Source organism: Flavobacterium fontis, assembly GCF_900129405.1.
In the GTDB taxonomy this organism is placed as follows: Bacteria; Bacteroidota; Bacteroidia; order Flavobacteriales; family Flavobacteriaceae; genus Flavobacterium; species Flavobacterium fontis.
In genome coordinates this window covers 1-57,671 of record NZ_FQVQ01000017.1, presented here as the reverse complement: position 1 = coordinate 57,671, position 57,671 = coordinate 1, and the positions used below count along the sequence as shown (strand labels likewise).

51 protein-coding genes are annotated in these 57,671 nt (G+C 37.8%); 37 read left to right on the top strand and 14 right to left on the bottom strand.

Features of this window, described 5'->3' with window-relative positions:
* Positions 1–50: 50 nt before the first annotated feature.
* The 31 genes from BUC17_RS12475 (at position 51) to BUC17_RS12315 (ending at position 24,039) form a co-directional block, all read left to right on the top strand.
* The gene (locus BUC17_RS12475) at positions 51–491 is read left to right on the top strand and encodes a hypothetical protein (protein WP_143161808.1); all 441 of its coding nucleotides are present in this window, start codon (positions 51–53) and stop codon (positions 489–491) included.
* Positions 492–684: 193 nt separating this feature from the next.
* On the top strand, positions 685–1,092 hold the full coding sequence (locus BUC17_RS12470) for a hypothetical protein (protein ID WP_073365021.1): 408 nt from the start codon (positions 685–687) through the stop codon (positions 1,090–1,092).
* A 158-nt stretch (positions 1,093–1,250) separates the two neighbouring features.
* On the top strand, positions 1,251–1,820 hold the full coding sequence (locus BUC17_RS12465) for a hypothetical protein (protein WP_073365019.1): 570 nt from the start codon (positions 1,251–1,253) through the stop codon (positions 1,818–1,820).
* A 173-nt stretch (positions 1,821–1,993) separates the two neighbouring features.
* Complete coding sequence (locus tag BUC17_RS12460; RefSeq protein WP_073365017.1) at positions 1,994–2,794, top strand: hypothetical protein; 801 nt, start codon at positions 1,994–1,996, stop codon at positions 2,792–2,794.
* Positions 2,795–2,887: 93 nt separating this feature from the next.
* Entirely contained in the window at positions 2,888–3,574 is a 687-nt protein-coding gene (locus tag BUC17_RS12455) for a hypothetical protein (RefSeq protein ID WP_073365015.1), read from the top strand.
* Positions 3,575–3,743: 169 nt separating this feature from the next.
* A complete protein-coding gene (locus BUC17_RS12450; RefSeq protein ID WP_073365013.1) occupies positions 3,744–4,241 on the top strand; it encodes a carboxypeptidase-like regulatory domain-containing protein in 498 nt (165 codons plus the stop codon).
* A 196-nt stretch (positions 4,242–4,437) separates the two neighbouring features.
* Entirely contained in the window at positions 4,438–5,427 is a 990-nt protein-coding gene (locus BUC17_RS12445; RefSeq protein WP_073365011.1) for a hypothetical protein, read from the top strand.
* Positions 5,428–5,492: 65 nt separating this feature from the next.
* Entirely contained in the window at positions 5,493–6,014 is a 522-nt protein-coding gene (locus tag BUC17_RS12440; RefSeq protein WP_073365009.1) for a hypothetical protein, read from the top strand.
* Positions 6,015–6,202: 188 nt separating this feature from the next.
* Positions 6,203–6,799, top strand: a complete 597-nt coding sequence (locus BUC17_RS12435) for a hypothetical protein (protein WP_073365007.1) — start codon at positions 6,203–6,205, stop codon at positions 6,797–6,799.
* Positions 6,800–6,978: 179 nt separating this feature from the next.
* Positions 6,979–7,395 (top strand): hypothetical protein, encoded by a 417-nt coding sequence (locus BUC17_RS12430; protein WP_073365005.1) that lies wholly within the window; start codon positions 6,979–6,981, stop codon positions 7,393–7,395.
* A 162-nt stretch (positions 7,396–7,557) separates the two neighbouring features.
* Positions 7,558–7,983 (top strand): protease inhibitor I42 family protein, encoded by a 426-nt coding sequence (locus tag BUC17_RS12425; protein ID WP_073365002.1) that lies wholly within the window; start codon positions 7,558–7,560, stop codon positions 7,981–7,983.
* 264 nt (positions 7,984–8,247) lie between these two features.
* Positions 8,248–8,739 carry an NYN domain-containing protein gene (locus BUC17_RS12420; RefSeq protein WP_143161806.1) on the top strand — a complete coding sequence of 164 codons (492 nt, stop codon included), beginning with the start codon at positions 8,248–8,250 and terminating at the stop codon, positions 8,737–8,739.
* Between the two features lie 632 nt (positions 8,740–9,371).
* Positions 9,372–10,169: a hypothetical protein gene (locus BUC17_RS12410; protein ID WP_073364996.1), complete on the top strand. Its 798-nt coding sequence runs from the start codon at positions 9,372–9,374 to the stop codon at positions 10,167–10,169.
* Positions 10,170–10,340: 171 nt separating this feature from the next.
* Positions 10,341–10,883 (top strand): hypothetical protein, encoded by a 543-nt coding sequence (locus tag BUC17_RS12405; protein ID WP_143161805.1) that lies wholly within the window; start codon positions 10,341–10,343, stop codon positions 10,881–10,883.
* A 247-nt stretch (positions 10,884–11,130) separates the two neighbouring features.
* A complete protein-coding gene (locus BUC17_RS12400) occupies positions 11,131–11,820 on the top strand; it encodes a hypothetical protein (RefSeq protein ID WP_143161804.1) in 690 nt (229 codons plus the stop codon).
* A 573-nt stretch (positions 11,821–12,393) separates the two neighbouring features.
* On the top strand, positions 12,394–13,362 hold the full coding sequence (locus BUC17_RS12390) for a WD40 repeat domain-containing protein (RefSeq protein WP_073364988.1): 969 nt from the start codon (positions 12,394–12,396) through the stop codon (positions 13,360–13,362).
* Between the two features lie 25 nt (positions 13,363–13,387).
* Positions 13,388–13,717 (top strand): hypothetical protein, encoded by a 330-nt coding sequence (locus tag BUC17_RS12385; RefSeq protein WP_073364986.1) that lies wholly within the window; start codon positions 13,388–13,390, stop codon positions 13,715–13,717.
* A 93-nt stretch (positions 13,718–13,810) separates the two neighbouring features.
* Entirely contained in the window at positions 13,811–14,266 is a 456-nt protein-coding gene (locus BUC17_RS12380) for a hypothetical protein (protein WP_073364984.1), read from the top strand.
* Positions 14,267–14,477: 211 nt separating this feature from the next.
* Positions 14,478–15,839, top strand: a complete 1,362-nt coding sequence (locus BUC17_RS12375) for a flavin monoamine oxidase family protein (RefSeq protein WP_073364983.1) — start codon at positions 14,478–14,480, stop codon at positions 15,837–15,839.
* A 244-nt stretch (positions 15,840–16,083) separates the two neighbouring features.
* A complete protein-coding gene (locus tag BUC17_RS12370; RefSeq protein WP_073364981.1) occupies positions 16,084–16,491 on the top strand; it encodes a TolB-like translocation protein in 408 nt (135 codons plus the stop codon).
* Positions 16,492–16,693: 202 nt separating this feature from the next.
* Positions 16,694–17,029, top strand: coding sequence for a hypothetical protein (locus BUC17_RS12365; protein WP_083544977.1), 336 nt, complete (start codon positions 16,694–16,696; stop codon positions 17,027–17,029).
* A gap of 179 nt (positions 17,030–17,208) precedes the next feature.
* On the top strand, positions 17,209–17,613 hold the full coding sequence (locus BUC17_RS12360) for a hypothetical protein (protein WP_073364979.1): 405 nt from the start codon (positions 17,209–17,211) through the stop codon (positions 17,611–17,613).
* Positions 17,614–17,817: 204 nt separating this feature from the next.
* Positions 17,818–18,216 carry a hypothetical protein gene (locus BUC17_RS12355; protein ID WP_073364977.1) on the top strand — a complete coding sequence of 133 codons (399 nt, stop codon included), beginning with the start codon at positions 17,818–17,820 and terminating at the stop codon, positions 18,214–18,216.
* A gap of 163 nt (positions 18,217–18,379) precedes the next feature.
* Positions 18,380–18,784 (top strand): hypothetical protein, encoded by a 405-nt coding sequence (locus BUC17_RS12350; RefSeq protein ID WP_073364974.1) that lies wholly within the window; start codon positions 18,380–18,382, stop codon positions 18,782–18,784.
* 201 nt (positions 18,785–18,985) lie between these two features.
* The gene (locus tag BUC17_RS12345) at positions 18,986–19,384 is read left to right on the top strand and encodes a hypothetical protein (protein ID WP_073364972.1); all 399 of its coding nucleotides are present in this window, start codon (positions 18,986–18,988) and stop codon (positions 19,382–19,384) included.
* A 294-nt stretch (positions 19,385–19,678) separates the two neighbouring features.
* Complete coding sequence (locus BUC17_RS12340; RefSeq protein ID WP_143161803.1) at positions 19,679–20,095, top strand: hypothetical protein; 417 nt, start codon at positions 19,679–19,681, stop codon at positions 20,093–20,095.
* A gap of 207 nt (positions 20,096–20,302) precedes the next feature.
* Positions 20,303–21,073: a hypothetical protein gene (locus tag BUC17_RS12335; RefSeq protein ID WP_143161802.1), complete on the top strand. Its 771-nt coding sequence runs from the start codon at positions 20,303–20,305 to the stop codon at positions 21,071–21,073.
* Between the two features lie 168 nt (positions 21,074–21,241).
* Positions 21,242–22,219 carry an XAC2610-related protein gene (locus tag BUC17_RS12330; protein ID WP_073364966.1) on the top strand — a complete coding sequence of 326 codons (978 nt, stop codon included), beginning with the start codon at positions 21,242–21,244 and terminating at the stop codon, positions 22,217–22,219.
* A gap of 162 nt (positions 22,220–22,381) precedes the next feature.
* Positions 22,382–22,831 carry a hypothetical protein gene (locus tag BUC17_RS12325; protein ID WP_073364964.1) on the top strand — a complete coding sequence of 150 codons (450 nt, stop codon included), beginning with the start codon at positions 22,382–22,384 and terminating at the stop codon, positions 22,829–22,831.
* A gap of 202 nt (positions 22,832–23,033) precedes the next feature.
* Positions 23,034–23,456 (top strand): hypothetical protein, encoded by a 423-nt coding sequence (locus BUC17_RS12320; protein WP_073364962.1) that lies wholly within the window; start codon positions 23,034–23,036, stop codon positions 23,454–23,456.
* A 142-nt stretch (positions 23,457–23,598) separates the two neighbouring features.
* Positions 23,599–24,039: a copper resistance protein NlpE gene (locus tag BUC17_RS12315; protein ID WP_143161801.1), complete on the top strand. Its 441-nt coding sequence runs from the start codon at positions 23,599–23,601 to the stop codon at positions 24,037–24,039.
* Positions 24,040–24,071: 32 nt separating this feature from the next.
* Here BUC17_RS12315 and BUC17_RS12310 read toward each other — a convergent pair whose 3' ends face one another.
* Positions 24,072–26,180 carry a M1 family metallopeptidase gene (locus tag BUC17_RS12310; protein WP_073364958.1) on the bottom strand — a complete coding sequence of 703 codons (2,109 nt, stop codon included), beginning with the start codon at positions 26,178–26,180 and terminating at the stop codon, positions 24,072–24,074.
* A gap of 84 nt (positions 26,181–26,264) precedes the next feature.
* Between BUC17_RS12310 and recG the strand changes: the two genes are divergently transcribed.
* From recG to BUC17_RS12280, 6 genes are all read left to right on the top strand, one after another.
* A complete protein-coding gene (gene recG, locus BUC17_RS12305; RefSeq protein ID WP_073364957.1) occupies positions 26,265–28,370 on the top strand; it encodes an ATP-dependent DNA helicase RecG in 2,106 nt (701 codons plus the stop codon).
* 100 nt (positions 28,371–28,470) lie between these two features.
* The gene (locus BUC17_RS12300; RefSeq protein ID WP_073364955.1) at positions 28,471–29,529 is read left to right on the top strand and encodes an efflux RND transporter periplasmic adaptor subunit; all 1,059 of its coding nucleotides are present in this window, start codon (positions 28,471–28,473) and stop codon (positions 29,527–29,529) included.
* Positions 29,530–29,533: 4 nt separating this feature from the next.
* Positions 29,534–32,611, top strand: coding sequence for an efflux RND transporter permease subunit (locus BUC17_RS12295; RefSeq protein ID WP_073364953.1), 3,078 nt, complete (start codon positions 29,534–29,536; stop codon positions 32,609–32,611).
* 3 nt (positions 32,612–32,614) lie between these two features.
* Entirely contained in the window at positions 32,615–33,922 is a 1,308-nt protein-coding gene (locus BUC17_RS12290; RefSeq protein WP_073364951.1) for a TolC family protein, read from the top strand.
* Between the two features lie 208 nt (positions 33,923–34,130).
* Positions 34,131–36,554: a phenylalanine--tRNA ligase subunit beta gene (gene pheT, locus BUC17_RS12285; RefSeq protein WP_073364949.1), complete on the top strand. Its 2,424-nt coding sequence runs from the start codon at positions 34,131–34,133 to the stop codon at positions 36,552–36,554.
* A 137-nt stretch (positions 36,555–36,691) separates the two neighbouring features.
* Positions 36,692–37,411, top strand: a complete 720-nt coding sequence (locus tag BUC17_RS12280) for a hypothetical protein (RefSeq protein WP_073364947.1) — start codon at positions 36,692–36,694, stop codon at positions 37,409–37,411.
* 64 nt (positions 37,412–37,475) lie between these two features.
* Here BUC17_RS12280 and BUC17_RS12275 read toward each other — a convergent pair whose 3' ends face one another.
* From BUC17_RS12275 to BUC17_RS12215, 13 genes are all read right to left on the bottom strand, one after another.
* A complete protein-coding gene (locus BUC17_RS12275) occupies positions 37,476–38,033 on the bottom strand; it encodes a fasciclin domain-containing protein (protein WP_073364945.1) in 558 nt (185 codons plus the stop codon).
* A gap of 130 nt (positions 38,034–38,163) precedes the next feature.
* Positions 38,164–39,924, bottom strand: a complete 1,761-nt coding sequence (gene rpsA / locus BUC17_RS12270; RefSeq protein ID WP_073365052.1) for a 30S ribosomal protein S1 — start codon at positions 39,922–39,924, stop codon at positions 38,164–38,166.
* 220 nt (positions 39,925–40,144) lie between these two features.
* A complete protein-coding gene (locus BUC17_RS12265) occupies positions 40,145–41,389 on the bottom strand; it encodes a nucleoside permease (protein ID WP_073364943.1) in 1,245 nt (414 codons plus the stop codon).
* A gap of 65 nt (positions 41,390–41,454) precedes the next feature.
* Positions 41,455–42,147, bottom strand: coding sequence for a (d)CMP kinase (gene cmk / locus BUC17_RS12260; RefSeq protein ID WP_073364941.1), 693 nt, complete (start codon positions 42,145–42,147; stop codon positions 41,455–41,457).
* A gap of 12 nt (positions 42,148–42,159) precedes the next feature.
* Positions 42,160–43,188, bottom strand: coding sequence for a type IX secretion system protein PorQ (gene porQ / locus BUC17_RS12255; RefSeq protein ID WP_073364939.1), 1,029 nt, complete (start codon positions 43,186–43,188; stop codon positions 42,160–42,162).
* Between the two features lie 124 nt (positions 43,189–43,312).
* Positions 43,313–45,766: an endopeptidase La gene (lon, locus tag BUC17_RS12250; protein WP_073364937.1), complete on the bottom strand. Its 2,454-nt coding sequence runs from the start codon at positions 45,764–45,766 to the stop codon at positions 43,313–43,315.
* Positions 45,767–45,990: 224 nt separating this feature from the next.
* Entirely contained in the window at positions 45,991–46,746 is a 756-nt protein-coding gene (locus BUC17_RS12245) for a hypothetical protein (RefSeq protein WP_073364935.1), read from the bottom strand.
* A gap of 30 nt (positions 46,747–46,776) precedes the next feature.
* Entirely contained in the window at positions 46,777–48,081 is a 1,305-nt protein-coding gene (locus BUC17_RS12240) for an MFS transporter (RefSeq protein WP_073364933.1), read from the bottom strand.
* A gap of 71 nt (positions 48,082–48,152) precedes the next feature.
* The gene (locus tag BUC17_RS12235; RefSeq protein WP_073364931.1) at positions 48,153–48,971 is read right to left on the bottom strand and encodes a M48 family metallopeptidase; all 819 of its coding nucleotides are present in this window, start codon (positions 48,969–48,971) and stop codon (positions 48,153–48,155) included.
* Positions 48,972–49,001: 30 nt separating this feature from the next.
* Entirely contained in the window at positions 49,002–51,401 is a 2,400-nt protein-coding gene (locus BUC17_RS12230; protein ID WP_073364929.1) for a glycoside hydrolase family 31 protein, read from the bottom strand.
* Positions 51,402–51,577: 176 nt separating this feature from the next.
* The gene (gene glgB / locus BUC17_RS12225) at positions 51,578–53,485 is read right to left on the bottom strand and encodes a 1,4-alpha-glucan branching protein GlgB (protein ID WP_073364927.1); all 1,908 of its coding nucleotides are present in this window, start codon (positions 53,483–53,485) and stop codon (positions 51,578–51,580) included.
* A gap of 161 nt (positions 53,486–53,646) precedes the next feature.
* Positions 53,647–55,269: a trehalose synthase gene (locus tag BUC17_RS12220; RefSeq protein WP_073364925.1), complete on the bottom strand. Its 1,623-nt coding sequence runs from the start codon at positions 55,267–55,269 to the stop codon at positions 53,647–53,649.
* 22 nt (positions 55,270–55,291) lie between these two features.
* On the bottom strand, positions 55,292–57,232 hold the full coding sequence (locus tag BUC17_RS12215) for an alpha-1,4-glucan--maltose-1-phosphate maltosyltransferase (protein WP_073364923.1): 1,941 nt from the start codon (positions 57,230–57,232) through the stop codon (positions 55,292–55,294).
* Positions 57,233–57,671: the final 439 nt, after the last annotated feature.

Here is a 57,671-nt window from a genome sequence, read left to right as displayed (position 1 = left end):
GTATACTTAACACTATAAATTCAGTTAACAAGATAAATTATCAAAAGTATTTGGAAAGCATAAAAGAACCTGATTTGAGGTTTGAGAATAATGAAGTTTACAGGGTATCAATAAAAAACTTGATGAACGGATCAACATTTGTTTACAGGATACAAAATGATTTTGAAAATTATACAATGATTGTTAAAAAAAATTACAAAACTGGAAAGGGTGGTGATAGTATTGAAAAAAAATCAGAGAGAACGTTATTAAAAAGTGAATGGAACAATTTTCAATCACAAATACATAAAAGTTGTTTTTGGACATTTCCCGTCAGAAACCTTAAAGAAGGTGGTTTTGATGGGTCAATTTGGACATTAGAAGCAAATTCTCCAAATAGTGATAATTGCACTGGAAGAAAATTTCACGCAGTTGTAAGATGGTCGCCAAAAAAAGAAACTGAATTTTATAAGTTATGTAATCTACTTATTGAATTTGATAATGAAAAATAAAAACGTGTAATAACCCCAGTTTCACCCAATTGCTGGGCTTAGCGCTTACCTTTTGCTTCGATCTACATTTGGCTTATTTTCAACAATTCAGTTCTAAAGACATTATGTATATTTGTTTTGGTTCGTGACTGCAGCAGCAACAGGTGAAAGTCGCGACACGTTATAAGCTATTCTAACGCAACCGAAGTTAACAATGAACCAAAATGCAGTCATAATTTTACTTTTAAGCTTTTTCTTCTTAGCATGTGAAAAGAAGCAAAACACAAATCTTCAAAAAAAGAAAATAAAATTGCAGTATGTTGCCTGGGCATGTGAATGTCCAAATTGGGTAACTTTAAAAGATATCGCGGAAATTGAAGATGAAAATAGTTTAGCTAAAAAATCAATATTTATCGAAGCTGAAACTGAAGACAAAGAATTGCCAGAAACTTTGGGATGTAATGGAGACATCATCGAATTTACTGGAAATTTTTATCCTGACTTAGGTTATCCAAAAAATTATATAAAAACTAAACAGAAAGTTGATAAAGCGAGGGTTTTTAAATATTCAGAATATAAAGTCATTAAGAGTAACTATAAAACGACTCATAACAGCGGCTAGGGCTCGATTTACTTCGCTTCCACCCTATTTTCACGACTCGAGCGAAGCGAACGGTGCGTAGCAAAAAACGTTTATCTTAGTAAGGAAAAATCGTTTCGCATTGATCGCCACAGTCGGAACGTTAGCAGTAACATTAAAAAACGTCTTCGATAGAAATAATGGTTGAAAATCTTGATTTAGTTTTACAAATAATTAGAGTCGATTTATTCATTGCTTTTGGACTATATACTATTGTTTATCTCATAATTTCAAGCTTCATAAAAAATGAAATAATTAATGTAATTGACGAAACATCCAACAAAATAATTTCTTTTGCAGGAATAGTTTTTCTTTTGATCTGGATTTCTTTACTATTCAAAAGCTATTTTGAAAGTTCTGAATTTGAAAAATCTGGAATGATTCAAAGAATGTTTGGAAAATATTGGTTTGGTTATTGGCTTCAACCAATATTGTGGATTAGTTTAAGTCAACTTTTGCGGCTTAAAAAAGTGAGAAAACAGAAAATACTCAGGATTATATTTAGTATATTTTTTATGGTTTCAATAGAACAATGTATTATTATTTTAACATCATTTGAAAGAGATTATTTACCCAGTTCATACAGTTTTAACTTTACATTTATTGAACTTATAATAGGGATTCTCACTAAGATATGTTTCTTTTTAGTAATTGTTATGCTTTATTTTTATTTAGAAAAAAAGTTAAAATCTATTTTAAACAAAACATGAATCTGAAAAGCTACTGCTAACCCCAGTTTCACGCTATTGCTGGTTTTTCTTGAGTTGTACCATTCAAACAGTCCGAACCAAAAAACATTTATCTTAGTAGAGCAAAAACCTTTCGCTTTTGGGCCATAGTCGGCTAGCGGCGGAACGATAGGAAACATTTTACAGAAACTCACATGATCACCGTCTTAACTTTCATCCAGTACTTAATCCCAGTCATTTTAGTATTTATGCTTACGAGAGTATATAAGGAATATCAAAAGGAAAAAATTGAAAAGGCCGAAATTAGAAAACGTTTAGAATCTCCCTTAATTTATGACCCTGAAACAGGAATGGAAATCACATTAGAACAAGCCGAAAAAGGAACTTTTATTGATCACGATAATCACAATAGGATAAGAACCAAAAAAGAACTCGATCAATATTTTGATGCCACAGAAAGGGTTGTCGAGGAGATTGCTAACTACCTTAAAGTAAACAATTATTCTGTCTTCACTCTTGATGAGGAACATTACTCGATACTTGATACAATATCAATCACCAAAAAATATGACACTTTTGACTGCCAACGCTGTTATAAAAACTTAGAGTCAAATTTTTTAGTGCTGTTTCCAAAAGTTTACATAGAATCCACTCGTCAACAAATAGGAATTAATGGATTTCAAATTCTTTACTGGGTTAAAACCACAAATTTCGACGGGCATTACTATTTGCGTCCCAAAACTAACCTAGAAAGTGTTCTTGATAAAATTCGGCAGGACGACCCATTTATAATTGAAAACTTTGAAATTTATCCAATTAAAGAAGAGATTAATATTTTACCATTAATTCATTTATTAAAAAAGTTTGAAGGGTTGGAAGAAATTGAAATAGAATTAAAAGAAAATGATTTTTTTATAAAAACGTTAGTTGAACCAACAATGGATAAGTTCCTTGAATTGGAGCGCATAATTAAAACAATTGCTAGCAATTGCTAACAAAAATGCTTGATATTCATATATTTATGAAAGTACTCTGATAAATCAAAATCTTTTTCTTTACTTAGCTTTTCGGTTGCCAGTTGGCACTATTTGTTAGCCGAAACGTTACCAGAAATTTTAGACACCTCTTTAAAAATGAACAAGTCAATAATTACATTAACCTTTTTGCTTTTTATTTTAAGTTGTAATAAGAGAAATGAAAATTCCCAAAAAAGCGTCGAAGTTATTGAAAAACCATTAAGTTTTAAAGAGATAAAAGATATTAACTCAATTATAGAAACTATCATAATCCAAGACAGTTTGAAAGTTCTAAAATCTGATGACTATGCAAACTTTCTTTGTCACGATTTAAGAAGACTACCAATAGATATTCCAGAAAAACAGGCCAATGGATTAGTTTTACCTCCAGCGCCAGGTCGTATTTATGTAACTGAACTATTGAATAATAAGATAAACGATGAACTATTTTTCACGACAAAAGATTCGTCTAATTTAATTGCACAAAACTCTAAATCTTCAAAATTCATAATTGACAAATCAATTTTAAAAAATATAAATTCTACATCTTTTGAAAAAGAAAAGGCAAAACGAAAAAAAGATGAAAACTATCGTTTTTATGAAATGACTATTCCAATTTTCTCACGCGACAATCAGAAAGCTTACGTTGAATTAGGATATCACTGCGGAACTCTTTGTGGACACGGAAAAGCGATTTACTTGAAAAAGATAAAGGGAAAATGGATAATTGTAAAAAAGTTTGGAACTTGGATGAGTTAAAAAAACTTATGCTAACAGCCGTTATCCGCTATAGGTTTTTCTTGAGATGAACCATCAAAAGGTGCGAACCAAAAAACATTTATCTTAGTAGAGCAAAAACCTTTCGCATAACCCTCAATAGTCGGCTAGCCGCAAACCGTAAGTTGTCATTTTAAAAACCGAAAAGAAAATGAAGACGATAGTATATTTATCAATTTTATTCTTTGTCAATCATATATTTTCTCAAACTGCAACGTTAAAAGGAAAAGTATTTGATGGATTTATTTGTAGCGAGTGTTCATTTCCTGGAGTTGTATTAATCCTTACAGACAAAGATGGTAACACTTTTTACGCGAAAACAGATATCGATGGGAATTATAAAATTGAAAATTTAAAAAATGGAGTTTACACTTTAAAAGTCAATGCAACAGGTGTTAGGGAAAAAGTTTACGAGAATTTTATAATTGATTCCAGTGAGCAAAAATTTGAGTTTACATTTCCTGAGCCTTGTAAAGAGAGTGAAAAACTATGTCCTAAACAACATACAGACAATATTATTCCAATTGTTTATGGTTTACCAAATAAGCGAACATTGAAAAAAGCAGAAAAAGGAAAAATAAAGCTAGGTGGTTGTGATTCTGGTTTTTGTGAAAAATGGTATTGTAAAACACATAATATTAGTTTTTAAATTATTCCTAAAAGGAAAAACGCCAGCTAACAGCCGCTAGCCGCTATGACTGGTATGTGCTAGTTTTGTGTTTGGATTACACGACCCGTGCGAAGCGAACGGTGCGTAGTAAAAAACGTTTAACTTAGTAAGAAATTAATCGTTTCGCATAGCCCGCTACATTCGGCTAGCCACAGAACGGGGATAGTAATATGAAATGAAGAAAGACGGAATAAATATCATTGGTTGCATTGAACAGAAATTTTCAGAACCAAAGCCTGTTTCATATTCAAATGGAAATGGATTTGAGCTCAAGTTTTCAGAGGAAGATGAAATAAGAATGGGTTTATGGGCGAGCGACTTAAGAATCTATAAGAACGAAAAGGATATTTCAAGCCAACTATTGACCCAAAACTTTTTAGCGACTTTACCAAATAATTACGAACCGTTCTCATATAGTGGCAAATACTGTTTAATTCCGACTTGTCCTACTCTTAACAATCCATCTCTTATTGTCATAGACACCGAAAATTTAACTAAAGAAGAACTAAATATAAAAGGAGGCTTAATGCGTAATCAATTTGCTCCTAATGCTGAAACAGTCTTAATCTCAGGTTACACAAAAATCTTTCTTTTCGATTGTAGCAGTAACGAATCGACAGAAATAGAGATCCCTTATAAACCAAATGAAATTGACCATTCCTATTGGATTGACTCCGTTACAATTAGATTAATGGTTTCACCCAGAACCAACAGAGTTCAAAATGTATTAAACTATAATACTAACACAAAAAAATATGAGACTTTTGAGATTATTTCTCCAAGTGAAGTATTTGGTTTTGAACCTTTGGAAGAAATAATTACATCTGACAAATTCTGTTTGTTCAATGCAAAAGGACATTCATCTGCTGCAGTTGGTAGACTTCTAAACCAATGGACATTTATCGATTTTGATAAGGAGTCAAACCTATACAAACTAAGAACGAATGTCCCTGTTTCTGGTATCTTCTACAGTAAAAATTGGAAAATGAAAGGGATAAAGACTATTCAACAGTATGTAGAGTTCAACTTTAATGGAAATGGAATAACAGGAAAAGAAAATACTACTGCCAACATTGGCTATACGGCAATAGCGGATGAAGTGGAAGATGAAAAGTCAGAAATTAAATCAACCATTTGGTCAAAACTGAAACGCATGTGGTCTTAAACCGCCACTGCGCATAGCCGGACCATTAGCCACAATCGCAGACGACTGCACTTAATTCGAACCAAATGAAAAAAATTATATTATTTGCTTTTTTCACTTTATTTATAAGTTGTCAGGAAGACAAACCTTTCTTTGACTTTGATGAGGCTTATCTTTATCAAATTTCTAGTAAGGAATCGAATAAATTCTTTGGCGATGACAAAAGCACAACGCAAACAGAAAAAGAGGAGTTTAATAAAATAGCTTTTATGTACAGCTATCCAACAGCTCTTGATGACAAATGGTATTTTGAGAAAATAGAAACTTATTATCCAAAAAAACAAAAAATTGATAAGAGCAAACTAAAAGAACTCTCAAATATATTCACAGAAAGGAAAGAAGAAATGACAGAAGCTATGGCATGCGATCCAATTTTTAGAAATGTATTCATCTTCAAGAAAGAAGGAAAAGTTGTCGGCATTTCGAAAATATGTTTTGATTGTTTAGAGCATCATACAATTGGATCCAAAAGAAACACTAAACATTTTGGTTCAAATAATGAGTTTAAAAAACTGGAAATACTGGTTGGATGGAGCGACAGCCACTAGCCCCTATAGCTTGATTTTCTCAACATCTACTCTATATTCGCGACCCAAACAAAGCGAACAATGCGAAGCAAAAAAAGGTTTATCTTAGTAAGGAAAAATCGTTTCGCTTTGATCGCCAGAGTCGGCTTGCCACGGAACGTTAGCGGAAACTTTAATCAACAAACAGACAAAGACAAACAGACCGACAAATGCGGACAGAAGAACTCATAAATAAGACAATTACAAACATCTTTTCATTAGTGAAAACTGAAGTTGGTGGCTTAGACATTGGTGACTGTTTTATAGAAATTGACAACGAAATTATCATCGACATCCCATTTGGTTTTTGTGAGGACATTTTGATAAAGGACTTGGACAAAGACGCTGTAAGCCTTTTTGCTGACTTAGCTGACTATCCAGTTTATCATGTCAACAAAGACAATAAAACAGTTGGTGAAATTGCTGAGAACTACCAACAACAAAGACGGACAATTTTTAACAGACTTCGCAAGGTTTTATTCGGACAAAACATCGCAATTAAAGACTACCAGCCTTACAAAGTTGACTATAGAGAAAACAAACTCAAACATATCAAGGACAGAAAAATAATTGACTTTCTTTGGTATGATGACGACAGCCAGAAAGGCTTTATCTTGCTTGACAACAGCTACTTAATTACGGAAACAAATATTGCTCTGCACGGAACAGGACTTGCAGGACTAAATTTATACGAAAACCTAAACGACTTAATAAACGTAAAAGGCAATGACTATTTTAAACTTACAGACAAGAAAGGCATCCGCTAACAGCACCTACCCAAAAGATTGGGTTCCGTCTCCGCTTGACAATTTTGTGGTAGCCGAAAGTTCAGTTAGCTGCTTAAATATTTTCTAAAAAAGCAACCCATCGCCAAACAGAAAAACGTTGGCAATAAGCCCAAGAAACCTTACAATAGATACCCTTTGTATTCGAAAAAAAATAAAAGATGGACTTCAGTTTTAAAGAGCTTAAAGGATTTTCAATTCAAAAATGCTTAAGACATTTCAATAATTACGATTCGAGTCATATTCCTGCTGAATTGAGAGAGTTGGAAGCTGACGGAACAATTTTATTATTATTTTCAAATGAAACCAGTATAATATTCAGGGCAAATACAGAAACTTTTTCCATAGAAATAGAAAATCGAAATGTTTTAGATGTCAACGATTTCACAGATATCACAAAAAATAAATTTTGGGAACATAGAATTGGGAAAACAATACAAGATATTGAGTTTTTATTCGGTAAGCTGGAGCAGCCTTATGGCATAAAATTTTATTTAGAAAACAATTGCAACTTCACTATTGAATACCTATCTGAGAGCAATTACGAATTTGACGCAATTATCATTCGTAACGCATAAAATAAACCTGAAACGTTAGCTGCTATTCTTGGATGAAATGCCATCACCTTATTTTCACATATAAATTCTATCTTAGCCTAAAAGTCCACCGTACGCTTGGATCGCCATAGATGCAAAGCTACGGAACTTTAGTAGCAATACTAGAAACATCTTGCTTAAGAAATGAAAAAATTAAAAATCATATTACCCAGTCTAATACTTATTTTGATCGTGATTTCCACTATTTATTATTTTGACAAGCATAATTATTATGAGCCTGGAGAAAATGACTCATTTAGATTAAAAGTTGGCGAGACGTTTTCAGTTAAACTTTATGAAAATCCTACAACTGGATATTCCAATTGTGTATTAAATGAAAACGCAATAAACTGTATCGAAATAGTTAAAGAATCCTATGAGGCAGATTGGAATACAAATAAAATTGATGGCAACGGCGGAGAATTTATTGTAAAATTTAAAGCTGTCAAAAAAGGAATTGACACAATAAAGATAGGCAGTTGTCCGACATTTAAAGAAGGTAAAACCTGTAAAGATTTCAATACAATTAAAAATCAAACCGATAATAAATTTTATGTTACTGTAGAATAGTTATTACTGTTACTAATAGCGGTTTGGCGCAATGGCTAGTATTTTATTTTACGTGTTCACGAAAAACGTTTATCTTAGTGAGAAATAATCGTTTCACATAGACCGCCACAGAAGGCTGACCGCGGAACTTTACTGGAAAGTTGAAACCACCGGACAAAAATCTGTCTGAAAACTTAATTCTGACCCAATAAAATGATTTCACGAAAGCTGATTTATTCTAAACTTTTCATACTAATAATCAGTTTAACATTAGTTATACTGATTTTGGCTATCATTCCTTTTATTTATGATAGAAAACAAATAATTGACAATAGTGAAATTATTATTGGAAATGATATGCGACACAAATATCTAAATGTAGTGATAACAAGGAATGATTCAGTTTTAAAATTTAAATCATTGAATAATAATTTAATAAGATTTAAATCAAATAATGGGATTTATCATTTAAAAATATTCATAAAAAATACAGAAGCTATTTCCAAAAAGTTCCAAATTTTAGAAAACAAGCCTAAATATATTTATGTATTCCTTGAAAGTGAAAATTCAAATTATTACAAGTATTACGACAGTATAGTTTCAACAAAAATTGCAAAACAAACTGAAAAGAGAATATTATCACGTGACGAATTAAGAGAAAAGTTAAAAGAAATAAAAAAAGGAATATCAATTGCTGACTTAGAAAAGCTTGGATATAATGTAGAAAAGGAAAAAATTAAACTTTATCTACGTGACAAACCATTCCCAAGAGATTAAACCTGCCGGTAACAGCGGTTTGGCACAATGGCTAGTTTTTTATTTTACGTGTTCACGAAAAACGTTTATCTCAGTTAGGAAAAATCGTTTCGCTTTGACCGCCACAGTCGGCTACCCCCGAAAACGTTAGCGGTCAGTATCCTAAGTTTGCGTAAAAAACTATAAGTAAAAAAGCAATGGACATATTGAAAATTCTATCTGTACGTTTTTATCTAAACTTCTTAGGTGGAACAGTACGTTATACATTTGGAACAATTTGGAGAACTATTTTTAACAAACCAAAGTTTACTTTCAAAGAATATATTTACGGACCTGAAAGCGATAACTATTATGACGAAATTGGACATTCATTTAATAATCGGATAATAGGATTACTTTTTTTGATTGTGTTAATAATGTGTTTAGTAAACTTTTATCCTGAAAAATAAAACCGAACCGCTAACAGTGGTTAGTGGCCATTGCTTGTTTTTCTTGGCTTCCACCCTATTTTCACGACACGAACGAAGCGAACGGTGCGAAGCAAAAAACGTTTATCTTAGTGGAAGAAAAACTTTTCGCATAGACCGCCACAGTAGGCAAGCCGCGGAATGTTAGTGGCAAGCATCGGCGAAATCACACAATAGGATACGACAATGAACAAAAGAATTTCCAAAATAGAGAATGACGTACAAGACAGAAATTCTGTTGCTTGGAAAAAACTATGTGCTTATGTTGACAAGGTAGCAGCAGAAAATCGTGACGAATTTTCACCCGTAGAAGAACTTGGACAAGAGTTGTTTGCTCAAATTCATACTTTACCTGAGACGATCTCAAAACTGACGAAGGTTAAAAAGGTTTGGCTCTACGGTAGTAAACTGAAACGTATTCCCCCAGAAATTGGACAAATGGAAGCTCTTGAATATTTTGACCCTTACACCTCATACGACTTACATTGGTTTCCCTACGAAATTACAAAATGCAAAAACCTAAAAGACAGCAGAGTGAGTACAAGAGCCTTGTATGGAAATTGGAAAAACAGAATGGGCTTTCCTCGTTTGACTCATAATCCAGTTCGGTATTCAGGCGACACTGTAAATTGTAGCGTTTGTGGTAAGACTATGACTTACGAGCAAACAAATCAACTTTGGATTTCTCTAAATGTAGGCACAGATGTTTTACCTCTTTTGACAAATCTCTGTTCAAAGGAATGTGAACGCAAATTGCCAACACCACCAAAAGACTATGTTCAATTTGCACATAAAGGTGGTGCAGACTTGGAGCAACCGCTTGACGAAGACGAACGATTTGAATTAGAAATGAAAAGTTATGACGACAGTCAAAGTGAAACAACAATAGTTACCACACAAAATGATATTAACGACACTCCGTTTGACAAACCAACTGACAGGAAAGAATTTCCATTACTGAAACTTATTAGAAAAATATGGTAACGATAAAAATGCCAGCCGCTAACAGCACCAACCCAAAAATGGCGAGACAATGCGAATTCGAACTTTTGTGTTTCAAACAAACATTGGAACGTATAGACATTTTAGTGTTCCAAACCGCCAACTTCGGCAAGCCGCGGCATGTTGTGTAACATTCCAAAACAGTCGAGTCAAATGAAGAAAATCGTCTTGTTCAGCTTTTTCATACTTCTTTCTTGTTGTAAAAGGAAAGAAATCAAGTTGACGCAAAATAAAACTTACAGAGATTCTACCTTACTGATTCTCAATTTTGACGCAAATACTAAACGAAATGTTTTGGACGAAGAAAAAGCTGAATTAATATTGAATAAACATTTTAAGAAAAAAGGATTTCTAATTGAATCTGAACTTAATTTTGAAACATTTAATCCAGAATTAAAAGAAAATCTTGGAAAAAAAGCTATTGATTTTCTTGAAATTAAACCACTAAATAATTCAGCAACTATTGTAAAATATTATAATTGCGAACCATTTGAAAATGGTAATTGTGTTCAGCCGCATTATTCAATTATTGCGAATAAAATGAAAGGCTATGAAATTATTAATGAGGATTTTTTACCAAATAATTTCACAATAGACTCTGTCAAGAATGAAAAAGGCAAACCATACATTTATGGTTATTATTTTGAATGCGCTAATAAAAAAAAATTAAAATCATATAGAATAGCTGTCAAATAGGAACGTCGCACAACAGTGGTTAGTAATCATTGCAGGTTTTTCTTGGCTTCCACCCTATTTTTCTCGTAAATCTTTTTATTTTAGCAGATAGTCCATAGTTCGCTGGCTTCGCAACAGTCGGTTAGCGGCGAAACGTTAAAAGGTATTTTAAAAGACGACCATGTTCAATTTTTTGAGATCAAATAAAAAATACGAACCGCTCGACAAAGCGTTGAGAAAGTACTTCGAGAACAATTTTCTTTGGCTGATGCAGGAGTTTCCTGAACCAAAAATAGAAGACCGTAGAATCCTGACACCAACAATTTCAGACTTTCCAATAAGATGGAATAATAGCAGAGGTAATGCCATTGACGCTATTAAAATTATTTGTAGCAATATGAACCTTGACCCAAATGAGATTAAGGTAGACTTTTACAACAACGGACTAAAGGAAATTAACTTGGGAACATCTGTGATTTTTTTGGAATCAGACCCCGAAAATCCAGAAGCCGCAGGATTATATCACAATGAAAAAGTTGATGGCAAATACATTATTTCACTCGATGAAGCAATTTTAGAAAGGCCTGACAGTTTGATTGCTACAATTGCTCATGAACTTTCTCATATAAAGTTACTTGGCGAGAAAAAGCTTGATCAAAACGATGAAATGCTTACCGACTTTACAACAGTCTTTTTCGGACTTGGAATTTTCAATGCAAATTGTGCCTTTCAGTTTTATAATAAGATTGACCGTTGGGGACACAGCAAATTAGGTTATTTAACAATTGACGAATGGGCCTATGCATTGGCTTTACTCGCATTTATTAGACATGAAGATGAACCTGAATGGAAGAATTTTCTAAGCAAGACGGTTAAAAGCAACTTTGAAAAGTGCCTAAGCTATATGATTGACAATGAAGAAGAAATCTTCAAATTTGACGATGAAAAAAATAATTAAAATATCACATTTATATTTCGCAACTGGAATAATCTTGAGTTTGTATTCAATCATAAGTCAAAACAAGCAAGTTTTTAATATTGATGATACATTCTACGTAATTTCTGGAAATGATTTCGCGATATTCATATCCTTGCTATATTTTGCATTAGGTTCTATTTTTTTAGTGATTGAAAAATACTTAAGATTTAGAATAAAATTTACTCAATAGTTGATGTTTAATATTCCGTTTGTTTTCTTTGTTTTTTCAAATTTGAGTGATTATAAGAGTCCCGGATATTATCTTGGAAATCCCATTGCTTATAAATGGAACACAATAATTATACCTGTTGGACTACTCTTTTGTTTTATAATAAGCCTATTTGTTTTCTTTTCAATTTTTATGTTAGCATTGTGGAAGTGGAAAAAAACGGCCAGCTTATAACAGCGATTTCGCGCTAATGCTGGTTTTCTCGAATTGAACTTCTTTCTTCACGTAAATATTCTATCTTAGTCGACAAGCACACAGTTCGCTGGAACACAACAGACACGAAGCCCGAAAACGTTAGTGGCTACCCTAAAAAAACGGACACAATGACGACACGAATTAAAATAGTGGCATATCTAAATTTTCTGATTATTATTTTAACTAATCAGACTTTTGGACAAAATGCTTTGACAAAGGAAATTCTTTGGACAACTGATTGGAGTCCTAACGGAAAGTACATTGCAATTGGAGGTAATGTTGACTCTTTAAAAATCTACAATAAAGGAAATTTAAAAGTACACAAGTCAATCCCGGTAAAGAATACAATCACACGTATTAAATGGCATCCTACAAAAAATATTATTGCTGTAACAACACAAATGTCAGAAGAAAAATCATTTATTTTCAATTTAGAGACCAATGAGAAAATTGAGTTGAATGACATCTCCCCAGAAGGGGCAAGAGGCTTAGATTGGAACTTTACAGGTGAATATTTAGGCATTGCAGACAATGACGGGCAAATATTGATTTATGATAGTAAGGGTGAATTACTCAGAAAATTTGTAAATCAAGTTAACTCAACCAAAGGAATTACTGCTCTTGATTGGCATCCGAAAAAAAATGTAATTACAACAGTATCGGACAAAATTCGCTTTTTTGACATTGAAGGAAATTTACTAAAATCCATAAAACATAGACAGGAAGACGTATTATTGTTAAGTATTGCTTGGCATAATGCCGGTGACTTTTTTGTAACAGGAGATTACGGTGACGAAAAAGACAAATCGTTACTTCAATATTGGAATGAACAGGGCGAACTTATAAAAACCATTGACATCAGCAAAGGGGAATATAGAAATTTGGCCTGGAATCCAAAAGGGGACAGACTTGCCTCAGCAAGCGATGCTTTACGTATTTGGGACACAAGTGGAAACCTAATTTCGGTGGGTAATTCTAACGACTATTTATGGGGCGTTTCTTGGAATGAAAAAGGAAACAGAATCATTACATCAAGTATGGAACAACGAATAATACTTTGGAATAAAAAAGCGAAAAGAATAAAGACATTAGAATAAAGCAGCAGTTTGGCAGAATTATAGCATGACACTACTATACATCACAATTGGAGTAATTATAACTTTAGGACTTTTCTTTTACTTAAGAGACTTTGTTCCTTTGAGACCAAAAGAACCAGGGTTTGAATATGTATATGTAAACGAGGACGGAACAGTAAGCGAATTAAATGACGAAGACATTGAATATTTAAAAACAGAGTACTCACCGACTGATGGTGCAAGACCTTATATTAAAAGTAGGTATCAGGAACTAACTCCCGATAAGAAAATTTCAGGCTTCATATTACGAAACCGAGTGCCTAAGAGAATGAAAATACAACCTTATAAAGACCCGAACGAAGCAAACGGGGCGTAGCAAAAAACTATTATCTTCGTTGTAAGTACGCCTTTCTATGGTATCGCCACAGTGGGTTAGCACGCAACGTTAAACAACATTCTAAATCAAAAAATGAAAAAAACAATCTCAATTATTGCGACAATCTTGATTTTACATTCTTGCTCAAATGACCAAGAAAAAATTATTACAGGAACATTAAATCCAAATTTCGTCAGTATAATTAATTTTCAAACAGCAAGTGATATAGAGATTTATAAATTTATTGAGAGAATTGATAGCTCAGCCGTTAAACTAAACGATACAGAATTAAAAGCATCATCAAAGTTTTATCATAATTTGTTAAAACATAAATTAATAAGATTTCCCTCATTTAATTTGAAGCTAAAAGATAATTCAGAAATTCTAATTTTTATTGACAAAAATCATTACCGAAAAATCGAAAAATATGACTACTCTGGAAGTGACACTGAATATAAAGTTAATATTAAACTTAGGTACAAAGAGATAGAAAAAGATATACTTCTATGTGATAGCATTCTTGAAATGGATATTAAAAAACTTAAATAAAGGACGTCGCATGACAGCCGCTAGCCGCTAGGGCTCGATTTACTTCGCTTCTACCCTATTTTACGACCCGAACGAAGCAAACGGGGCGTAGCAAAAAACGTTTATCTTAGTACGAAAATAATCGTTTCGCTTTTCCGCCACAGACGGTTAGCCCCGAAACATTGTAGGCCACTTATCCAAAACACGACGCCAACTAAAATAGTAACATAAAATGCAAAGACGAAAGTTTATAAAAGATACCTTATCAGGTCTAACTATATTACTTGTTGCACCGTCGCATTTGTCAAGTTCTTGTAATAAAGATGACGATGATAAGCCTAATGGAAAAACCGTTGTGGTAATAGGCGCAGGTATTTCAGGACTTGCAGCAGCAAAAAAACTGAAAGAAAATGGCTTCAATGTAATTGTATTAGAAGCACAAGACAAGGTTGGTGGACGACTACGAACTAATAGAACTTTGGGGGTGGCTTTTGACGAAGGCGCAAGTTGGATACACGGAACAAATGGAAATCCAATTACAAATTTAGCTCAACAAGCTGGGATGAACACTGCTATTACCAATGATGAAAGTTTAGTTTGCTATGATATTGGAGGGGTTTTGATAAGCGACACACAATTTGATCATGCTGAAGCAAAATTAGAAACTATTTTAAGTACACTTAAAAATAACGGAAGTGCAACTCAAAGTTTTGAAACTATTTTTAATTCTATGTATCCTACTTATACAAATGATAGACTTTGGAAATTTCTACTATCAACTTACATAACATTTGATTTGGGCGATTTAGATAAAGTTTCTTCAATTTTGTATGATAAAGGCGAAGAGTTTTCAGGCGAAGAGCGAATTTCAACAAATGGATATGATACTATACCAAACTATTTGGCAAATGACTTAAATATTCAACTCAATCAAAGAGTTTCAAAAATTGATTATTCCAACTCAAAAACAAAGATTACACATAATGGAACAACCACAGAAGCCGATTATGTTTTGGTAACAGTGCCATTGGGAGTTTTAAAATCAGGCAACATACAATTTATTCCAGCATTACCAAAAGCTAAACAAACCGCTATTCAAAAAATAGGCATGAGTTGCGTGAATAAATTTCTGTTGACTTGGAGTACTGCTTTTTGGGATGATGAGCAGTACATTGGTTATACTCCAGAAATAAAAGACAAATTCAATTATTTTGTTAATGTTAAAAAATTTCACCCAAACGTAAACGCTTTAATGACATTTGCTTATGCAGACTATGCAAGGCTAACAGAAACAATGACAGATGCTCAAATTACAGACGAAATAATGTTACACTTACGAGATATTTACGGGAACAGTATTCCAAACCCAACCAATTTGGTAAGAACCAAATGGCAAACGAATGAAAATTCGTTTGGGGCTTATTCTTTTACCCAAGTGGGAACAAAAATGCACTATTTTGATGATTTGGCAGAAGAAATTAATGACAAATTATTTTTTGCAGGCGAACATACACATATTGATTATTTCTCAACAGCCCACGGTGCTTATTTAAGTGGTATCAGAGAAGCAGATAAAATTATTGATTTGATTTAAAAAAGGATTTTTAAATATTCAGAATATAAAGTCATTAAGAGTAACTACACGAACGGCTCATAACTGCCGCTAGCCGCTATTGCTGTTTTTTCTAGAATTCAACTCATTTCTTCACGAAAATATTTTATCTTAGTGGAAGAAAAATACCCCGCTCAAAAGCCACAGTCGGCTAGCGGTGGAACGAAGTAGCCTATTTTAGCTTTCGAAACGTAAAAAATAATAGTCAATTTTTAATTCAATCATTATGAAAAATTTTTTTAAAACAACTCTTTATTTATTTGTTTTTGCTTCAGCAGGAATTTTATTTCAAATCAGCTGCTCAAATTCTGAAAGTGCATCTCAACTGCCACAAAGTACTACAACAAATAAATTAATTTACTATAAAATTTCAGGAGGATTACAAAACGGAATTTGGACATGTAACTATGATGGAAGCAATGAAACACAAGTTCCAATAACTCTTCCTGCTAATGTTGTATTCAGTGGAAACACTGTAAAAATATCTCCAGACGGACAAAAAATATTTTTCTTGGCTGGTAGTATTGGATCAAATGTAACTTCTGTATATTCATGTGATATCGATGGCAATAATTTACAACCAATATTATCTGCAACTTGGCCAGACGGTATAGAACTAAGCGATCTAAATTAAACTTCGTACAACAACACCTCCGCGCAATGACTTGATTTTTTTTCGCTTTGCGTTTTAATTACAGAACTCGCGCGATGCGAACACTATGAAACAAAAACAGGTATCTAAAAGCTAACAAACCTTACGCTTTAATCGCCACATTCAGCCAGCTGCGGAACATTATAGGCAAGCTTTACACTAATAAATTGAATGAACCATTTTTATGGAAATTGAGTTACAAAAAATAAAATTACCAAAATGCGGGAAATTTGTAAATCACGAGTTTTATATATACGACCCTAACAGCGATTTTATAGAAGATAAAAATCTCTTTTATTTGAAAGAAGATTTAATGCAAATTGAATTCGATAATTTAAATTTGATAATTGATTTAGGTTGGTATGGTGAGGTTTCAAATAATAAAGGTAAATTTAAAATTTTTGTTATTGAAAATCAAAATTGGGAAAATCCGCTGAAAATTGAAAGCTCCTATTCACAGAAAGAAATTGTCGAAAAACTTAATATTGTTTTAGATGAAATAAATAAAGCCTGCCTATAACAGCCGCTAGCCGCTAAGGCTTGATTTTTGGCCTTACACTTGTTTTTCACGACCCGAGCGAAGCGAACGGTGCGTAGCAAAAAACTATTAACTTAGCATATAGTAAGCAGATCGCTGGTTTCTCCACATTCGCATAGCTATAGAACGTAAGCCGTCAGTTAACCAACATTGTGAATAGAATGAAAAAAGTAGGCATTTTAATTTTATCGATTGTTCTTTTGGGTTTCCAAAAGGAATTCAAAATTTCAGGAAAATATAAAGTTGTATGCGACAAAAAGGATGAGTCAAAAATAGAAGATTACATCATTGAATTCAAAGAAAATAATTATGTGAAGCTATTCAATAACGATACCGTTGTCGGTGCAATTACTCGTTTTAAAAATTCTCAGAAAAAAAATACAATCTATTTATACGACTTCTTATTCATTCAGAATAAAGCTCAAATAAGTCCACCGTTAATCAATTACGGAAAATTAATTTTAGAAATTCAAGAATCTGATTCGGACACGCTGAAATTTAGATCGACGTATGACAAGCAACTACATTTAACAATAAATACAGGCCAAATGATACGTTTAAAATAAGTCCTACAACTAACAGCCCCTACCCGCTAGCGCTAAAATTTCTATAATTCCTCACCAAGTTCACGACCCGAGCAAAGGGAGCGCTGTGAAGCAAAAAATAATTATCTTAGTAAAAGAAAAGGGATTCGTTTTGACTGTCACAGTCGCCAAGCGCAAAAACATTAGCCGAGAATGCTTGGAAACCGAATTCTAAAGTGAAATTTCATGGAACAACCAAAACTGAGATTTGTTACTCAAAAAGCTATTCAAGAATTAACTAGAAATTTAAATCTTGAATTCGATTTGGAAGATTATCAAGATTGGGAATTTATTGTTGGAAAATCAGAAGACATAGAAAAGTATATTGAGTATTATAATTCCGAAATTGACGACGATAATAAATTTGCACTAATGGAAATTATAATTCAAGCAACTGAAGAACAAGAAGTAGAAAATGATTTTTTAAAGTATTCAGAAATTGTTCAAAGACTGCTTTCAGAAAATTTTCAGTTACACGAACATTCAATATTTTATTGGTCATGTTTTGATATTAATAACTTGAAAGATTGTTGGCGAATTACACCTATCATGAGAAGTTTGTGGAAAAATTGCAACGTAGGCTGACAATGGTTTCGCGCTTTAACTCGTTTTTCCTAAAATAAACTATTCGCTTCACAATTATATTTTATCTTAGCAAAGGAACACATCGCAATGGCATCGTAACCGTCGCTAAAACACAAAGCGGAAGCCGCTAGTTGTGTGAAACAATTGTTGAAATGTCAAAAAAATGATCAAATTTACAAGACCTCAAGCTTACTTTTATTTCGTACTTTCAGGGAGTATAATTTGGTTTCTCCTTTCACCAAAACCATCCCGAAATTATGCTCCTATAATATTTATGATTCCAACTTTTCCCTATTTTATGCTTAATTATTATGCAAAACTAATTGAGTTTAGTATAAAGTTAAAATTATCGCGTCCAGATCTATTTGAAAAATACGTTGTTGATTATGGAATCTACTTCAAAGGAGAAATTGTAGATATTGGATTAATAAAAAGGAATGACGATTTCGAAAATCTTGATCACATGGAACTTCATGAGATATACATATTGTGCAGACAATCAATGAAATGGGGAATAATATCATTTATAACTTTCCCAATATTTGGAATCGTAACTATACTTGTATAATTCAACCAAGAACCCACAGCCACTGACCCTATAATTGAATTTTCTTCACTTCTACCCTATTTCACAACCCGCGCGAAACGAACGGTGCGAAGCTAAAAACGTTTATCTTAGTGGGAAATAATCGTTTCGCTTTGACCGCTTCAGTAGGCTAGTCACAGAACGATTGCAATGATTTTCAATGATATTGAGGAATTATAAGAAATGACAAAGACGATTAAAATATTTACATCACTTCTACTTGTTCTTTTGGTTTTCGGCTATTTGAACTTTTTTTCAAGCATCGTTTTTCCGTGGCAACAAGCTGAAGCGATTAAAACGACATTAGATTGGGGCGGATTAGCGAATCTACCGAAAAAAGCAGAAAATATAAAGGTTGAAAAATCTGGAAGTATGTTTAACCGAACTTTCATTATCGAATTTAACGCTACCAAAAAAGAAATTGAAAAGTGGATTCTGTATAGTAAAAGACTAAAGGACAATAAACCAAAAGTAAAAGGAGTAAACGAGACTTATGAAATTTATCCAGGCGAAAATGAATCACTTGGCGGAAAAGTAAACGTTGAAAAAGGAAAAGTTACAATCCGAATGAGTTGGAGTTGAAAAAATCACTGCAAACACACACTACATGCAAGCTGGTCAATTGGCTTAATTTGAAAATAGTTTGTTTTTAACCGAAAGATTACGCATCTTTAAGCCTAACCTGCGTGTAGCGCTTGAAAGTTATGTGACACCTTATCAGAACTTATAAGAAAATACACTTTCTTAATTTTACTCTTCCCTTTTTGTGTTTTTTCACAGCATAAATTTTCGTTGGTAAATGACTCAATAGAAAAACAGAAACTCGAGGAAATATCTATAGTAAAAAATCAGAGAAAGTACCATAGTCTAAATACTTTGTCGTTTGAATGTGATAACAAACAGAATATAGAATTCGTAGACAAAGATTCTGACGAGAATTATGTAAAGTTTGAAGAACTTGGAATAATTAAAAATTCAATCATTGTGATTAAAAAAACAGAATATAATTCAGAGAAATATATTTTTTTGGAAACTAAAAGCTGCAGACAATTATTACTAGAAGGATTTCCATTGAGAATTGAAAACACAGAAAAATATATAGCATTAAATAATCCCGGAACTGACGAAGCCTATAAAATTCAAGTTCTAGAGTATAAAAATAACTTTTTTGAGGTGACACACACGATTTTATTTCCAAAAGAAATTCTGCCAAAAAGAATTCTGAAAGTTGACAATAAAGAAGTGTTCATAATGGACGTGGAAAACAGAATATGGAAAACAACTTTACAATAACGGTATCACATAACAGCCGCTAGCCGCTAGGGCTCGATTTTCTTCGCCTCTATCCTATTTCACGACCCGAACAAAGCGAACGGTGCGAAGCTAAAAACGTTTATCTTAGTGGGAAATTAATCGTTTCGCTTTAATCGCCAAAGTCGGCTAGTTGCGGAACGTTGTAAGCAAGCATTGACACAAATCGCAAAATAATAGATGCGTAATATGAAATTAAAGAAACAAAATAAAACAAATCAAACATCTGAAATAAGGAAAGATTTTTATAAAAAACTTCTTTATATAGGACTTTGCATTTTACCTATTTTATTATTTGCTGACAATAAAGGTGTATTTAGACTTGTTCCGTTACCATTCTTTTTATTTGGAATGTATCAACTTATACAAATAATTGGTCAATCTCAACTTATCATTGACGACTTTTTTCCTCCAAAAACTCATTACGAAATGACTACTAAACCATTTGATCATTTCGTCTATTACTTTTCATCAACCTTATTTATTGTTGGACTAATTGGCTTAATGTTTGAAATAAGAAAATTTGACAATACGATAAATGGCATAAAATTATTTTGGACAGCAGGACTTGTTGGTGTACTAATCGCAATAATCTTGACCGTAATTTTAAAGACTGGATTCCCAAGCGTTTATTATGAGAGTAAAAGAAGATACACTGTTCATTTTGGTTTGTTTGTAGGCTTATTTCTTCTTTCTACTGCTGTAGCAGGGTTTGTCAATCATCATTTTGCAGACCAATCTACATTTTACAAAAAATATGCTATTATAAGAAAAAGCACAAGTAGTGGTCGGTCAACAGAATATTTTTTCTTCTTGATTATGGACAATAAAGAAGAAAGGTTTTCAGTTGGCAAAACACGATATCATAATTTTGAAGAAGGCGAACAAATTGAACTTTGTATGCAAAAAGGGAAATTTGGATTTGACTATGTTACCGAATTTAAAAAAGCAAATGAATAAAAATAGGCTAGCAGGCAAAGCAGTATCGAAAATTGGCTAACTTGAGTGCTAAATTATCCATTTGTTTTTCAAATAAACACAGTGCTGAAGTGAACGTGAGTGCTTTAAAATACATCACTACGCCAAGCTGCAAGTCGCCGGTGGTAAGTATACCAAAATACACTGAAAATGAAACGAATAGCGTTTTTACTTATTTTACTACTTTCAAAATCTGTATTTTGTCAGACAACTTTTGTCGTTGACAATTTCTCAAAAGATTATTACGGAAAACTATACATTGCAGACACAACAGAAGTTTCTAGTAAAGGTTGGGTAGCAATCTTTGATAAAAAAACTAAGAAACAACTCATTAAAATCAATTCGGACGAATTAACTTTCACTCTTCATAAAGGCAAAGTTCTTGCAAACATAAAAAAACTTCCGTACGGAGAACATAGCCAAATTCTATATGAAGACTATAATTTTGACGGTGTAAAGGATTTTGCAATAATGGACGGTCAAAATAGTTGTTATCACGGACCGTCTTTCCAAATCTATTTGGCTACAAACAAAGGATTTAAACAAAATCCTGAATATACTGAACTTGCCCATGGCTATTGCGGAATGTTTGACATTGACCACAAAACAAAAACAATTAGCACAATGACAAAAAGTGGTTGCTGTTGGCATGAGTATTCGGAGTTTAAAGTAAAAGACAACAAGCCTTATCCGATAAAAATAGTTGAAGAAGGATTGAGTCCTACGGGAATTACTTGGGATATTGAAGAGCAAAATTTAATTAAAGGAAAAATGGTATTATCTAAATATCAACTTCTTGCATTGGAAGTAGATAAAGACAATTTGTTGCTTTCCTTTGAATTTGAAAACAAGAAGAAAATGAAAATTTTTAAGACAGAATATATTTTGTATTACGTTTTTACAGACTCTGAAGGAAAAATAGAATTACTATTCAATGACACTTTCAAATATTCTAATCGTGAAAATTCTTTATCCTTCACAATTCGTAATACAGAGTATATCATTTATGATCATAAAATAATAGCCAAAACACCAAATAATACTTATGAAATGAAAGCCGTTAATAACACAAAATTTGGAACATTGACAAAATTGAAAAACTTAAAAATTGAAAATGTAATATTTTGAAAATGCTAGCAGCTAACAGCAGTTTGGAAAAATGGCGGGTTCAGTGATAAATTGAGCATTTGGTTTTTAAATAAACTTTTGTGCAAAACTGAACTTTTGTGCTAAAAATCCGCCACTTCGCCAAGCCAAAAACGTTATGAGCCATATTTAGATAACTGTAAAATGAAAGAACTTATTCCTACAATAGACGAAATTGCCAAATATGGTTTGCAACCAAATTTAATTGAAGTTGACAAAGAAATATCATTAGCAAAAAATTTGGTGAAAATTTATAATCTATACTTTAACTTAGATTATGAATTTGACGAAACAGATTATCCGGATTTTGAAAACGAAAAGTACCCAAACATAAGACAGAATGTTGAATCAAACTTTAAAGATTTTGGCGTATACAAAATGGTATTAGAAATAAATGATTTGGTTAATGACGAAATTGGAATTGGTGATGCTGTTGATGATTTAAGCGACATCATAAAAGATCTTTTAGAAGTGAAATGGAGAATAGAAAATAATAGCATAAATGACGGACTTTGGTTCTTCAATTTCATATTTAATGCGCACACAGAAGAGCATATTATTAATTTACTAAACTTTATAAAACAAAGAGAATAAAAAATATAGCTCATAACAGCCGTTAACCGCTATGGCTGGATTTTCGTCGTTTCACGTCTTTTTTTCACATAAAACTATTAACTTAGCAGAGAGTACGCAGTTCGCTCGAATCGCCACAGTCGCGATGGCGCGGAACGTTAGCTGTAAAATCGTTGGAAACGCGATAACTAAAATTTTTAAATAAAATCAAAGAACGAGTAGTATGAAAAAAATATTTACTCTAATTTTTTTATCGGCTTCATTTTACATTCGAGCTCAACAATTCAACAAATGCTCAATTCAGCAAATACAACTAGAAATTTATGATTTCACTGCAAAAAATTTAGATTTGGTTAAGGGAGATTTTAATCAAGACTTTCTAATCGAAGCATGGGTAAATTTTGAAAATAATAAAGTCACAGATGTGCAATACTTTCTTATTTCATCGGCAGATGACTATTCTGGAGCAAATAAAAAGAGCATTAGTGTCTCAAAAAAACTACATGAGTTAATTTCTGAAAAGTTTAAATGTTTCGAAACTAGTACTGAAATTGGTATCTACAATGAACAATTTAGATTTAGAATTCCGCTTTCAGAAAATAACATAAAAACTGCAATTAGAGAAGTGAGTGCTTCAAAGGAATGATACTACAACTAACAGCCCTCATCCGCTAAAGCTAAATTTTATCAACTTGTACTCCATTTTTCTTTCCAAAATAAGTGTCTTTAAAATTTAACCTGTTTAAATATTTCACTATTTTTCAACCTATTCCCACCCTCCTATGCCCATGAAAACATCCCAACTAAAACACTTTACTTGGTTGTTATGCCTCCTCGCACAAGTTCTTACAGCACAAACAGCCGACTGCACTGGAACGTATTCACGGCACATCCTTACCGTCGATATGGATATTTTGGATTATCAAATCACCCTAAAAAATGACGGCACGTTTACCTTTAACTACTATTCCAAATTGAAAAAACGAATCCCTGTAGAAGAGCAAAAAGTTGGACAGGGAACCTGGGTCTTAGAAAAAAATATCATCACTTTTACAAATGCCACCTCTCCCTCCGATACTTCCCAAAACCTTTTGGATTTTTCAGAGACGAAGGCCCGGTGGATCGCTCCGTCGCCTCGAAATACTAGCGCCACCGTAAAACCTCAACAGTTAATGTTCCTCAGCTCAAAAGTCAATTGGTTACCGCGATTGTTGCTGGAGAAAACTTAACTTCACATTACCAAGCTTCATCGAAATATACCTTACTTAAGCAACCGTTGCAGCTCCGATTGCGCGTCGGTGGGAAGTTCGGGAATCAACGCCGTAAACCGTTCGCGAAACGTTTCTTGTTTGATCAACTTGCGAATCGTATCGCGCGCATATTTAACTAGCTGCCATTTGGGATGTTGCGTAGCGTTGACCAAGTTTTTGAGGACTTCGTTTTCTTGAGGAAAAAGGGAAACTGCTTGTTGTAAAGCCGGAATTCGAGTGACACTCTCGTACTTGGGCGAGGTAAAATCAATCAACTCCGCTTTCAACGAGGCATAATCGGGATTCGTTTCAGGCATTAAAACCAAATACGCTCCCAAATAGTCAATCCGCAACCCCAAATCATTGGCCCCACGCCAGTCTTTGGCGATTTCAAAAAAACGCATCCTATCGTGGGGAAAACGCTTTAACAAATGAACCAAAGCATTGCCCCGCACCACATAAGAGGGCGCATGCAACAAGGTTTCATAGCTAGTTTTTAAACTTTCTGGAATATCGGTCAGCAGCTCACTTACCGCGGTCAACACTTCAAGGTTCCCACGTTCAAGAGCCAAACGATACAATGCTTCGGTTTGCGCAAGGGGTTGCCCCTTAAGTTGAAAAAGCACTTCCGCTTTCAAAGGCCAAAACGCCTCCGACTGTAACAGGGTGGTATACCGAGAAAGCTTACTTTCCAACGGGAGACTGCGCTCTTTTTGGAGTTGGACCAAGGCTTGAACCATAGCACTTTTCGCCAAGCACTGGTTGATATCGGCTTCAGGATACTTTGCCGATTCCAACCAACGTTGCTGAAATGCCTCCGTATCAAAATCAGAATAGCGTTGCACCACCGCCAAAAAATCGGCAGTGACCACATTTTTAAGGGCATACTTTTTTAAATACGTTTTTACAATTTTATCAAACACCTTTTTCCCCACCTGATCCCGAAGGTAATGTAGGGCCCATGCGCCTTTTTGATAATACGATAACGAACTCGCTTTTTCATGTAAAATGGGGACTGTATCGTTTTTGGCTGCCGCCTTAATCAAGTTGGCATTTCGGTACAATTGATAGTAGAAGTAATCCTCTCCAAACAATTCTTTTTCAGCCAATAAAGCATAATACGTAGCAAATCCTTCTTGAAGCCAATGGTGTTTCCCCGATTGGGCCGTAATCAAATCGCCAAACCATTGATGGGCCAATTCGTGCGCATTGACATTGCAGTAGTTTTTGTCATTGACGGCCACACTATCAACCACATAATCTTGGGCAAAAAGGGTCGACGTGGTGTTTTCCATACCCGCATACAAAAAGTCGCGAACGGGAATTTGTCGGTAAATGCGCCACGGGTACTTTACCCCAATCTCTTTTTCTAAAAAATTAAAAATCCGTTCATTGTGCCAATACGTCGTTGTCCATTTATCGGCATCTTTGGGTTGGAGATAGGATTCCAACGGTATACCCGAAGCACTCGATGCAATCTTTTGATCAAAATTTCCCACCGCCAACATAACCAAGTACGACGCCATCGGTTTTTTCATTTGATAGCTCCATGTGGTGTATACTTTTCCTTCTTGGATGGCGCGAAATGATTCTTTCTTCACCAATTCACCATTACTGATGGCGATTAACCGATTGGAATTAGCGACTTCATCTTCTAGCGTGGTCACACTGAGGGAAAAGGTCAGCTTTTCATTTACATCATCAAAACTAGGCAACCAATGACTAGTGTATTTGCCTTGTCCTTGGGTCCAAATTTGATAATCGTCGGCGGTTCCCACAAAATATAACGCTTGTTTGGGACGAGCTGTGTACGAAAACGACAACCGATTTTTCCCTTTTTTAAATCCGGTGTACAAAAGCAACTGACGCGCGTTGGCATTGTATTCGACCGCTTTTCCGTTGAGCATCATCAAACTAAAGCGCATGTTTTTGGCGTCTATGCGAAGCGTATCCGTGGGCGCGTTCACGATAAATGTAAACTGGCAATGTCCGCTTACTTCTTTGGTTTCAAAATTTGGAAAAACTGTAGCTTTCAAGTCAGTAAAATCAACAGCTACAAGCGATTGACTCCAAACCGACCCAGCAACAAACAACGAAAGAAATAAAGAGTAAAAACGCATAACAAAGGCTTTGGACAAAGATAACGGAAGATTTCGAAATTCAGGTTTTTAAAGTATCTTAGCCTTTTGGATAATGGCCGTTGTATGTCCCCAACTTTAGAAACTCCTATCGAATACCTCAAAGGCGTTGGCCCCCAGCGCGGAGCGTTATTGCGCAGTGAATTGGAGATTCATACCTATGGCGATTTGTTGCAACTTTTTCCGAATCGCTACATCGACAGAACGCGGTACTATACCATTAACCAACTCACCCAAAGTCCCACAGAAGTTCAAGTTATTGGTAAAATTGTGCATCTGAAAACGGTACAAACCGGCAAAACAAAAAGTCGGTTGGTGGCAACTTTCATCGATGACACAGGGGAAATGGAACTGGTGTGGTTTCAAGGTCATAAGTGGATCAAAGAAAATCTCAAACTCAATCAACCCTACGTAGCGTTTGGGCGTGTAGCGCAATATGCAGGCACTCCGTCGATGGCCCATCCCGAATTGGAAGCTCTCGAAGAACATCAAAATAGTCTCCGTACAGCCATCCAACCCGTGTATCCGAGTACAGAAAAACTCGCCAATAAAGGGATTTCCAACCGCGCATTACTTAAAATGATGCAGCAGTTGTTTTTGGAAACGGGGGGACAGTTTAGCGAGACCCTTCCCGCCTATTTGATGGAGAATTTAAAACTTGTCTCCAAACGCGAAGCTTTGTGGCAAATTCATTTTCCAAAAGATCAAGAAGGCTTGTTAAAGGCCCAATTTCGGTTGAAATTTGAAGAGCTTTTCTTTATCCAATTGCAATTGATTACCAAAAACTTGGTGCGCAAACACAAGATTAAAGGAATGCCGTTTACCCAAGTGGGTGCGCATTTCAATACATTTTATACCCAACACCTTCCCTTTCCCCTTACCCATGCCCAAAAACGCGTGATTAAAGAAATACGGAACGATTTGGGAAGTCAGGCGCAAATGAACCGATTACTACAAGGCGATGTAGGCTCGGGGAAAACAATTGTTGCCTTTATGACGATGCTCTTGGCTACCGACAACGGCTACCAAAGTTGCTTGATGGCCCCAACCGAAATCTTGGCACAGCAACATTACAACAGTATTCAAGCGCTGGCAGCTCCCTTGGGACTTCAGGTGGAATTGCTCACGGGTTCAACCAAAACGGCCGAACGCAACCGCTTGTTTGCTGCCCTTGCCGACGGAAGCTGTTCGATTGTCATTGGTACCCATGCCTTGTTGGAAGATAAAGTGCAGTTTCAAAACCTGGGGTTGTCCGTCATCGACGAGCAACATAAATTTGGCGTAGCGCAACGCAGTCGTTTGTGGCAAAAAAATACCGTGCCGCCGCATATTTTGGTCATGACTGCCACCCCTATTCCACGCACACTTGCTATGAGCTTGTATGGCGATCTTGATATTTCGGTGATTGATGAATTACCCGCTGGGCGAAAACCCATTCAAACAGTCCACCGTTACGATGCAAATCGTTTGAAAGTTTGGAAATTTTTGAAAGATGAAATTGCCAAAGGCCGTCAGGTGTATATTGTCTATCCTTTGATTCAAGAAAGTGAAAAAATGGATTACAAGGATTTAATGGACGGGTATGAAAGCATTTCGCGAGATTTTCCTCTACCCGATTATGCAATTTCGATCGTTCATGGCAAAATGAAACCTGCCGAAAAAGAAGCCGAAATGCAACGATTTGCGCAAGGAAAAACCCAAATTATGGTGGCCACTACAGTTATCGAAGTGGGTGTCAATGTTCCCAATGCCTCCGTGATGGTGATTGAAAGTGCCGAGCGATTTGGACTGTCGCAACTGCATCAATTGCGAGGGCGCGTGGGTCGTGGTGCTGAACAGAGTTACTGTATTTTGATGACAAGCCACCAATTGAGTCAAGAGAGCAAAACCCGTTTGGAAACCATGTGCCGAACCAACGATGGTTTTGAAATTGCCGAAGTCGATTTGAAACTTCGCGGTCCGGGGGATATTATGGGGACCCAACAAAGTGGAATTTTAAACTTGCAGATAGCCGATTTGGTGAAAGACAAAGATATTTTGCAATTGGCGCGCAGCTATGCTTTAGAATTGTTGAAAAAAGACCCCACAATGGAACGCCCTGAACACCAAACCTTACGGGCTGTGTTTCTAGCTTTAAGTCGGAAAAAGAACATCTGGAATTATATTAGTTGATACAATAGTTGTAGCTACAGATGTTAAATTAATACAAAGTTTGCCCCGCACTCCACCTGAAAACGTAGCTTTGTAGCACCAAACCTGCAGTATAGCATCCATGAAAACCAAAACCTTATTTTTCCTTAGTATAGGGATTATTGTAGGGGCTTTAGTTGTTTTTCGTCTTGTAAAAAATAGCGAAAACGAACCCAAAAACACCGCTCCAACCGCTCCCAAACCCTTGAAAGTTAGCGCCCTCATTGTCACGCCCCAAAACTTTTCCAACACGATTTCATTATCGGGATCATTAGAAGCTAATGAAGAAGTTAACTTGCATCCTGAAGTGAGTGGAATCGCCGAAAAGATACTTTTTACGGAAGGTACTCGGGTACAGAAAGGGCAACTTTTGGTAAAAATAAATGACGCTGAACTTCGCGCACAACTCACACAAGCGCTCACCAAAGAACGGTTGACGGGAGAGCAAGAACGCCGTGCCCGATTGCTATTGGAAAAAGAGGCCATAAGCCGAGAAGAATATGATATTGCCAGTGCCGATTACCGTACAGCCAAAGCCCAAAAACAACTGATTCAGGTTCAAATAGCCAAAACCAGTTTACGGGCCCCTTTTTCAGGTACCATCGGTTTACGCAGCATTTCTCCGGGGACTTATATCACACCTACAACAGCTATAGCCCGCCTGGTGAGTACCCAACCGCTCAAAGTGGCTTTTTCACTTCCCGAAAAATATGCTACGTCTATTCGTTTGCACCAAGCGATACAATTTACAGTGGCCAATACAAAAGAAGTATTCACTGCAAAAATTTATGCCCTAGAGCCTATGATCAATGCAACCACACGTACGTTGCAAGTGCGTGCCTATGCCGATAATACCTCGGGAGCCTTACTTCCTGGGACTTTTGCCAACATTCAGTTGCCGCTAAAAAACATCCCCGATGCCATCCGCATTCCTTCGGAAGTGGTTATTCCCGTAAAAGAGGGGAAAAAAGTATATGTAGCACGTCAAGGCAAAGCGCAATCGGTGCTTATTGAAACACTAACACGAACTGGAAAAGAGGTGATTGTCACTGCGGGATTAAAAGCAGGTGATACCCTGTTGGTCTCAGGCGTGATGGCGCTGAAAGACGATACTCCTGTTGAACTGCAATGGAAACCGTAAAGCAATGGGACTTTCTACACTGAGTATCAAAAGGCCTGTATTCACCATTGTTGTGAATTTGCTCATTATCCTTTTTGGGATATTGGGCTACTCCTATTTGGGCGTTCGTGAATTTCCTTCCATTGACCCGGCGGTTATCACAGTGCAAACGAATTATACGGGAGCCAATGCCGATATTATTGAACAACAAATCACAGAGCCACTCGAAAAAGCGATAAACTCGGTCGATGGGATTCGAAATATTACGTCCAATTCGGCACAAGGATCAAGTACGATTACCGTTGAGTTTAAATTGGAGAAAAATTTGGAAGAAGCAGCCAACGATGTCCGCGATAAAGTGGCGCAAGCGGTTCGTTCGCTTCCCCAAGACATTGACGCTCCACCTGTGGTTGCCAAAGCCGATGCCGATTCGGATCCCATTATCACCATGACCGTACAAAGTGATACTCGAAATGTAATGGAATTAAGTGAGTACGCTGAAAATGTGTTGGCCGAAAGATTGCAAACCATTTCGGGAGTGAGTAGCGTTCAAATTTGGGGTCAAAAACGATATGCGATGCGGTTGTGGTTGGACCCCGTAAAAATGAGCGCTTACGGACTTACGGTCAAGGATATTTCGACGGCATTGAATGCACAAAATGTAGAATTGCCCTCAGGAAAAATTACGGGAAAATCGACAGAGCTTACCGTGCGTACTTTAGGAAATCTGGCTGAGGAAGACGAATTTAATGCTATGATTATCGCTTCCGAAGGTGGAAATACAATTCGTTTCAGTGATATTGGCCGTGCCGAATTGGCGCCCCAAGTTTTAGAATCGCAATTAACCGAATCGGGAAAACCCATGCTAGGCTTGGCTATTATTCCGCAACCGGGAACCAATTATTTGGATATCGCCGACCAGTTTTACAAACAATATGCGCAATTTGAAAAAGATTTGCCCAAAGATATACACTTGAATGTCGCTTTAGACAATACCCTTTTTATCAAAAAATCGGTGACCGAAGTTGCTGAAACTTTATTGATATCGATACTTTTAGTAATCCTTATTATCTATTTGTTTTTCAGGGATTGGTCGATTGCATTTCGTCCGTTATTAGACATTCCTGTCTCGTTGATTGCTACCTTTTTTATCATGTATTTGTGTGGCTTTTCCATCAATGTGCTCACCCTTTTAGCAATTGTTTTGGCCACGGGCTTGGTTGTCGATGACGGAATTGTGGTGACCGAAAATATCTTCAAAAAAGTCGAAGAAGGATTGTCCCCTATGGAAGCGGCTATCAAAGGGTCGAATGAGATTTTCTTTGCTGTCATTTCAATTTCAATCACATTGGCTGCAGTTTTTCTACCCATCATTTTCTTGGAGGGGTTTGTCGGACGCTTGTTTAGGGAATTTGGGGTGGTCATCGGGGCTGCGGTTCTGGTCTCGGCTTTTGTTTCGCTTACCTTAACGCCCATGCTTAATGCGTATTTGATGAAAGAAGGCGGCCACCAACCGGGTCGTTTTTATCAATTTACCGAACCCTATTTTCAGCGAATGAATGAAGGGTATGCTGAATCGCTCCAGCGTTTTCTAGAAAAAAAATGGGTAAGTTTTCCGATTCTAGCAACCTGCTTTGGATTGATTTACCTCTTTTTCAACATTTTACCCAAAGAAACCGCGCCCTACGACGATCGAAATTTGGTTATTTTAGGAGTAACCACACCAGAAGGAGCCACTTACGAGTATACGGATCGTTTGATGCAAGACCTGTCGCAATTGATTAACGATTCTATTCCCGAGAAAAAAGTAGGTTTAATTGTCACCTCGCCTACCTTTTTCACCTCAGCGGTCAATACCGGCCGGGTGCGATTGGCATTGGTCGAACCCGAAGCGAGAACCCGCAATCAGAAGGCTATTGCGGAAGATCTTGGGAAATGGACAAAAAAATATACCGACGCTAAAATCACAGTTTCGGAGCAACCTACCATTTCGGTAAACCGACGCGGCGGGCTTCCGGTGCAGTACGTCATTCAAGCCCAATCGTTTGAAAAGTTACAGGAAAAGATTCCTCAATTTATGGAATTGGCTTCGCAAGACCCAACTTTCTCCATCGTGGATGTTAATTTGAAATTCAATAAACCTGAGTTGAATTTATCCATTGACCGCGAAAAAGCCGAGAGCTTGGGCGTATCCGTTTTGGATGTTGCTCAAACTTTACAACTTTCATTGAGCGGTCAACGTTTTGGTTATTTTATGCGCAATGGGAAACAATACCAAGTTATTGGGCAATTTGACGATAAAGACCGTGATGATCCCTTGGACTTGACCGCTATGTATGTAAAGAACAAACGGGGCGAGCTGGTACAACTCGACAATGTGGTCACCGTAGAAGAACAAAGCAATCCACCGCAATTGTATCATAACAATCGCTATATGTCGGCCACAGTTTCGGCGGGATTGGCGCCAGGAAAAAGTATTGGGGAAGGAATTGAAGCGATGAATGCCATCAAAGCAAAAGTTTTGGATGATTCCTTTACTACGGACTTGAATGGGGAATCGCGTGATTTTGTCGAAAGTAGTTCCAATACCCTTTTTGCTTTTGGGCTAGCGCTACTATTAATTTACCTCATTTTGGCGGCTCAATTCGAAAGTTTTGTCGATCCTTTGATTATCATCCTTACCGTACCTATGGCAGTCGCCGGTGCCTTGTTGTCGCTTTGGTTGTTTGGTCAAAGTTGGAATATATTTAGCCAAATTGGTACGGTTATGCTAATTGGATTGGTGACTAAAAACGGGATTTTGATTGTTGAATTTGCCAATCAGTTACGCACCCAAGGCCGCACCAAGTATGAGGCCATAGTCGAAGCCTCTGAAGCTCGCCTGCGACCGATATTGATGACCAGTTTAGCCATTGCACTAGGTGCCTTACCGATTGCTTTGTCATTGGGCGCAGCTTCGGGCAGTCGTATGGGAATGGGCGTGGTTATCGTGGGGGGTACATTGTTTTCATTACTACTCACCCTTTATGTCATTCCCGCCGTCTATTTAATGTGGTCAAGGGCCCGTAAACATCGTCCTGAATTTGATGCAATAGAAAACTAAGCTATGCGAACTATTTATTTATTTCTTCTTTTTTTCATTTTTCAGCCGGGAATTGCACAACCCATTCTTCGTTTGGAGGAGGCGCTAGATATAGCACTACAAAACAACTTCGATATTGTATTGGCCAAAAACAATGCCAGTATCGCTTCAACTCGAAATGATGCCGGAAACGCGGGAATGTTGCCCAATATCATGCTCAATGTCAATGACATTAACTCGATTACCAATACCAATCAAATACAAGGTGGCACCGAACGCACGTTAAATAATGCCAAGAATTTAGTCCTGAATTTTGGTGTGGCCTTGGATTGGACCGTTTTTGACGGACTTCGCATGTTTGCCCGCAAAGAACAATTGAAAAAACTGGAGGCTCAAGGTAAAGCCGCGCTTCAATCGGCAATTCTAACCCGAGTCGGTGATATCTATGTAGCGTATTATGATTTGGTACAACGGCAACAACAAATCAAGGCTGTAGATACGGCCATCGCATTATCTAAAGCGCGTTATACCGTGGCTGAAAATCGGTATAAAATTGGAAAAGCCTCCAAACTCGAAGTGCTCAATGCGCAAGTCGATTTAAACACCGACGAAAGTCTGCAAGTGCGACAAAAAGAACAATACAAAGCGGCAAAAATTAATCTTAATGTCTTGATGGCACGTGCCCCTGAACTGGACTTTCAGGTGGAAGAGTCTGTTATTTTGGAGGAAAATATAGATTTAGCTGCGCATATTTCCTTGGCCAAGTCACAAAATCCGCAGTTAATTGCTTTGATGTTAGCTAAAAACAGTGCAGAACTGCAATTGAAGCAAATTCGGGCTGGACGATATCCTACCATTCGAGTGAATACGGGCTACAACATTCAACGCACGGAAGCCTCGTTGGGATTCATTACTCAGTCGCAAAGTCAAGGATTCACGTACGGATTTTCGGCGAGTATGCCTATTTTTCAAGGCAACCAAATTAGTCGAGACGAACGCATTGCCAAATTAGAAATTGAAAATGCCAAACTTACTGTGGCGCAACAAGAATTATTGATCGTTGGACAACTGCAAAGTGCTTATGAGAGTTATCTTGCTCAAAAAAGTTTGGCCACTATTGAAGCAAATAATGTGACGTTGGCTGCACAAAATCTTGATATTACGCTTGCAAAATTCAAAATCGGTACACTCACTCCCATTGAATACCGCACTGCCCAGCAACAATACATTGAGGCAAAGATTCGCCATAGCAATGCTCTTTTTCAAGCCAAAATTTTCGAAACCACCCTCAAAGAATTATCGGGTACTTTGCGGTTTTGGAAGTTTTATTGACACAATAAATCTTTTTTACTTCTTGTTGAATTCAATACAACATAAAGATTTCAGCTCATTAAGCTTTAGAAGAATGCGTTTAATGTAATCGAATTGACACATTTTTACACACTTTTTTTTCGGATACAAATGATGGAAATCACTTCAAATAATTTTTACTTTCCCGCTCGATATCGCTATCTTTGCCCCCGTCAAAATCAATACAATCATGCGAATTTCCTATAATTGGCTTAAGCAATTTTTAAAAATAGATTTACCTTCAGAAGAGACTGCGGCTTTACTAACCGACTTAGGTTTAGAAGTAGAAGTGGTCGAAAAATACCAATCGGTGAAAGGCGGTTTGGTTGGGGTTGTCGTGGGTGAAGTAAAAACCTGTGAAAAACACCCTGATGCCGATCGATTAAAAGTAACCACCGTTGATTTGGGCGATGGCAATCCACCTGTGCAAATAGTTTGCGGGGCTCCTAATGTTGCGGCGGGTCAAAAAGTACCTGTAGCCACCATCGGCACGCTGCTGTTTGATGCTTCGGGGAACGAATTTGAAATCAAAAAAGGAAAAATTCGCGGCCAAGAAAGCCACGGGATGATATGCGCCGAGGACGAATTGGGTTTGGGAACCAATCACGAGGGCATTATGATTTTGGATGCTAAATTAAAACCGGGAACACCTCTTGCTGAAGTATTGAAAATTGAAAACGATGAGGTGTTTGAAATTGGACTAACGCCCAACCGTGCCGATGCGATGTCACATATGGGGGTCGCTAGGGACTTGCGTGCAGGTTTGTTACTTCGCAATAAGAATATTGAGTTGATCACTCCTTCGGTTTCTGCCTTTAAAGTGGACAAACGCACCTTGAAAATTCCTGTGGATGTGGTGGATGCTAAGTTATGTCCACGGTATTGTGGTGTGACGATTTCGGGAATTAAAGTGAAACCTTCACCAGAATGGTTGCAAAACCGTTTAAAAGCGATTGGACTCAGTCCAAAAAATAATATTGTGGATGTCACCAATTATATTTTACATGAATTGGGTCAACCGTTGCATGCTTTTGACGCCGCCAAAATCAATGGAAAAATCACTGTAAAAACGGTAGCTGCGGGAACTAAATTTGTCACTTTGGACGATACCGAACGGGTATTGCATGAAGACGACCTCATGATTTGTGATGAAAACGGTCCATTGTGTATGGCGGGCGTTTTCGGTGGTAAATCTTCTGGCGTGACTGAAACGACGACTTCTATATTCTTGGAAAGTGCGTATTTTAATCCCGTTACGATTCGTAAAACGGCCAAACGCCATGGATTGAGTACTGATGCTTCTTTTCGTTTTGAGCGCGGGATCGACCCCAATATTACCGAATATGCCTTAAAAAGAGCTTCCATGTTGATTATGGAAGTAGCGGGTGGTGAAATGACTTCGGATGTAGTGGATTTATATCCCAAAAAAGTCGAGGATTTTTCGGTTTTCTTGAATTTTGACAAAGCGTTTAAATTAATTGGTCAAGAAATTCCGAAGGAAACCATCAAAAAGATTTTAGCGTCATTGGATATCAAGGTCAATAGCATTACCGACGCTGGATTAGGATTAATTATCCCAGCGTATCGTGTAGATGTGCAACGCGAGATTGATGTGATTGAAGAAATTCTTCGCGTGTATGGATACAACAATGTAAATTTTACCAAGAAAATCAATGCTACGGTAGCCAATTCGCCGCGCACAGAAGATTATAAATTACAAAACATTGTAGCGCATCAATTAAATGCGTTAGGCTTTCATGAAATGATGGCCAATTCGCTCACGACTGGCGATTATGTAAAGTTATCGCCTCAATTGAAAGAGGAATACAATGTTTCGATGTTGAATCCGTTGAGTAACGATTTGGCAACCTTGCGTCAATCCATGTTATTTTCGGGCTTGGAAGCGTTGTCGTACAATATCAACCGTAAGAATGGGGATTTGAAATTGTTTGAGTTCGGGAAAACATATCACAAATTGTTATCAGGCTATCAAGAGAAAAAACATCTAACCGTTTTCATGACCGGTGATCGAACTGCTGAAAGTTGGAATGAACCCCAACGTCCTACCGATTTCTTTGTTTTCAAAGGGGTGATTCTTTCCTTATTTGATCGATTAGGATACCATAAGATTGAGGATAAACCCGTACAAAACGATGTGTTTTCAGAAGGAATATCGATGGGATTCGGCAATGATGTATTGGTTGAATTTGGAGTAGTTAAAAAACATATTATCAAGCATTTTGACATAAAGCAAGAAGTCTTCTATGCCGATTTTAATTGGGACTTGATCATCAAAATGATTTCCAATAAAATCAAATTCCAAGACATTCCGAAGTATCCTGAAGTTCGTCGTGACCTTGCTTTATTAGTGGACCAAAGTGTTGCTTTTGAAAGTCTCTATAAATTGGCTCGTCAAACGGAAAAAAGTTTGCTAAAACAAGTAAACTTATTTGATGTGTATGAGGGCAAAAATTTACCGGAGGGCAAAAAATCGTATGCCTTGAGTTTTATTCTCCAAGATACGACCAAAACTCTTACGGACACGCAGATTGATAAAATCATGGGGAAACTACAGACCGTCTTTCAAAATGAAGTGGGCGCACAGCTGCGTTAAATCAAAGCTTCTAAGTTTAAAAAATCAAGCCATCGTAAATGATGGCTTTTTTTTAGGTAAAAAATTAACGAAAGTTCATCGTTATACGTTTGCAATTTCTTTTAAATTCGTAATTGTCAAACTTTTACCACTTCACCATGAGATTGCTTGAAAAAAGATCGTTAGCGGTGGAATTACAGCAAGTCCGCAACAAGATTACATCTCCCGATTCATTCGTTGATTCGTTACGCAAAACGAGCAAAACGAGAACGTTAGTCGCTTCCCATGCATGTGCTACGGCAGAAGAGTCACTTGTTTCCACACCAAATGCGCTTACCTTTGATTTATTGGACACTGAGCGTATTTACCATGAAACGCACATCAAAAAGTTGTGTATCGACTATCGACTTCGCTTTTTGGATATCACGTTATTTAAACAAGATTTTCCAGTAGAAGCTATTGATGCGATTCAAGATTTAGAAAAAACACATAATGTTTCATTACAAGGATTGAAAATCGCGGCACCTTCCAAGACCTTTAGTCTTAAAAATTATGATGATCCCTTGTTGTTTGCTCCTTTGGGTAATGATTACTATTATTTAATTCACCAATGGGGAAATGATGTATCACCTTGGCGAAAGTGGAAGTATTGGCCGATTAAAAATGCGGTAACATTTATGGTCTTTAGTTTGGTAGTAAGTGCGTTATTCACTTGGGTAATGCCCCTAAATAAATTAGGAACTACCCTATTATGGGCACCCTTTATCGTATTTTTATTTGCTTTCAAATCTATAGTCGCAACGGTTGCCTATTACTTTTTCATGATGGGTAAAAACTTCAATAGTGAAATTTGGAACCGTCCCTTTAAAGAAAATTAAAAAAGACCGATTCATTTACGAATCGGTCTTTTCATTTTAAACCTAACAAAACATAATTAACTATTTACGGTAACACAACGGTATCTACCACATGAATCACACCATTGGATTGGAAAACATTGCCGATAGTCACGGTAGCTACATTTCCATTTCGGTCACTCACCAAGAGTGTATTGCCTTTTTGTGTGACTGTTAATTCGCCACCAGCTACCGTTTTTAATGTTGCTTTCCCCTTCCCTTTTTTGACAAGATTCATTAAATCTTCGGCAGAAAATTTTCCTGCTACCACATGAAACTTTAAAACCGTTTGCAGTTTTTCTAAATTTTCGGGTTTCAACAAATAGTCCACGGTACCAGCAGGCAATTTATCGAAGGCAGCATTGGTGGGTGCAAAAACGGTAAATGGGCCAGCGCTTTGCAACACATCGACCAAACCGGCGGCTTTTACGGCAGCCACCAAAGTGGTATGATCTTTTGAATTAAGAGCATTCTGAACAATATTTTTGGAGGGATACATGGGAGCTCCTCCTACATTGACTGTTTTTTCACTTTGCGCAAAAGCGATACCTGAGCATAATAATCCGACTAAAACGAATTGGACCAATTGATTTCTTGTTTTCATAAATTCTTTTTTAAATATTACTATCTTATTTGTTTAGACATATACGACAAGAATACACTATTGGTTTTTTGGTAAAAAAAAATCCCGAACCTAAGTCCGGGATTTCCCTTATGTATTCATCAACTTGTGATTACTTTTCACCTTTTTCCATTTTAGCTTTTAATTCAGCCAAGATGTCATTGTTATCGCCTAAAGTTGAAGCGGGAGCGTTAGTAGAAGTAGTTTCAACTGCTTTTACGTTTTTCTCTTCTTCTTCTCTGAAGATTGCGGTGTGAGAAGCAACTACGCGTTTGAATTCTTTATTGAATTCAATCACTTTAAATTCAGCTGATTCCCCTTTTTTCAATTTCTTACCGTCTTCTTTTTCTAAGTGACGTGCAGGAATGAAGGCAACCACATCATCTCCGAAATCAACCGTAGCACCTTTGTCAACGATTTCAGCAATAGTTCCGCTGTGAACTGTACCTACACCGTAAGCTGCTTCGTGCTTATCCCATGGATTTTCAGTCGTTTGTTTGTGACCTAATGAAAGTTTTCTTCCATCTACGTCCAATTCTAACACAACTACATCTAATTTATCACCAACGTTAACAAATTCTGATGGATGCTTGATTTTTTTCGTCCAAGACAAGTCAGAGATGTAAACTAAACCATCGATTCCTTCTTCTAATTCAACGAAGATACCGAAGTTAGTGAAGTTACGAACGATACCCGTGTGTTTCGAACCAACAGGGTATTTAGAGGTAATATCCGTCCAAGGATCTTGTGATAATTGTTTGATCCCTAAAGACATTTTACGCTCATCGCGGTCTAAGGTTAAGATCACAGCCTCAACTTCATCACCAACTTTTACGAAATCTTGCGCTGAACGTAAGTGAGTCGACCAAGACATTTCAGAAACGTGAATCAAACCTTCCACACCTTCAGCTACTTCGATGAAAGCTCCGTAGTCAGCGATAACGACTACTTTACCTTTCACTTTATCACCTACAGATAATTCAGATCCTAAAGCATCCCATGGGTGCGCGTGTAATTGTTTTAAACCTAATTGGATACGTGTTTTCTCATCATCAAAGTCTAAGATAACCACATTCAATTTTTGGTCTAATTCCAATACTTCGCTGGGGTGGTTGATACGTGACCAAGATAAGTCAGTGATGTGGATTAATCCGTCAACACCTCCTAAATCGATGAATACACCGTAAGAAGTGATGTTTTTAACTACACCTTCTAATACTTGACCTTTTTCTAATTGACCGATGATTTCTTTTTTCTGAACTTCGATATCTGCTTCGATCAATGCTTTGTGCGATACTACAACGTTTTTGAATTCGTGGTTAATTTTTACCACTTTGAATTCCATCATTTTGTTTACGTATACATCGTAATCACGGATAGGTTTCACGTCGATTTGAGAACCAGGTAAGAAAGCCTCGATTCCGAATACGTCAACGATCATACCCCCTTTGGTTCTGCATTTTACAAAACCGTTAACGATTTCGCCAGTTTCGTGTGCAGCGATAACGCGATCCCATGATTTGATTGTTCTTGCTTTACGGTGAGAAAGTACTAATTGTCCTGTTTTGTCTTCACGTACATCGATTAATACTTCTACTTTGTCCCCAACTTTCAAGTTTGGGTTGTAACGGAATTCGTTTAAAGAAATAACCCCTTCCGATTTTGCATTAATATCAACGATAGCGTCACGGTCAGTAATACGAACAACCACACCTTCAACCACTTCTTCGTTGTCGGTAGAAATGAAAGTCTTAGCAACTAAGTCTTCAAATTCTCTTAAATTGTTCTCGTCTACTGCGTCGATTCCTTCGGCATAGTTATGCCAGTTAAATTCATTTAAAAACGCTACTTGATCTTTGTTTAATTCAGCCATGCTGATGATTCTATTTGTATGCTGTGCTTTTCGAGTTTCTTGAGCGAGTAAAATACACAACAGTGTTTTACGTAAATGATTCAATACCAATTGGAAACTCTTCTTCGCCAAAAGGTGTGCAAAAGTACGTTTTTATTCTTAACCTCAAAACATTTCAACCAGAAAATTAAACTATTAGCTACAAAAAACCCTCTCCGAAGAAAGGGTTTGGTATAGTATATTAATGACTCACTTGAGCCACATCCTCGGGATTGTGTTTGTGTTTGAAGAAAATGGCAAAAAGAATAGCAATGATAAGTGAATACACGGCAAAAGCCAGCCAAATGTTATGCCAGTCGCGAACACCGTCATGGGTGTAATATTTTTCAATGGCCCAACCCGAAGTGAAACTACCTAATATCGCCCCAAATCCGTTGGTCATCATCATAAACAACCCTTGCGCTGAGGAGCGTATAGTTGCCGAAGTTGAAGTTTCAACAAAAAGTGACCCAGAAATATTGAAAAAATCAAAAGCCATCCCATATACAATACAAGACAGTATAATCATCCATAATCCATCCGTCGGATTTCCATAGGCAAAAAGTCCAAAACGCAATACCCACGCCAACATAGAAATTAGCATCACTTGTTTGATGCCAAAACGTTTTAGAAAATAGGGAATAGCTAAGATGAAAAGCGTCTCTGAAATTTGAGAAATTGACATAATTATAGTCGAATATTTCACGACAAAGGAATCTTTATACTCAGCCACATTTTTGAATTCATCTAAGAATACATCCCCATAGGCATTGGTTAATTGCAGAGCTCCTCCTAAAAACATAGAAAAAATGAAAAACAAAGCCATTTTATAATTGCCAAATAATTTGAATGATTCTAATCCGAGCGAACGTTTTTCCTGTTTATTCTGTTGCGGGGGACATTTCGGCAATGAAAAAGAATATACTCCTAACGCGATTGCACCAATCCCAGCGATATAAAACTGATATTCAGTAGCTTTACTATCGGTTAGATTAGTAAGCCACATGGCTGCAATAAATCCAATAGTTCCAAAAACGCGAATCGGAGGAAAATCTTTAACGACATCACTATTGGGACTATTTTTTAATGCGGTATAGGAAATAGAGTTTGATAAAGCAATAGTAGGCATGTAAAAACTCATCGCCAACAACATCACATAAATAAACGTAGAAGGGTCATTTACTTGTGGCAAATAAAATAAGACTGCAGCATATAACAAATGTAAAACACCATACAATCGTTCAGCATTAATAAACCGATCCGCCATGATCCCTGTGAGAGTTGGCATGTATAAGGAGGCTACCCCCATGGTTCCAAACACCAGTCCAAATTGTGTTCCATCCCATTCACGTGTTCCGAACCAATAATTAGCAATCGTTATCAACCATGCTCCCCATACAAAGAATTGCATGAAATTCATGAAAATTAATCTGTATTTTACACTCATAATTATTAATCGTTTTGGTTAATCAAGCTCGTAAAGCTACGAGAATAAATGAGATTCACAAAGATTTACATCGATTTCGTTTTGGCTGCAACCCATTCCAATACGCGTTGTAGTTGGGCTTCCCGACTTAGGTTGGAATTATCCAATTCAATAGCATCGTCTGCTTTTACCAAGGGGGAATCGGCCCGATGGGTGTCGATATAATCGCGCTCGTTTACGTTTTGCAACACGGCTTCATACGTAACCGAATCGCCTTTGGCCTGCAACTCAGCAAAACGCCGTTGCGCCCTTGTTTCTGGGCTAGCCGTCATATATATTTTCAATGCCGCATCGGGAAACACCACGGTACCAATATCGCGGCCATCCATCACCACCCCTTTTTCTTTACCCATGGCTTGTTGTTGTTCGACCAACTTGGCACGGACCGCAGAAATTTCGGCAACTTTACTTACTAATGATGAGACCTCTAGCGTACGGATTTCGCGTTCAACATTGACGCCATTGAGGTACATTTCACCGTAACCCAACTCGGTATTAAACACAAAATGCAGTGTAATTTGTTTGAGATCGGCGGTAAGCCCTTCGGCATCCAAATGATGGGGAGATACAAATCCGTGTTGCATCGCATACAAGGTTACGGCGCGGTACATGGCTCCCGTATCCACATAAACATAGCCTAGTTGTTGTGCTAATTGTTTGGCTAAAGTACTTTTCCCTGTGGAGGAAAATCCGTCGATGGCAATGGTAATTTTTTTCAATACACTAAAATATTAATAATCATCTTGAAGATTTATGGTCAACCCAAACAAACTTGTGTTGGCCGCCAAAGTATATCTTGAATAGGAATAATTAAATTTCAATCGCCCCATTTTCAACCCAAAACCGGCTGAAATTCCCGAAAAATTCCGTTGGTCTACAATGCGTAATTCTTCGGCGCGACGGAAATTATACCCCAAACGCAAATTAACACTTTTTCGAGGAAACAACTCCACCCCAAAAATGACATGGCGTAGCGCATTGTTGATGAAACCTACTTTTTCTTCATTTGACCCTCCATCGATGGTACCCACAGCTCGATTGGGATTGGAAAAAGCCACATTCCACTGCTGTAAATTTTCCAACGTTAAATGCCAACGAATAGGTACGTTATCCAATTCTTGCGAAACCCCAATGAGAACTTCCAAAGGGAGTCGCTCGCGCGTACCCGCAAAAGTGGTGATTTGAGTGCCCACATTTCGTACCGAAAGCGCCCAATTGACATCGTTGCGTTCGTCGATAAACAAAAAACCAAAATCGGCGGCAGCGCCAAACGAGCTATACGATTCTAAGGTTGAAGAAATGAGTTTGGCATTGGCGCCCAAATATATACTCGTAAAAGGAATGTTGTAAGCATAGCCCAAAGACAGCGCCATTTCACTACCTGTAAACGTATTGGTGGGTGTTCCAAATTCGTCATACCCTTGAAAAGAACCGTAATTGACATAGTTTACTCCCGCGTGAAACGTTTGAATATGACGGTCATAAGTGTAGGCATAGGCCGCTGTTCCGTAGGTCACTTCACCAAAAAGACTGCCATAATTGACCGCCAAATGATTGTCCATTTCAGGATTGATCGTAGCAGGGTTGAATAAGGCTTGATTGACATCCGAATCGTAAAGGGTAATTACCTTTCCGCCCAAAGCCGCTTGACGTGGTGAGGTCACTAAATTAAGAAACTGATATACCGAACGACCGCCCACTTGACTCCAACCAAGGGAAGTACAAAGCAGCACACATAAAAGTTGCAGTTTAGGGGTCATAGTTTTGAACAACACACAGGGTATAACGGAAATGCGAAGATATTATTTTTAACGGGACTCTAAAAATCACACCAAAAAAAAGCGCCAGGATTTCCCAGCGCTATAGTATGATTAATGGATTGCCTTAAGCAATTGCTTTAGCATTTTTTACTTTTTGAGCGGTAAGGGCCAAGCTGATTACTTCTTGCATTTCTTTAACATAATGAAATGTCAATCCTTTGCGGTATTCGGCATTGATATCATTGATGTCACTTTCATTTTCATGACATAAAATAATTTCTTTGATATTGGCTCGTTTGGCCGCTAAGATTTTTTCTTTGATTCCTCCCACCGGTAAAACTTTCCCACGAAGGGTAATCTCCCCTGTCATAGCTAAACTTTTCTTTACTTTACGTTGGGTCAATAACGAAACCATCGAAGTCAACATAGCAATACCAGCACTGGGTCCATCTTTGGGTGTGGCCCCTTCGGGAACATGCAGGTGAATGTTGTACTTGCCAATGACATCTTGATCCAATCCAAACAACTCGGCGTTGGCTTTGATATACTCTAAGGCGATGGTTGCTGATTCTTTCATTACATTCCCAAGATTTCCGGTCAAAGTAAGACTTCCTTTTCCTTTCGAAATTGATGATTCGATAAACAAAATATCGCCTCCCACGGAAGTCCAAGCTAAGCCAGTGACTACTCCAGCTACTTCATTTCCTTCTGCTTTGTCCCGTTCCAACTTGGGCGCCCCTAAAATGGCCACTACATCTTCATCGGTCAATTTTACATTGTACGATTCTTCCAATGCGATGGATTTGGCAGCATTGCGAATGACTTGAGCGATTTTTTGCTCCAAGCCGCGTACGCCTGATTCACGGGTATATCCTTCTACAATTTTCTCTAATTGTTTTTTACCAATAGTCAAATCTTTTGCTGTTAACCCATGCTCCTTTAACTGTTTGGGGACCAAATGTTGCCGCGCAATTTCGACTTTTTCTTCAATAGTGTAGCCCGACATTTGAATCACTTCCATACGATCGCGCAGGGCAGGTTGTATCGTTGACATCGTATTTGACGTGGCAATAAACATCACCTTCGACAAATCGTAACCCATTTCTAGGAAATTGTCGTAAAATGAATTGTTCTGCTCGGGGTCTAAAACCTCCAATAAAGCCGACGAAGGATCGCCGTTATGGCTAATGGAGAGCTTATCGATTTCATCCAAAATAAAAACAGGATTGGAAGTTCCAGCTTTTTTAATGTTTTGAATAATACGACCGGGCATCGCACCAATATAGGTTTTACGATGACCACGAATTTCAGCTTCGTCGCGCAAACCACCGAGTGAAATACGCACGTATTCGCGCCCTAAGGCTTCCGCAATCGAACGACCAATTGACGTTTTCCCTACCCCAGGAGGTCCGGTTAAACATAAAATTGGGGATTTCATATCGTTACGGAGTTTCAAAACGGCCAAATGTTCAATGATTCGTTTTTTGACGTCCTCCAATCCAAAGTGGTCACGGTCCAATATTTTCTGGGCATTTTTCAGATCAAATTTGTCTTTTGAAAAGTGCTCCCAAGGCAAATCAAGAATCAATTCCAAATAATTACGTTGAATTCCAAAATCAGGCGATTGTGGATTCATACGTTGAAATTTCGAAAATTCTTTTTCAAAATTTTTGGCTGTTTTTTCGTCCCACTTTTTGGCTTTGGCACGTTGCCGCATTTCTTCAAATTCTTGCTCGTAGGTAACTCCACCCAATTCTTCTTGAATGGTTTTCATTTGTTGATGCAAGAAATATTCGCGTTGTTGTTGATCGAGATCAATACGCACTTTGGTTTGAATATCGTTTTTGAGTTCCAATTTTTGCAACTCAACATTCATATATTTCAATGTTTCCAGCGCCCGCTCTTTCAACACATTCATTTCCAACAGATTTTGCTTCTCTTGAACCGACAAGTTCATGTTGGAAGAAATAAAATTGATGAGAAAGGATTGGCTCTCAATATTCTTAATGGCAAAAGTAGCCTCGGTGGGAATATTGGGACTTTCTTTGATGATTTCGATGGCCAATTCGCGCATGGAATCAATGATAGCATTGAATTCGGTATCGTAAATTCCAGGACGTTTTTCGGGAACTTCTTTGATATCGGCTTTAAAATAAGGCCGTTCAGAAATCATGGCATCAATTTCAAAACGCTTTTTCCCTTGTAGAATAACCGTAACATTTCCATCGGGCATTTTAAGCACCCGTAAAATTCGGGCCACTGTTCCGATCGGATAGATATCGTTCATCGATGGATCTTCAATATCTTCGTTCTTTTGCGCTACAACGCCAATGATTTTGTCACCTGCATTGGCATCATTAATCAGTTTGATGGACTTATCACGACCGGCTGTAATTGGAATAACAACTCCTGGAAAAAGAACCGTATTGCGTAAAGGGAGTATAGGAAGCGTCTTGGGCAAGTCCTCATTGGCCATTTCCTCCTCATCTTCGGGAGTCATGAGCGGGATCATTTCCGCATCGGCATTGAAGTCCTGCAAGGACAAACTGTCAAAAGAGATTAGTTTTTGATTCGACATAATGGCTTTTTGTCAAAATGACATTTAAATATTAACAATTCCGTAAACAAAGGTAGGAGATGCTATGGCAAAACCCAACAAAAAATCGACATATAACCCAGAAAAACCCATTAAATAAAGGCATTTTGCTATTCATCGATGTTTTCATCAGAAAAAAGTCAACATTTATGCCATAAAACAAAAAACCGCCAAAGTGGCGGTAATTGTATGATGCATAATTAGTGTTAGTTTAAGATGTAGGAATCTAACTCTTTGGTGTAAGAGGTTAAACCTAACAATTCTGATTTAACAGGGCCCACATTTTTAGCATACCAAACCTCTGTTTCAGTTGCTCCAATTGGCATTCCCAAAATAGTATATTCTTGTGAAAGTTTCATGTGAATTACATTGGGATAGGTTTGCCCATTTACAGTAATCGTTAAATCTTTACCTAATATTTCCCCAGTATAATTTGCCACTTGTGTTATATCAGGAAAATTTGGATCGTTGTAATTAATGACTTGAGAATAGGTACCGGTCCAAGTTTGACCTACATTTAGATAATCTTTTAAAATAGTATATTCAAATCCAGTAGCAGTGTAACCTGTTGGTGTTCCTGCTCCCACTGTGGTTCCATCGACAATGTAAATATAATCGCCGTTTATTTTTTTGAGTGAAAGGGTTGTGGACGAAGTATTACCAAGTGATGTAGTTGGATTTTGAGGATTAAATTTAAACACAGTAACGCCACCAGTATTGACAACTTGAACAATTTTCATAGGATCGGCATCCAATACACCATTGGTTTTGTAACGCCATTGGTTGTTTAAAGCAGCCGGATAATAATCTCCTGTAGATCCATTTCCTCCACCGCCACCATTTCCTCCGCCACCAGGATTATTGGCTGCATTGGCCAAAGCCGCAGGATCCACAGGTTCCACATTACACGAATAAAAAGAGAGGGCAAATACAGCTAAGGCAAGGAAACTTAATTTTTTCATTGTTGTTAAAATTTTTTCAAATATATAAAATTAGTTTTTCAGATTTACATTTTTAGGAACCCGAAGCAATAGAAACAATCCAAACACAAAAAATAGCCCCAGAAAAACAATAGCATTACGCATGGAACCCGTAATTTGGTCAATAACGCCATAGAGGGTCATTCCGATAACAATACCCACTTTTTCAGTAACATCATAAAAACTAAAAAACGAGGCCGTATCGTCGGTTTCGGGCAATAATTTTGAATACGTTGATCGTGCCAGCGATTGGATACCGCCCATAACCAAACCTACGAATCCAGCCGTAGTATAAAAATGAATGGGCAAGGTGATAAAAAAGGCAAAGCAACACAGTACTGCCCAAAAAGCACAGAGAAAAATCAAGGTTCTTATATTGCCGTATTTTTCGGAAGCCCGTGAGGTAAGAAAAGCCCCCAATACAGCTACCAATTGAATCAATAAAATACTGATGATTAATCCGGTTGTTTTTTGACTTGGATTTTCCCACTGTACTTCGGTAGCCCCAAAATAAGTAGCCACTAACATCACGGTTTGAACCGCCATGATAAACACAAAATAACTGTGCAAATAGCGTTTTAAAGGGAGGTTTTGTTGCATTTGCTTCCAGACTTGCTTCAACTCGTGAAACCCTTTGAAAATAAAATCTTTAGTTAGCGGAACATTGGAACGGTTGCCTTTGGGCAAATAATAGTAAGTGATATGACTAAATCCAATCCACCAAACGCCAACCATAATAAACGAATACTTCATCATGGCAATTTTCTCCATCCCATCTACCGACATCACCATGGCCAAATTGACGATGAGTAATAGCGTACTTCCAATATAGCCCATCGAAAATCCGCGTGCACTTACCCGATCTTGTTGCTCTGGAAATGCGATATCGGGCAGGTACGAATTGTAAAACACCAAACTAGCCCAGAATCCAATGAGTCCAAAGAAATAAAAGACATAACCAAGAGTTAGATTATCGATGTCAAACCAATACAATCCAATACAAGACAAACCGCCCATATAACAGAAAAAGCGTAAAAAAGACTTCTTATTTCCCAAGTAATCTGCAATTCCTGACAAAAAAGGCGAACAAATAGCGACCCAAATAAAGGCAAATGCAGTGACGAAAGAAATCATTGCGGTAGCTTTAATTTCATACCCTAGAAATAGGGCATTCTTTCGTTTTGCTAACTCGAAGATTTGCTCATAATAAATCGGAAAAATGGCAGAAGCAATTACTAAACTATACACCGAGTTGGCCCAATCATAGAATGCCCACGCATTCAACAACTTAGGATGGCCTTTAGGAAGATTTGACATATCGAATGAATACAATTAAAAAAGTCATCACAACTCCTATGATGACTTCAAATATAGAAGAATAAAATGATTTATTTAAAGCTCACTCCGAATTTTGCAGCTTCGGTTTTTACGGCAGGTAACAATTCGCGAATTTGCGCCATACGGGTAGCATCAGAAGGGTGTGTGCTTAAAAACTCCGGAGGGGCTTGTCCTCCCGACTTAGCGCCCATACGCTCCCAAAACGGAATGGCTTCCTCGGGATTATACCCCGCAATGGCCATCAGTAAAAGTCCGATTTTATCCGCTTCACTCTCATGCTTACGACTAAAAGGCATCATCCCTCCTACTTGAGTGGTAACTCCATAAGCGGTCATGGCGAGTTGTTGGGTTTCTGCAGATTTATTTCCTACAGCAGCGCCAACGCCAATGGCTCCCAATTGTTGCAATAATCCAGCACTCATTCGTTGTTGGCCATGGTTGCATAAGGCATGGGCTACCTCATGTCCCATGACAGTCGCCAAACCTGCATCGGTTTGCGTAATGGGAAGAATACCGGTATAAAATACAATTTTTCCTCCCGGCATACACCATGCATTCACCTCTTTATTTTCTACCAATCGGTATTCCCATTGGTAATCTTTAAGGTATTCGGGATGCCCATTGGCTTGCAACCAACGTTCGGCGGCCACTTTGATTTTGGTGCCGATCTGCTCCACTTTACGTGCTTCGGGTGTATTGGTCACCACTTTATTTTCGGACAAAAATTGACTGTACTGTTGAAAAGAAGAGGGCAAAATTTCGCTATTGGGCACAAAAGCCATGGTACTCTTTCCTGTAAAAGGATTGGTAGCACATGCGGCAACGAGTAAAATGGCAACGAATCCGGAGGTCAACTTTTTGTAATTCATAGGGTTAAATTTTAGACAAAAATACAAAACTTACACTCCGATGATATGCAATTCGGTGAAATCCTTGTCGATAACAATCCCTTCAGCCACATTAATTGCCTCTTTGTCAAAAAGAATTTTTTCATTGTCAATTTCAATTCCTTTCACTTCAAATGGTAATCCAATCACTTGAATCGTAATCGTTTGGTATGGCGTTTCAAAAGAACCTTCTTGATGTTGCGTAATAAAAAGTTCGTTTTCTTTTCCGTTTAAGCTAAAGGTTTTATAGCTGTAACGGCCTTTGGTATAATCATATCCATCTTGAGCATCTTCATAGACATACGATTTTTCTTTCCCTAATTTGAAATACACTTCCAAACGCAATTCGGGACTTTCGATTTGTCCCACATATTGTTGAACAGGATATTTGGGAATAATAGCCCCTTCTTTGATAAAAATGGGGATTTGGTCAAAATCGGTACTCACCCAAAGCTCTCGTTTTCCGCGAACCAATTCTTGGGTCCAATAGTTATACCAATTGCCTTGGGGTAAATACAAGCGTCGTCCTTGCGCATTGGGTTCTAAGATTGGACAAACAAAAATTTGATTTCCAAATAAAAACTCATCCGTGCGATAGTGCGTTTGAGGATCCTCTTGGTCAAAATACACCAATGGTTTCAGCATCGGAATTCCATCGTTGATATAGTGCCAAAACATGGTGTAGAGATACGGCAATAGTTGGTAGCGTAATTCGACAAATTTTCGTGTGATTTCGATGACTTCTTCACCAAAACTCCAGGGTTCTTGATCGCCATGGTGTCCCGAAGAGTGGGTACGACAAAAAGGGTGAAACACGCCCAATTGGATCCAACGTGCAAATAATTCTGCACTGGGTTGTTCGGCAAACCCTCCGATATCGCTCCCTGTAAAGCCCATGCCTGAAATGGACATGCGTTGCATTTGCACATTGGCAATCCATAAATGTTCCCAGGTCGCCACATTATCACCTGTCCAAGACGAGGTATAGCGTTGTGCGCCAGAATAGGCTGAGCGGGTAATGATAAACGGACGCTTAGGGAAGGCAAATCGCTTCACCCCTTCATACGTTGCCCGAGCCATTTGGGTACCATAGATATTGTGGGCTTTGCGGTGACTGCAATTGTTGCCATCATAGTTGTGACGAACGTCAAGCGGGAACGTTTTGGTAGGCACTTCCATGACGGCGGGTTCGTTCATATCGTTCCATACGCCTTTCACACCGATTTCGGCAATTAACTCCTTAAACAAGCCAGCCCACCATTCACGTACTTCCGGATTGGTATAATCGGGAAAATTACATTCGCCAGGCCACACTTTTCCTTTCATATAGGGGCCGTCAGCACGTTTACAGAAATAATCTTTTTCAAGTGCTTCTTTATAGACCCAATAGTCGTTATCAATTTTAATCCCTGGGTCAATGATAACTACTGTTTTGAACCCATCTTTGGCCAATTCTTGCACCATGCGCTTGGGCTCTGGAAAATACTCTTTGCTCCAGGTAAAGCAACGGAACCCTTCCATATAATCGATATCCAAATAAATAGCATCACACGGAATTTGAAGTTCGCGAAACTTCGACGTAATTTCTTTTACCTTCGCTTCAGGATAATAACTCCATTTACATTGATGGTAGCCCAATGTCCAAAGGGGAGGCAATTCGGGTTTTCCGGTCAAATGGGTATAGGTGGTGACCACATCACTCATTTTGGGTCCATAGATGAAATAGTAGTTCATTTCACCCCCATCGGCCCAAAAACTTGTAACTCCTTTACGTTCATGACTAAAGTCAAAAAAAGAACGGAACGTATTGTCAAAGAAAATACCGTATGCCTTCGTATTTCGGAGTCCAATGTAAAAGGGAACCACTTTGTATAAGGGTTCCTGATCTTTATGAAAGGCATACTGATCGGTAGCCCAGTTTTCGAGGCGTTTGCCTTTTAAATTCAAATGGGTGGCCTTGTCTCCTAATCCATAAAAGCTCTCGCCTTCGGGAGACATTTTACTCATTTTGACAATATTGCCCCCAAATTCATAGGATTCTTCCCAATGAAATCCTAGTTCGTCTTCGACAATCGGCGTACCATCGAGTTCATAAATACCCACACGAGCGCTCTGTTTTTGAACGATAACATATACTTTGCTCGTTTGTATTTTATAATGATCTTCAAACTCGTTCAATTCCAACACATTATAACCATGGGATTGACTTTTGTCAATCGCATAGGAGAAATCATTGCTAAAATACCCTTTGGCCGTAAATCGGAAACGAATCATGCTATCGCGTAAAACGGTAACCCGCATGATTACATTGTTATCGGTAAAGAAATCGATGGAGTCAACTTCTTTGGTATAGGAGGTTATCGTGGACGGAAATAAATCGCCTTTATACTCAAGTTCGGTATTAATAATCATAAGAATGCAAATGTAAAAGTGCCAAATTTACAAAGTTGAAAGCGATAAATTAACACCCTAATATTCTTATTTTTAACTACAACGTTTGCGGTGTGAATAGCTTTTCTTTGTTACTATATTTCATCAAAAAAGTCCGAGGGGAATCGGACTTTAAGCAACTATTTTCAGAATGGGCATTACGATAGTGTAAATACGACCATTCCCAATGGAGGCAACTGAATCTCGGCAGAACATTCACGTCCGTTCCAAGGAAGTTTTTCTACTTTAATGACGGATGAATTGGTTACGCCACTGCCCCCATATTCAAGCTTGTCCGAAGTAAAAATTTCTGTTAATTTTCCTGATTTGGGTAGGCCAATGCGGTAGTGCTCATGAACCTGTGGCGTCATGTTACATACCACGATTAATTGTTCTTTTTCTTTGTTTCCTTTGCGTATGTAGGCCAATACTGAATTTTCACTATCCGAATAATTGATCCATTCAAATCCTTCGGCCGAGAATTGTTTCTCATATAGTGCAGGATAATTGCGGTACAAGGCATTCAAATCGGTGATGCATTGCTTGATGCCTTTGTGGTAATCGTATTGCAACAAATGCCATTCCAGACTACTTTCAAAATTCCATTCTTCACTTTGGCCAAACTCAGCCCCCATAAACAATAATTTAGTTCCAGGATGGGTAAACATATAACCGTAAAGTAAACGAAGGTTGGCAAAACGTTGCCATTCATCGCCCGTCATACGCCCTAGAATAGAATGCTTCCCGTACACGACTTCATCATGTGACAAAGGCAACATAAAGTTTTCGGTAAACGCGTAGGTCATGGAGAATGTAATATCGTTTTGATGGTATTTTCGGTAAATGGGTTCTTTTTTAAAATAGTGTAAGGTATCATGCATCCAGCCCATCATCCATTTCATGCCAAAACCTAAGCCTCCTAGAAAAGTGGGGCGTGATACCATAGGAAAACTGGTGCTTTCCTCGGCAATGGTTTGTACATCGGGAAACATTTGGTAGACGGCTTCATTGAAATCCTTAAGGAAACTAATGGTTTCGAGATTCTCTCTTCCCCCATAAATGTTGGGCTCCCACTCCCCATCTTTTCTTGAATAATCCAAATACAACATGGAGGCGACCGCGTCGACACGTAAACCGTCTGCGTGGTAATGTTGCAGCCAAAAGATGGCGTTGCTAATCAAGAAGGACCGGACTTCATTGCGGCCATAATTGAAAATCAAACTTTTCCAATCGGGATGATAGCCTTTTCGAATATCGGGATGTTCATACAGATGAGAGCCATCAAAAAAGCCTAAACCATGGGCATCGCTCGGAAAATGTGACGGTACCCAATCGAGAATGACGCCTATCCCCGCTTGATGCAATTTATCGACCAAGAACATAAAATCTTGGGGTTTGCCAAAGCGCGAAGTTGGGGCAAAATACCCCACCAGCTGATAGCCCCATGAAGGATCAAAGGGATATTCCATGATGGGCATAAACTCTACATGAGTGAATCCGGTTTCTTTGACGTAGCTCACAAGATCCTCAGCGAGCTCGATATAACTCAACGACCGATTTTGTTCAAGGTTGCGTTTCCAGGACCCTAAATGCACCTCGTATACCGACATGGGTTTGTCTAAACCGTTGTGGTTGGCTCGGTTTTTCATCCAACTGGCATCTTTCCATTTATAGTCCAAATCCCAAACTACCGAAGCGGTATGCGGTGGCGTTTCACAATACAGTGCAAAGGGATCGGCTTTTTCGGTAATGACATCACCGTGATTGGATTGTATTTTGAATTTGTATTTGGTGCCTTTATCGATTCCGGGAATGAATCCTTCCCATATACCCGAGCTATCCCAACGTACTTGGAGGGGGTGTTGGCCTTCCACCCAATAGTTGAAATCGCCTACTACGGACACGTTTTTGGCGGAGGGTGCCCAAACGGCAAAATAGCATCCATAAACGCCGTCGACTTCGAGAAGGTGGGCGCCTAATTTTTCGTAGAGTTTAAAATGTTTACCGGCTTTGAACAAATCGATGTCGAAATCGGTAAAGAGGGAGTGGTGTTGTACTGGATTCATGTGGTGTGAGACCTAACAGGTTTTTGAAACCTGTTAGGTTTTATAATTAGTAATTAATTTATCTTTTTAGCCCGGATAGCAGCGGCATCCTCACGGAGTTTACGGAGTGAGATACAGCGGATAGCCGGAGCGGGCTTGGTTTGAAAACTGGGGTTGTGCTCCTAATAATTCATAATACTCTGTATGCCACGCAACGGAATCACAGCCCATCGGGGTCGAGAATTTAATTCATAACCCAACTCATAAACCGCTTTCTCGAGCAGACAGTATTTCAATAGAAATTCGATTTCTTGACTGTAGCCAATATTTAGATTTCCAGCTTGTACTTTTTCAATATAAGTATCCAAAAAGGCACCTACTAAGTAGCGGAATAACAATTCGGCAGCGTCAAACAACTCCTCTTGTTCTTGCGGGTACTTGTCGCGATTGTTGAAAATAGTGGCATAAATGGCATAATGAAATGATCGAAACATCCCTGCCACATCTTTGAGCGGAGGTTGTTTAACTTTACGGTCACGAATCGTACTTTCGGGTTCGCCTTCAAAGTCCAAGATGTAGAAATCATCGCCATTGACCAGGACCTGTCCCAAGTGATAGTCGCCGTGAATACGGATGCGTTCGGACTTCATTTTGGTCCAATCGAAATCCACAAAGTGCTTACGAATCAGTTTTTTATGCTCAAGAAATTGATGTGCTAGTTCAAGAGCCAATCCGTCGAGTTTGTGCAAGCTATTTTCAATAATATTCAATCGATTTTGAAATTGGTATAGCAATCGATTCTTCAACCAAACCGAGTAATCGCCATTGTAACGTGTGGGGGTAAAAGCAGTGTCATGACTATCGCCTCCTAGCGCGACATGCATTTCGGCTGTACGGAGCGCTAACGTTTGTATGCGTAGAAAAAGACTCAATCCTACCCAATCAATAATTTCAGGTGGAATTTCCTGAATTTTCAAACGTTTAAACATCGGAATTTGTGGGAGCTTGCTGACTTTGATTATTTTACGTGTTAACGTATCAAATACGGTATCCAAATGGTCAAGCATAAACTTCCAAGCGTCGCCTTGGTTGGGCACTAATTCTTGCATTAATCCCAAGGTTATGTTTCCCTCTGGGAGCGCGAGATTAATACTACCCGTGTAGGCGGGAGTATTTTTGTATTCCATGCGCTCGGTCAAGAAGCGACTGATTTCATAATCGGGATTGGTACTCACATAAATACGACGGAAAATTTTCAATACAAAACTATCGTTGTACACTATAGAAGTATTACTTTGCTCTACCCCCATGAATTTGGAAGATTTATAAGCCACATCACCCAAATGCATTCCTTTGTGAAATACGAGTTTAAACTCCTTATTATGGGTCGATTGTGCAATATTCTCATAAAGCAATTTTCGAAAATCCTCTTGATGCAATGCGTCGACCAAATAGCCGTCAATGTGCGCAAACCGTGCCGGTGAAATAATGGTACTCGTATCCAATTCATCCGAGGTCATAAAAGCAATGGGCATGAAATAATGCTGGAAAAAGGCTTCTTTAAAATTGACTTCCAATAAAACGCCATAATAAGTGTTTTTCTTGGAGGTAATTTTAAAATGATCGACTACTTCAATATACTTGAGTGTACTTGATTTTCCACCATACCAGCGCTTGTTGATGATGTAATTCTCTAAAATATCGGAAGAGAAAACTTTGATAAACTCATCATCGTTGAACGCGTTTTTCCACTCACTTTTAAAAGCAAATGGGGTGGCAAAAGTTTCCTGATTGTCCAATTTCATGGCCTAGGCGTTTTTGTTCGGGTTATTTGATAATTTTAAATAAATGGAACGGTAAAGCGGGATGGAGCTCCACAAAATTCCACTCCTTGTCCCAATGGTAACTGTTTCCAGTGATCAAATCGACCACCGTAATCGGATGTCCCTCACCGACTCCTAAAGAGGCGAGCGGTAGACGAACCCATGCTTGTTTGGTATAATAGGCGTCCAAACTCGCAATCATTAGTAATTCATTGGTCTTTGCATCGTCGTATTTATAGTAGGCTATAATTTGGTCGTTATCCGTATCGCAAAATTCGATATTATTAGTTTGTTGTAAGGCTGCATTTTCGTGACGAAGGGAGTTAATTTTGGTAATTAACAAGGTGATTTTATTTTCCTGCTGCCAATTCCAGTGTCTAATTTGATACTTTTCACTATCGTAATATTCTTCCTTTCCAGGCACTGCATCCGTAACCATGAACTCAAATACTGGACCGTAGATGCCCACTGAGGAGCTGAGAGTGGCTGCCAAAAAATACTTTTGCAAATGCATGCTTTCATTGGCACCTTGTAACGCAAATGGGTTGATATCGGGTGTATTTGGCCAAAAATTAGGACGAAAAAATTCTTTCTGATTGGTTTGCGTGAGTTCTGTTAAATACGCTTGTAATTCTGATTTCGAATTGCGCCAAGTAAAATAAGTATACGACTGCGTGAATCCTTGTTTCGCTAATTCATGCATGATCTTGGGACGTGTAAAAGCTTCCGATAAAAACAACACATCAGGATGTTTCTTCTTAACTTCAGCAATTAGCCAACCCCAGAAATAGAAAGGCTTTGTATGAGGATTATCAACACGATACACACGAATTCCAAAATCTTCAATCCAATATAAAGCACAACGTAAAAGTTCGTCCCAAAGATTTTTCCAATCGGGGGTTTCAAAATAGATGGGAAGAATATCTTGGTACTTTTTAGGTGGATTTTCTGCGTATTGCACCGTTCCATCGGGGCGCCATTTAAACCATTGTGGGTGCTCTTTAACCCAAGGATGATCGGGAGCCGCTTGCAATGCAAAGTCCATCGCGATCTCAATTCCTAACTCTTTAGCGGTATTCACCAATGATTTAAAATCATCCAGCGTTCCCAATTCAGGGTGTAGTGCTTTATGTCCCCCATGATGGGAACCAATACCCCATGGAGAACCCACATCGCCGGGAGCAGCATCGGTAGCATTGTTCTTCCCTTTGCGGTTAACTTCCCCGATAGGGTGCACAGGCGGAAAATACAAAGTATCAAATCCCATTTTGGCCACGCGAGGCAGTAAGGCTTCACAATCTTTAAACGTCCCGTGTTTACCGGGAACAGATGATGCTGAGCGCGGGAAAAATTCATACCACGTACTAAACAACGCTTTCTTACGATCGACATAAATCGAATATTCCTGCGACTGATTCGCTAAGAGTTTTGTGGGATATTTTTTAAAAACAGCTTTAAGCTCCTCTGAAACGGCTGCTTTTATAGCTTCGTCATAATATTTTTCATCTGAAAACCAAGTCATTAATTCCGATAAATATTTTTTCTCGGAAGCCGACACAAGTGTTAGCAACGGTTGGAGGTATTCAACGCCCTCGAGTAATTCAGATTTTACATGCTGATGGTCATTGATTTTTTTGGTAATGCCATATTGCCAGTTTAAGGCGTAATCGACCCAAGCTTCTACAAAATAAACGTATTTTCCTTGCTTTTCGACAGTAAATTGTCCCGAAAAAGCATCATTGGGAAGCGCATGCATACGAACTTCCGTCCACTTTTTGTCTTTTTCAAATTTGTATTGAATGGCGGCTTCTAAAACATCATGCCCATCGGCCAAAACATCGGCAGTCACTTGAACCGATTGCCCTACAATTCGTTTGATTGGAAAGATTCCGTTATCTACTTGAGGCGCTATATTTTCTAAGATAACACGTCTTTGGTTTTGCATTATTATGTGTATTTATGAACTTTTTAAATTTAGGAAAAAAACATATAATGCAAACACGACGATTCAAATTTATGGATATTTTAAAAAACAGTAAACTTATGAAACCGATATTATCAATTGTGAACCAAATGAAGTAAAATTAATCAGTTTTTGAATAAGATGCCGAATTATCTAGACGAGTACTAAGCAAACTACATCCCACAACAATCGTGAGGCGGCTAGTTTAAATAAAGGATACTTAACCTGCCATTCAACTCACCCTTTCATATCCTTAACTAAATTCATAATTCATAACTCATAATTCATAATTTAAAATTCAAAATAATTCTTCGAGCGTGCCCCTCCGGGTCGGGCAATCCGTTGCAAGTCCTCGCTCCGTTGCCCTGCGCTGTGGGCTTTCCACTGCTGTCCCTCACGCGGCTGCGTGCGCTTTTACAAC

Bases quoted from the DNA above. Each gene is read 5' to 3' on its own strand.
- pheT (WP_073364949.1), top strand. From the start codon at position 34,131: ATGCGAATTTCCTATAATTGGCTTAAGCAATTTTTAAAAATAGATTTA.
- BUC17_RS12330 (WP_073364966.1), top strand. From the start codon at position 21,242: ATGAAACGAATAGCGTTTTTACTTATTTTACTACTTTCAAAATCTGTA.
- BUC17_RS12365 (WP_083544977.1), top strand. From the start codon at position 16,694: ATGGAAATTGAGTTACAAAAAATAAAATTACCAAAATGCGGGAAATTT.
- BUC17_RS12245 (WP_073364935.1), bottom strand. From the start codon at position 46,746: ATGAAAAAATTAAGTTTCCTTGCCTTAGCTGTATTTGCCCTCTCTTTT.
- BUC17_RS12390 (WP_073364988.1), top strand. From the start codon at position 12,394: ATGACGACACGAATTAAAATAGTGGCATATCTAAATTTTCTGATTATT.
- BUC17_RS12240 (WP_073364933.1), bottom strand. From the start codon at position 48,081: ATGTCAAATCTTCCTAAAGGCCATCCTAAGTTGTTGAATGCGTGGGCA.
- BUC17_RS12470 (WP_073365021.1), top strand. From the start codon at position 685: ATGAACCAAAATGCAGTCATAATTTTACTTTTAAGCTTTTTCTTCTTA.
- BUC17_RS12265 (WP_073364943.1), bottom strand. From the start codon at position 41,389: ATGAGTGTAAAATACAGATTAATTTTCATGAATTTCATGCAATTCTTT.
- BUC17_RS12400 (WP_143161804.1), top strand. From the start codon at position 11,131: ATGCAGGAGTTTCCTGAACCAAAAATAGAAGACCGTAGAATCCTGACA.
- BUC17_RS12445 (WP_073365011.1), top strand. From the start codon at position 4,438: ATGAAGAAAGACGGAATAAATATCATTGGTTGCATTGAACAGAAATTT.
- BUC17_RS12385 (WP_073364986.1), top strand. From the start codon at position 13,388: ATGACACTACTATACATCACAATTGGAGTAATTATAACTTTAGGACTT.
- BUC17_RS12355 (WP_073364977.1), top strand. From the start codon at position 17,818: ATGGAACAACCAAAACTGAGATTTGTTACTCAAAAAGCTATTCAAGAA.
- BUC17_RS12370 (WP_073364981.1), top strand. From the start codon at position 16,084: ATGAAAAATTTTTTTAAAACAACTCTTTATTTATTTGTTTTTGCTTCA.
- BUC17_RS12230 (WP_073364929.1), bottom strand. From the start codon at position 51,401: ATGATTATTAATACCGAACTTGAGTATAAAGGCGATTTATTTCCGTCC.
- BUC17_RS12360 (WP_073364979.1), top strand. From the start codon at position 17,209: ATGAAAAAAGTAGGCATTTTAATTTTATCGATTGTTCTTTTGGGTTTC.
- BUC17_RS12300 (WP_073364955.1), top strand. From the start codon at position 28,471: ATGAAAACCAAAACCTTATTTTTCCTTAGTATAGGGATTATTGTAGGG.
- lon (WP_073364937.1), bottom strand. From the start codon at position 45,766: ATGTCGAATCAAAAACTAATCTCTTTTGACAGTTTGTCCTTGCAGGAC.
- BUC17_RS12425 (WP_073365002.1), top strand. From the start codon at position 7,558: ATGAAAAAATTAAAAATCATATTACCCAGTCTAATACTTATTTTGATC.
- recG (WP_073364957.1), top strand. From the start codon at position 26,265: ATGTCCCCAACTTTAGAAACTCCTATCGAATACCTCAAAGGCGTTGGC.
- BUC17_RS12220 (WP_073364925.1), bottom strand. From the start codon at position 55,269: ATGAAATTGGACAATCAGGAAACTTTTGCCACCCCATTTGCTTTTAAA.
- BUC17_RS12315 (WP_143161801.1), top strand. From the start codon at position 23,599: ATGAAAACATCCCAACTAAAACACTTTACTTGGTTGTTATGCCTCCTC.
- BUC17_RS12325 (WP_073364964.1), top strand. From the start codon at position 22,382: ATGAAAGAACTTATTCCTACAATAGACGAAATTGCCAAATATGGTTTG.
- BUC17_RS12295 (WP_073364953.1), top strand. From the start codon at position 29,534: ATGGGACTTTCTACACTGAGTATCAAAAGGCCTGTATTCACCATTGTT.
- BUC17_RS12375 (WP_073364983.1), top strand. From the start codon at position 14,478: ATGCAAAGACGAAAGTTTATAAAAGATACCTTATCAGGTCTAACTATA.
- BUC17_RS12380 (WP_073364984.1), top strand. From the start codon at position 13,811: ATGAAAAAAACAATCTCAATTATTGCGACAATCTTGATTTTACATTCT.
- BUC17_RS12460 (WP_073365017.1), top strand. From the start codon at position 1,994: ATGATCACCGTCTTAACTTTCATCCAGTACTTAATCCCAGTCATTTTA.
- porQ (WP_073364939.1), bottom strand. From the start codon at position 43,188: ATGACCCCTAAACTGCAACTTTTATGTGTGCTGCTTTGTACTTCCCTT.
- BUC17_RS12215 (WP_073364923.1), bottom strand. From the start codon at position 57,232: ATGCAAAACCAAAGACGTGTTATCTTAGAAAATATAGCGCCTCAAGTA.
- BUC17_RS12465 (WP_073365019.1), top strand. From the start codon at position 1,251: ATGGTTGAAAATCTTGATTTAGTTTTACAAATAATTAGAGTCGATTTA.
- BUC17_RS12280 (WP_073364947.1), top strand. From the start codon at position 36,692: ATGAGATTGCTTGAAAAAAGATCGTTAGCGGTGGAATTACAGCAAGTC.
- BUC17_RS12335 (WP_143161802.1), top strand. From the start codon at position 20,303: ATGAAATTAAAGAAACAAAATAAAACAAATCAAACATCTGAAATAAGG.
- BUC17_RS12290 (WP_073364951.1), top strand. From the start codon at position 32,615: ATGCGAACTATTTATTTATTTCTTCTTTTTTTCATTTTTCAGCCGGGA.
- BUC17_RS12350 (WP_073364974.1), top strand. From the start codon at position 18,380: ATGATCAAATTTACAAGACCTCAAGCTTACTTTTATTTCGTACTTTCA.
- BUC17_RS12310 (WP_073364958.1), bottom strand. From the start codon at position 26,180: ATGCGTTTTTACTCTTTATTTCTTTCGTTGTTTGTTGCTGGGTCGGTT.
- BUC17_RS12275 (WP_073364945.1), bottom strand. From the start codon at position 38,033: ATGAAAACAAGAAATCAATTGGTCCAATTCGTTTTAGTCGGATTATTA.
- BUC17_RS12435 (WP_073365007.1), top strand. From the start codon at position 6,203: ATGCGGACAGAAGAACTCATAAATAAGACAATTACAAACATCTTTTCA.
- BUC17_RS12345 (WP_073364972.1), top strand. From the start codon at position 18,986: ATGACAAAGACGATTAAAATATTTACATCACTTCTACTTGTTCTTTTG.
- glgB (WP_073364927.1), bottom strand. From the start codon at position 53,485: ATGAATCCAGTACAACACCACTCCCTCTTTACCGATTTCGACATCGAT.
- BUC17_RS12405 (WP_143161805.1), top strand. From the start codon at position 10,341: ATGAAGAAAATCGTCTTGTTCAGCTTTTTCATACTTCTTTCTTGTTGT.
- BUC17_RS12430 (WP_073365005.1), top strand. From the start codon at position 6,979: ATGGACTTCAGTTTTAAAGAGCTTAAAGGATTTTCAATTCAAAAATGC.
- BUC17_RS12440 (WP_073365009.1), top strand. From the start codon at position 5,493: ATGAAAAAAATTATATTATTTGCTTTTTTCACTTTATTTATAAGTTGT.
- BUC17_RS12410 (WP_073364996.1), top strand. From the start codon at position 9,372: ATGAACAAAAGAATTTCCAAAATAGAGAATGACGTACAAGACAGAAAT.
- BUC17_RS12450 (WP_073365013.1), top strand. From the start codon at position 3,744: ATGAAGACGATAGTATATTTATCAATTTTATTCTTTGTCAATCATATA.
- BUC17_RS12320 (WP_073364962.1), top strand. From the start codon at position 23,034: ATGAAAAAAATATTTACTCTAATTTTTTTATCGGCTTCATTTTACATT.
- rpsA (WP_073365052.1), bottom strand. From the start codon at position 39,924: ATGGCTGAATTAAACAAAGATCAAGTAGCGTTTTTAAATGAATTTAAC.
- BUC17_RS12235 (WP_073364931.1), bottom strand. From the start codon at position 48,971: ATGAATTACAAAAAGTTGACCTCCGGATTCGTTGCCATTTTACTCGTT.